The sequence below is a fragment of the Polaribacter sp. Z014 genome, from assembly GCF_023555435.1.
In the GTDB taxonomy this organism is placed as follows: domain Bacteria; phylum Bacteroidota; class Bacteroidia; order Flavobacteriales; family Flavobacteriaceae; genus Polaribacter.
The window spans coordinates 115,343-173,013 of the sequence record NZ_JALCZP010000001.1 but is presented as its reverse complement, the minus strand read 5'-3'; the positions used below and the strand labels follow the sequence as shown (position 1 = coordinate 173,013).

Sequence of the window (57,671 nt, the reverse complement as noted above, 5' to 3'; positions counted from 1 at the left end):
GCACTTTTGGTTAAGCATTATTTGTGCTTATGGAGTTTTCTGGCCAATGCACTTTATCGGGTTAGCTGGTTTGCCTAGAAGATATTATACAAATACTAATTTCCCTATGTTTGATGATTTGTCTGACATTAATAAAGTGATTACATTATTTGCTTTAGTGGGTGGTGTTGCACAATTGTTCTTTCTTGCAAATTTCTTTATCTCTATTTATAGAGGGAAAGTAGCAACTCAGAATCCTTGGAAAGCAAATTCTTTAGAATGGACAACTCCAGTAGAACATGTTCATGGAAACTGGCCAGGGAAGTTACCTGAGGTTCATAGATGGGCGTATGACTATAGTAAACGTGTTGATGCTGATGATGATGATAGTGATTATCTACACGGTCAAGATTACGTTTTACAAACCGTACCTTTATTAGAGGGTGAAGAGCCTTCTTAGCATTAAATAGATATCATTTAACTATATTTAAATGATCTTATTATAAAAAAAACCAGTGAAATTATTTCACTGGTTTTTTTGTCTTATAAGTAGATTTAATTTTGGTTGAAGGACAAATCTATGATGTATTCAACTTTATTTTTTAGTTTAATAGTATTTGTATGATGTATTGTTTCTTGGTGTTTGTTCTCTTGCTATTTAGGAAGCATCAGAATAGGTAGTATGGAGCTTTATTGGCCTTAATTATGCATTTTAAACAACTTTGTATGTAATAATAGTGTTATTGTGTATACTTCTAATTTGGTTACGTTTATGCTTAATTTATAAGTTGATCTATTTTATCATTAGGTATAAATCCCTTAAGCATCAAAAATACACCACAAACTACTAAAATTATTCCCATTATTCTCTTTAACCTGTAGATTACCAAAGGTGTCATTTTATTTTTGAGTTGTTTGGCTAATAAAATTTTTCCTAAATCTGTAATTGCATATCCTAATATTACGGTGGCAAAGTACCAAAAGATACTATTTGGATTCATTTTTAAAGTGGGCCCTACTAAAAGAACAGTTCCTAGCCAAAAGGCTAAAACACCTATGTTTATAAAATTCAAGAAATAACCTTTAAAAAATAGTTTGATATAATTATTTTGAATGGGAACTTCAATGGTTTCAGCAGAGGCTAGTGCTTCTTTTTTGTTCTGTTTATCAAAGTAGGTAATAAGTCCGTATATGATTAATACTAATCCGCCAATGAAAAAAAGTCTTGGGTCATCCTTTATTTTCTCTAAAAACGACCTACTTCCAAAATAGGCGATTAATATAAACGTTATATCACCTAAAATTACGCCAAGATCGAAAGCAATGGCTGCTCTTGCACCTTTTAAAATACTGGTTTGAATAAGCATAAAAAAAACAGGTCCTATCATAAAAGCCATGAAAAATCCTATTAAAAAAGCATTCTTAAAATCGTAAATATCCATTCTATAAAGATAATTGTTTAATTAGGATTTACCAATTATGAATTTTTTAAAAATGAGGATAACGAGTTTTATTGTTGATTGAATTTTACGAGATTTAATTATAGAAATTCTATGTTTTCATCTAATTTTATCAGTGTGACTTTAAGTAAAATCTCATAAAGAGTTTTAATTTGGTGTTTTCATTATTATGGGACTTCTCGCTACGTGTGAAGCGACACTCTTTAGTTTTTTGTGGTTTTTTTTACCTAGTTTTAGCCTTTCTACGCTAACATAAATCACAAAAAGTTTTTAATAGTCTTATTTTCTGAGGTATGTGATCGTTCTGTGTTCGGAGTGACAACAGTTGTGGAGATCTTAGTATTTTGAATATAACGAAAACTCGCGTTAGGGATTGAAATGACATCCTTTTTGCTTTTTCGGCAAAAAGATATAATGGAAAGCCCGCTTGAACGCCCAAAAAATAGCAATGGATTTAATAATGTACGATACCTACAAGGTTTTGGAAACCTTGTAGGATAATTACTCGATTAAGTAATTTATTAGTTATACATTTTAAACATCATCAAAATCAATAGAGATTTTTGAAGTTGTTGGATATGCCTGACAAGCTAACACCAAACCTTCTTCTATCTCACTGTCTGATAAAATAGAGTTCTTAACCATTATTGCGTTTCCTTCTGTAACTTTACACATACAAGTACTGCAAACTCCACCTTGACAAGAATATGGAGCGTCTAAATTATTACGCAAACTAGCAGATAAAATATCATCTGTTTGGTTCATTGTAAAAGTGGTTTCTTCATCATCTAATAGCACCGTAATTTCTGTGGTACCTTCTTTAATTTCAGAAACAGCTTCTTCATCTACAGAAGCGGTAAATAATTCGAAATGAATATTTTTATCTGTAAAACCACGTTCTTTTAGTGTTGCAGAAACTTCATTAATCATGCTTTCTGGTCCACATAAATAGGCAGCATCAAAAGATGTGCTTTTGTAACTATTGTTGATGTAAAAATTGGTGTGTGCTTTATCTATTCTACCAAATAAAGAACCTTCTAGTTGTTCTCTACTACAAATATAATGTAAGTTAAAACGATCTGGATTTGCCTCTTTTAAAGCATCTAATTCTGCTTTAAAAATAGTGTCTGCAACTGTTTTATTTCCATAGATTAAAGTGAAAGTAGAAGAAGTTTCGTTTTCTAAAACATCTTTAACCATAGATAGAATTGGTGTAATACCAGATCCTGCAGCAAAAGCGATGTATTTTTTATTTGGTTTAGGTTGTAATATAAATTTACCCTCTGGTTCAGAAATTTCAATAAAATTCCCTTCTTTTAATTCTGTGGTTGCGTACGTAGAAAAAAGACCATTTTCTACCGCCTTAATAGCCACTTTTAAATAGCGATCACTAGGCGAAGAACAGATAGAATAGGCTCTTCTAACTTCTTTACCGTTAATGGTTTTTTTAAGTGTTAAGTATTGCCCCGCGTGAAATGCAAAGTTAGATTTTAGGTTTCCGGGTATTTTAAATACAAGAGAAACCGCATCTGCGGTTTCTCTTATTACTTCTTGGATATTTATTTTATGAAATGTTGACATTACATGTATTTTACACCAAATTATTCGCTATTAAATATTCGGCAATTTGTATTGTATTTGTAGCAGCACCTTTACGTAGGTTATCTGCAACTATCCACAAATTTAAGGTATTTTCTTGAGATTCATCCCTTCTAATTCGTCCAACAAACACTTCATCTTTATCATGTGCATTTATTGCCATCGGGTATACGTTATTTGCCAAATCATCTTCTACAATAACACCTTCCGTTTCGCTTAATATTTTACGAACTTCATCTAAATCAAAATCATTTTCAAACTGTACATTTACAGCTTCAGAATGTCCACCAGCAGTAGGAATTCTAACAGCAGTAGCTGTAACAGAAAAAGAATCATCACGTAAAATTTTCTTTGGTTCTTTTACTAATTTCATTTCTTCTTTTGTGTATCCGTTTTCTAAAAAAACATCACAATGAGGAATTGCATTTCTACCAATTTTATGTGGATAAGCCATTTCACCATCAATACCAGCCTCTTCGTTATCTAATTGCTGCACTGCTTTTACTCCAGAACCAGAAACAGATTGATATGTAGAAATAACTACACGTTTCATTTTATATTTTAAATGTAACGGAGATAAAACTGCTACTAACTGAATTGTAGAACAGTTTGGGTTTGCAATAATTTTGTCGTCTTTTGTTAAAACATCACCGTTAATTTCTGGTACCACTAATTTCTTAGTAGGATCCATTCTCCAGGCAGAAGAATTATCTATAACTGTTGTACCAACTTTAGCAAATTTTGGTGCCCATTCTAAAGAAGTATCTCCGCCTGCAGAAAATAAAGCAATATCTGGCTTCATTTTTACAGCGTCTTCTAAGGTTACTACGGTATATTCTTTTCCTTTATATGTTAATTTCTTTCCAGCAGATCTTGCAGATGCTACAGGAATTAATTCCGTTATAGGTAAATTACGTTCTTCTAATACTTTAAACATTACTGTGCCCACCATTCCAGTTGCACCTACTACAGCTATTTTCATCGCCTAAAAATTTAATATTAAATTGAGTTGCAAATATCTTAAAAATAATAATTATATAAATCACTTAATTCCTTATAAATCAACCAAAGTTTAAAATTGAATCACAAATTTTTCTAATGTTTAAATTTAAACAAGTTGATGTAAAATTATAATGCAGAGTCTTTAATGTTATAAAATATAATGCTAGTATTTAAAAAAGAGGGAGGTAGTTATCTTTTATTTTAACTTCTAATTATTCTTTACCAAATAGGTATCCATAAGGGAGTCCTACAAAAAGTGCCCCACCAACAATATTACCTAAGGTAGCAGGAATTAGATTTTTAAAGATAAATGTAGTCCAAGTTATATCAGCACCTTCAAAAATTGCAAGTGGAATAAAATACATGTTGGCAATACTATGTTCAAATCCTATAGCAACAAAAGCCATTACAGGCAACCAAATTGCAAATATTTTTCCTACCGTATCTTTGGCTGACATACCTTGCCAAATAGCTAAACATACTAACCAGTTAGCACCTATACCTTTTATAAAAGTTACTAAAAAAGTATGACTCGTTTTTCCGATTGCAATATTGTAAACCGAATCTATATAAGGAGAAGTGTGTACAATATGTGTTAGATATGTAATTACGTATGCAAGAAAAAGTGCACCTACAAAATTACCTGAATAAACTAATCCCCAATTTTTGAGCATATCAGAAATGGGTTGTTTTTTTCTTAAAAGGTTGGGTATAAAGTAAGCGTTGTTTCCTGTAAAAAGTTCTGCACCAACAACTACAACAAGTATTAGTCCGATAGGAAAAGTAGCACCAAACATAAACTTAACCAATCCTGGGTTGTTGGCTGCTATTTCTGGAGATCCTCCTGCCACAATAATAGCAAGTAATCCTCCAAATGCTACATAGGCTCCTGCTAAAATTGCAAGAATAAATGTTTTACTTATTTTATATTTTCCTTTGTTTATGGCCATTTGGCTTACAAGGGTTATAACTTCTTTTGGGGTATTCATTAGTTTTTAATGTAGAATTTTAATCAATTAGGTTCTAATTGATCTTTACTTTTTTAAAATAGTTACTTAAAATATTGGATGCTTCTTCTAACTCTTCTTTAGTGTTTTCTCTTGCATCTTTCAGTTCATAGTCCCAACCTAAGGCTTCCCATTTATGGATGCCTAATTTATGGTAAGGTTGTAACTCTATTTGTTCTATAGTTTGGTAGTCTTTAAAATGACTTCCTAATTGATGTAATAATTCAGGCGTATTAGTAATACCGGGGATTAAAACATAACGTAGCCACATTTTTTTACCAGATTTTTCTCTGTGTTTCGCAAAATTAAAGGTAGTTTCTTTGTTTCTTTTACCAGTAATTTTTTGAAATCCTTCTTCAGTCATATGCTTTATATCAAGCATTACTAAATCTGCATAATCATCTATTAACTCAATAACAGGATGATTTAACATTCTTCCATTAGTATCTATATTGGTGTTAATTCCTTCTTCTTTTAATCTTTTAAAGAAAGGAATAAGGTTATGGGCCTGTAACAATGGTTCTCCACCAGAAACAGTAACGCCACCTTTTTCACCAAAATAAGATTTCATTTTTATGGCTCTTTGTACTAAATCTTCAATAGCATGTTCTTCGCCTCCATGAGTATCAATGGTATCGGGGTTATGGCAGTAAAGGCATTTTAATTTACAACCTTGTAAAAAAATAACCATTCTAATTCCGGGTCCGTCGTGAGTGCCAAAAGACTCAATTGAATGGACATTTAATATGTTTTCTAAAGTTTTAATTGCGCTAAAATTTAAGTGAATAAAAAAAGGGGATTTAAAAAATATGGTTACTTTTTAAATCCCCTAATAAATACATAAAAAGGACTACATAGATTCGTGGAACGAACGTGAAATAACTTCCATTTGTTGTTCTCTTGTTAATCGAATAAAATTAACAGCATATCCAGAAACTCTAATCGTTAATTGGGGATGATTTTCTGGGTGCTCCATTGCATCTAATAAAGTTTCTTTGTCTAAAACATTTACATTAAGGTGTTGTGCTCCGTGCTCAAAATAACCAGTTAAAGTAGCAGCTAAATTGTCTATTCTTTCTTCTTCTGTAGCTCCTAAAGATTTAGGAACAATAGAAAATGTATTAGAAATTCCGTCTTGAGAATCTTTATAATCTATTTTTGCTACTGAATTTAAAGAAGCAATTGCACCATTTGAGTCACGCCCATGCATTGGGTTTGCTCCAGGAGCAAAAGCTACACCTAAAGCTCTACCATCTGGAGTTGCTCCGGTTTTTTTACCATATACAACGTTAGATGTAATTGTTAATACAGACATTGTTGCATCTGCATCTTTATAAACTTTTAATTTTTTAAGTTCGTTATTAAAATCTTCAACACCATTGTGAGCAAAAATATCTACTCTATCGTCATCATTTCCGTATTTAGGAAATTCTCCTTCAATCTTAAAATCTACAGTTAAACCTGCTTCATTTCTAATAGGTTTTACTTTTGCATATTTAATTGCAGATAAAGAGTCTGCTACAATAGATAAACCTGCAATACCATAAGCGATATTAATTTGTGGGTTGGTATCAATTAAAGCCATTTGAGCTTTTTCGTAGTAGTATTTATCATGCATGTAATGAATAATGTTCATGGCATCATTATACACACGAGCAACCTGTTTCATAGCAATTTTAAAGTTTGCCATTACTTTATCAAAGTCTAAATACTCATCATTATTAGCTTCAATACCATCAACCATTTGAGTTCCTGTGATTTCACATTTTCCTCCGTTAATAGCTAATAATAAGGTTTTTGCTAAGTTTGTTCTTGCGCCAAAAAACTGAATTTGTTTTCCAATTTCTTGATAAGAAACACAACAAGCAATTCCGTAATCATCAGAACCTCTTAAAGTTCTCATTAAGTCATCATTTTCAAATTGAATAGATGAAGTATCGATGGCAACTTTAGAACAGTATTTTCTGAAATTTTCTGGCAACATTGGCGACCATAAAACAGTAATATTTGGTTCTGGTGATGGGCCTAGGTTGTATAAAGTATGTAAGAAACGGAAAGCTGTTTTAGTTACTTTAGAACGTCCATCATTTAACATACCACCAATTGCTTCAGTTACCCAAGTTGGGTCTCCAGCAAAAATATCATCATAAGCAGCCATTCTTAAATGACGTACCATTCTTAGTTTCATCACAAACTGATCTATATATTCTTGCGCTTCAACTTCAGTAATTGCTCCACTTTGTAAATCTCTTTCAATATAAATATCTAAGAAAGTAGACACATTACCTAAAGACATTGCAGCTCCATCTTGCTCTTTTACAGCAGCTAAATACGCCATATATGTCCATTGTACTGCTTCTTGTGCAGTTTCTGCAGGTCTATTTAATTCTAAATTGTAATGATTACCCATTACAATCATTTCTTTTAATGCTTTTATTTGTTCAGAAACTTCTTCTCTTAAACGAATAACAGCATCTGTCATTGGTCCTTCAATATTTGCTAAATCGTATTTTTTAACTTCAATTAATTTGTCAATTCCGTATAAAGCAACACGTCTATAATCACCAATTATTCTACCACGAGCATAATTATCTGGCAATCCTGTTAAAAAACCTAAAGATCTAAATTTTTTAATTTCTGCATTATAAGCAGAAAAAACACCATCATTATGAGTTTTTACATACTTGCTAAATAATGTATTAATATCTTCACTAGGTTTTAAACCTTGTTCTTCTAATGCTTTTTGAACTACTTTGTAACCCCCAAACGGTTTCATAGCTCTTTTTAAAAGTGTATCAGTTTGTAAACCAACAATTACTTCGTTTTCTTTGTCTATGTAACCTGCAGCAAAATTCATAACACCAGAAATAGTTTCAGTATCCACAGAGTGAACTCCACCATTTTTTCTTTCAACTTCAGTTTCTTTTTTACAAACTTCCCAAAGTTTTTGAGTTTTATTACTGATACCAACTAAAAATTTGTCATCACCATAATAAGAAACAATGTTTTTTATAACAAAATCTCTAACGTTAATAGATGTGTTCCAAACTCCTTTTTTAAATTCAGCTGTTGTAGGCCTTTCTATGATTAATTCTTCAATTTGCATTCCTCTATGTTTTATGTTTTTATGTATTCCTTTATGATATTGCAAATATAACTCTATATGTAGTTTTCAAAATATGATATAAGTTAGGTTTTGCTATTATTAAAGAAAACGATATAGTTTTTAATTATCTGTAAATCAGATAATTGGGTTTTATTTTTTGTTTAGTAAAAACCTTTTTAAGGAAATTAACTACATTTGCAAAAATATTTAGTTTAACCTAATTAGTATAGCATGCAACTGTACAATAAGTTAAGCGCCATAGAACGCGCTGCATTAATAGATGAGGCTGGTAAAGACCGCCTCACAATTTCTTTCTATCAATACTTTAAGATAGAAAACCCACAATTATTTAGAGATAAGTTATTCTTAGAATGGAATGAACTCGATGTTTTAGGTCGAATTTATGTTTCTTACGAAGGAATTAACGCTCAATTATCTGTTCCATCAGAAAACTTTTATGCTTTAAAAGATCAATTAGACAGTATTTCTTTTTTGAAAGATATTCGTTTAAATGTTGCTGTAGAGCAAGACAATAAGTCGTTTTTAAAGCTGAAAGTAAAAGTGAGAAACAAAATTGTTGCCGATGGTTTAAATGACGAAACTTTTGATGTAACAGCCAAAGGAGTTCATTTAAATGCGCAGGAATTCAACGAAATGTTAGCAAACCCAGATACGGTTTGTGTAGATATGCGTAACCATTACGAAAGTGAAATTGGTCATTTTGATGGTGCTGTAACTCCAGATGTAGATACCTTTAGAGATTCTTTAGATATTATAGAAGAAGATTTAAAAGACAACAAAGAAGATAAAAACTTATTGATGTATTGTACTGGCGGAATCCGTTGCGAAAAAGCATCTGCCTATTACAAACATAAAGGTTTTAAGAATGTTTTTCAGTTAGAAGGCGGGATTATAGAATACACTCGTCAAGTAAAAGAAGAAGGTATTGAGAATAAATTTATAGGTAAAAACTTTGTTTTTGATCATAGAAGAGCAGAACGTATTACAGACGATGTGGTTTCTAATTGTCATCAATGTGGTAAACCTTGTGATACACATACAAATTGTGCTAATGAAGCATGTCATTTATTATTTATTCAGTGTGATGAATGTGCAGAAGCTACAGAAAATACGTGTTCTACAGATTGCCAAGAAATAATTCAATTGTCTTTTGAAGAACAAAAAGAATTAAGAAAGGGAAAAGGAAATAGTAATAAGATTTTTAAAAAAGGACGATCGGAAGTTCTAAAATTCAAAAAATAAAATCATGCAAAAAATCGAATTAATGGCGCCTGCAGGTAATTTTGAGTCTATGCAGGCTGCTTTAGATAATGGTTGTGATTCTATTTATTTTGGAGTAGAGCAACTAAATATGCGAGCAAGAGCATCTATCAATTTTACTTTAGATGATTTAGAAGAAATTTCTAAAAGATGTTCAGAAAAAAATGTGAGAACGTATCTTACATTAAATACCATTATTTATGATCATGATTTATCAATAGTAAAAACATTGATAAAACGTGCAAAAGAGGCAAATATTACGGCGGTAATTGCTATGGATCAAGCGGTGATTTCTATGGCGAGAGAACAGCAAATGGAAGTTCATATTTCTACACAAATCAACATAACTAATATAGAAACGGTTAAGTTTTACGCACTTTTTGCTGATACAATTGTTTTAAGTAGAGAGTTGAGTTTACGTCAAGTAAAAAAGATTACAGAAGCTATAGAAAAAGAGCAAGTAAAAGGCCCTTCTGGTAAATTAGTAGAAGTAGAGATTTTTGGTCATGGAGCTTTATGTATGGCAGTTTCTGGTAAATGTTATATGAGTTTACATTCGCATAATTCATCTGCAAATAGAGGTGCTTGCAAACAGAATTGCAGAAAAAAATATACCGTTATCGATCAAGAAACTGGTTTTGAAATGGAATTGGATAATGAGTATATTATGTCTCCAAAAGACTTGTGTACAATTGATTTTTTAGACCAAGTTGCAGATGCCGGAATTAAAGTTTTAAAAATCGAAGGTAGGGGAAGAGCGCCAGAATATGTAGCTAAAGTAATTAAATGTTACCGAGATGCTATTGATAGTTTGGCAAATGGAACTTACGACAAAGAGAAAGTAATTTCTTGGATGCAAGAACTAGAGAAAGTCTACAATCGTGGTTTTTGGAATGGCTATTATTTAGGTCAGAAATTAGGAGAATGGAGTAAAGAATCTGGTTCTCATGCAACGCAAAAGAAAGTTTATTTAGGAAAAGGTGAACATTATTTTGACAAAGCAAAAATTGGTCAGTTTAAAATTGATGCCTATGATATTGCTTTAGGTGATACCATTTTAATAACTGGCCCAACAACAGGTGCGCAAGAAATGGAAGTAAAGCAAATGTTTGTAAATGATAAACCTGCAGAAAAAGCAACCAAAGGAGACGAAGTTACGATGAAATTGGACTTCAAAATTAGAAGGTCAGACAAGTTATATAAGATTGTAAAAACCGAATTCGCAGAAAACTAATGGTAGTAATTACTTTACAAAGAAACAAATGCATTGGTTGTAATTATTGTGTAGAATTAGCACCTAGTCAGTTTCAAATGTCAAAAAAAGATGGGAAATCTGTGTTACTACATTCAATAGAAAAAAAAGGGTTTTTTACTATTAAATCTTTTGATGAATCTATTTTTGATTCTTCTAACGAGGCAAAAAAGGCTTGTCCTGTTAAGATAATTGAAGTGAAGCAGATTTAAAAACTAAATATAAAATCATAAAAGACCTCAGAAATGAGGTCTTTTTTTTATTAAAAAAACTCAATTTTTACCCAAATTCTAATTCAATCTCTACAAATTCTAAAGTCAGTAAAATTTAAAAAAGTTTTCAATTTACCTTTGAAGTATTATCAAATAAAAAAGTAGTTATGTTAACTTTCTTAAACCTATTTTTTCATTCTACGAGAATGCGTATATTTACGAATTAGAGAAGATTAGGCTGTGTATGTTCATCAGTCTGATAATCAATTTATAAACCAAGAGGTTTTTAGGATTTATAGCGAGGTTTTTAGTGGATTTGCTGCTAAGAATAAACTTTAAAAGACTATCAACTATAAAAATATATATACTTACATGGCATGTGGAAGTTGTGGTACAACAGAAAATGGAGTACCAAAAGGTTGCAAGAGTAATGGTAATTGTGGGTCAGGAACCTGCGGAAGTGGTAGTAATAAACTAGCCGTTTTCGATTGGTTGTCTAATATGACCTTACCAAGTGGACAAGAAAGATTCAATATTTTTGAAGTCCGTTTTAAAAATGGAAGAAAACATTTTTATACAAACCCAGAAAATTTACCCATAACAATGGGAGATATTGTGGCGGTAGAAGGATCTCCAGGACATGATATTGGTACGGTTTCTTTGGCAGGAGAATTGGTAAAAGTGCAAATGAAGAAGCACAAAATTACTGCAGATCATGAAGATGTAAAGAAAATTTACAGAAAAGCGAGTCAGAGAGATATCGATATATGGCAGCAAGCAAGAGGTAAAGAAGAAGAAACTCAGAAAAAAGGAAGAGAAATCTTAGGTCGTTTAGGTTTGCAAATGAAATTGTCTGATGTAGAATATCAAGGTGATGGAAATAAAGCAACCTTCTATTATACGGCAGATACTAGAGTAGATTTTAGACAATTAATTAGAGATTTGGCAAGTGCGTTTTCTATTCGTGTAGAAATGAAACAAGTAGGTGCAAGACAAGAAGCTGCTCGTTTAGGAGGTGTAGGTTCTTGCGGTAGAGAGTTATGTTGTTCTACTTGGTTAACAGATTTTAGAAAAGTAACAACTTCTGCGGCTCGTTATCAACAATTATCTTTAAATCCGCTAAAATTAGCAGGTCAATGTGGTAAATTAAAATGTTGTTTAAATTTTGAATTAGACACCTATTTAGATGCCTTAAAATCATTTCCGAAACAAGATTTGGTGCTAAAAACAGAAAAAGGAGATGCTGTTTTTGTAAAGATGGATATTTTTAAAAACCATCTTTGGTATACTTATAAAGAGGAACGTTTTAAATGGTTTAGACTTACGTTAGAGCAGGTTTTAGAAATAATTGCACTCAATAAAAATAATGAGAAATCTATTTCGTTAGAAGAGTATGAAGCGGATGTAGAAATCCCTGTAAAAGTAGATTTCGAGGATGCAGTTGGGCAAGATAGTTTAACACGATTTGATGCTCCAAAAACAAGCAATCGTAATCGAAATAACAGAAATAGAAATAAGAAAAAACCAGCGGTAGCTGCTAATGTGAATAGTAAGCCAGGGGCTAAGGTGAATCCAAATCAGAAACCAAACCCAAATCAAAAGCCGAACCCAAATCAAAAAAGAAAGCCACAGGTTAAGAAACAACCGAATACAAATCCTAATCAAAAACCGAAGGCTAAACCAAACCCTAACCAAAACCCTAACCAAAACGTTCAGAAAAAGCCTAGGCCTCAACGTAAACCTAGACCAAAACCTCCGGGAGATGTAAATAAGCCAGAAGGTGAAGTTAAAAAGGTGAATAAGCCAAAAAGAAATAATAGAAACCGTAATAACAACAAACCAAAAAATGATGACAATTCTGAAAAGAAATAATTTTTCAATTGTTCTAGTAATTCTTTTTTTGATGTTTTCTTGTGATGATAAATCCGATTTTAATCAATATAAATCAATTGACGCAAAAGGTTGGAAAGCCAATGATAATGTGTCTTTTGAGTTTGATGTAAAAGATACGATTTCACCGAAAAATCTATTTATCAATATTAGAAATAATAATGAGTATAGTTTTAGTAATTTGTATGTGATTACAGAACTTATTTTTCCAAATGAAACCGTTGTTGTAGATACTTTACAATACGAAATGGCAGATAAAAGAGGGAAGTTTTTAGGTGATGGTTTTACCGAAATTAAAGAAAATAAGTTATTTTATAAAGAAAAAAAAGTATTTCCAATTTCTGGGAAATATAAGTTTAATGTGCGTCATGCAATGCGTAAAAATGGCAATGTGAAACCTATTGAGTTTTTAAAAGGAATTCAAGATGTTGGTTTTAGTATCGAAAATTAGATAAGGTTCCCGTCTAAAAGGGAAAAACAAATTAATGAAATCTCAACAATGTTGAGAAATAGTTTTTTATTATGACACAAAAGAAAACAACAAGTTTTAAAAAATATATTAAATGGTTTTGGTTGCTAGTTCTTGGCGGATTTGCAGCTATACTATTGTTATTTTTAATAGCTTCTTGGGGTGGTTTAGGAAAGTTACCAACCTTTGAGGAATTAGAAAATCCAGAAAATAATTTAGCTACAGAAATTATTTCTTCAGATGGTAAAACCTTAGGAAAATACGCTACAGAAAACAGAACACCTATAAAGTTTAAAGATTTGCCAGAAAATTTGGTAAAGGCACTCGTTGCAACAGAAGACGAACGTTTTTTTGAGCACTCTGGAATCGATTTTAAAGGAACAGCAAGAGCTGTTTTAAAACCAGGAAGTGGAGGAGCAAGTACTTTAACACAGCAATTAGCCAAAATGTTATTTACCGGTAGAGCCTCTAGAAATATCTTTTTAAGAATCGGTCAAAAAGTAAAAGAATGGGTAGTTGCAATAAAATTAGAAAGACAATATACCAAAAATGAGATTTTAACCATGTACTTAAACAAGTACGATTTTTTAAACCAAGCTGTAGGTATTCGTTCTGCTGCACGTATTTATTTTGGTAAAGAACCAAAAGAATTAGAGGTTCAAGAATCTGCTATGCTAATAGGGATGTTAAAAAATTCATCTTTATATAACCCTTTAAGAAGAGCAGAACGCGTAAAAAATCGTAGAAATGTTGTACTGAAGCAAATGAATCGTAGCGAGTTTATTTCTATGCAACAAAAAGATTCTTTACAACAATTAGATTTAGGTTTAGATATTCATAAAGAAGGGCATAGTGATGGTTCTGCAACTTATTTTAGAACGTATTTACAAAAATATTTAAGAAAATGGGTACAAGAAAACCCAAAGCCAAATGGAGAAGAGTATAATATTTTTAGAGATGGTTTAAAGATTTATGTAACCATAGACTCTAGAATGCAAAAATATGCAGAAGAAGCTATTGATGAGCATATGTCTAATTTGCAAAGCTATTTCTTTAAAGAACAAGAGAGAAATAAAACAGCTCCTTTTTACGACTTAGAACAATCGGAAATTAATACGATTTTAGAAAGAGCTAAGAAAAATTCTGATAGATATAAAAGATTAAAAATTGCTGGAAAATCTAGCAAGTATATTGATGAAGTTTTCAAAACAAAAACAAAAATGAGTGTTTTTTCTTGGAAAGGTGATATTGATACCATTATGTCTCCAATAGATTCTGTAAGATATTATAAATACTTTTTACGTTCTGGATTGTTATCTATAGAACCACAATCTGGTCATATTAAAGCTTGGGTTGGTGGTATAGATAATAAACACTTTAAATATGATGCAGTTGCACAGCAAAAAAGACAAGTAGGTTCTACTTTTAAACCGTTTGTATATGCTACAGCAATTAATCAATTAAAATTATCTCCATGTGATGAATTTCCTAATATTCCGTACACAATTCCAAAGGGAAAATACGGAATCCCAAAAGCATGGACACCAGAAAATGCTAGTAAAAAGTATGGAGGAATGCTAACTTTAAAAGATGGTTTAGCAGGTTCTGTAAATACAATGTCTGTAAGATTAATAGATATGGTTGGCCCAGAAAATGTTGTTCGTTTGGCAAAATCTGCAGGAATAGAAAGTAAAATTGAAGCAAACCCTTCTATAGCTTTAGGTGCCGTAGATTTATCGTTATTAGAAATGGTAAGTGCCTATTCTACTTTTGCAAATCAAGGTTTAAGAGTTTCTCCTATGATCTTAACAAGAATAGAAGATAAAAACGGAACCGTTTTACAAGAATTTACTCCAGAAACTAAAGAGGTTTTAAGTGAAGAATCTGCCTATGTAGTGTTAGATTTATTAAAAGGAGTTACGCAGTCTGGTTCTGGAGTTCGTTTACGTTTACCTTGGGCAAAGCCAGGTTATGTTACGGGATATCCTTATAAATTTACAAATCCTATAGCAGGTAAAACAGGAACTACTCAAAATCAATCAGACGGTTGGTTTATGGGAATAGTACCTAATTTGGCAACAGGAGTTTGGACTGGTGGAGAGGATAGAGCAACCCATTTTGCAGGTATTGCTAAAGGGCAAGGAGCAACGATGGCTTTACCATCTTGGGCGTTATATATGCAAAAATGTTATGCAGATAAAACATTAAATATCAGTAAAGAAGATTTTGAAAAACCAGAGAATTTATCAATCAATATTAATTGTGATGAAAAATCTGATGAAAAAGATAGCCCCATAGAGGAAGATACCGATTTTTAATCTGAGCTAAATTTACTTTCAGCCATATTTTTATGTAGATTAATAAAAGGTTGCCTCGAGACTAATCGATAAGTTCTAAAACAATAACATTATGATCAATAAAAAAGTAAATAACGTACAAGATGCTTTACAAGGTGTTAAAAATGGAATGACTTTTATGTTGGGTGGATTTGGTTTATGTGGAATTCCAGAAAATGCTATTGCTGAATTGGTGAAACTAGATGTTAGAGAGGTTACTTGTATTTCTAACAATGCAGGTGTAGATGATTTTGGTTTGGGATTATTGCTTCAAAATAAACAAATCAAAAAAATGATTTCTTCTTATGTAGGAGAAAATGATGAGTTTGAAAGACAAATGTTATCTGGAGAATTAGAGGTCGAGTTAACTCCGCAAGGAACATTAGCAGAAAAGTGTAGAGCTGCACAAGCAGGTTTTCCTGCTTTTTACACACCTGCAGGTTACGGAACAGAAGTTTCCGAAGGAAAAGAAACTAGAGAGTTTGATGGAAAAATGTATGTATTAGAACCTGCTTTTAAAGCAGATTTTGCATTTGTAAAAGCATGGAAAGGAGATGCTGCCGGTAATTTAATTTTTAAAGGTACTTCTAGAAATTTTAATCCTAATATGTGTGGAGCCGCAACAATTACAGTGGCAGAGGTAGAGGAAATGGTTGAAGTTGGTGAATTAGATCCAAATAATATTCATATTCCCGGAATATTTGTACAACGTATTTTTCAAGGAAAGGATTATGAAAAGAGAATTGAACAACGAACTATAAGACAAAACGAATAGTTATGGCTTTAGATAAGAATGGTATTGCAAAAAGAATAGCACAAGAAATCCAAAATGGGTTTTATGTGAACTTAGGTATTGGTATTCCAACGTTAGTTGCAAATTATGTAGGTGAAGATATAGAGGTTGAGTTTCAAAGTGAAAATGGTGTTCTAGGCATGGGACCTTTTCCTTTTGAAGGGCAAGAAGATGCCGATATTATTAATGCAGGGAAACAAACGATTACAACAATGCCTGGAGCAAGTTTTTTCGATTCTGCTATGAGCTTTGCAATGATTAGAGGTAAACATGTAGATTTAACTATTTTAGGAGCTATGGAAGTTGCAGAAAATGGAGACATTGCTAACTGGAAAATTCCTGGTAAAATGGTAAAAGGAATGGGAGGAGCAATGGATTTAGTAGCTTCTGCAGAAAATATTATCGTTGCCATGATGCATACCAATAAACATGGGGAATCTAAAATTTTAAAACAATGTTCTTTGCCTTTAACAGGTGTAGGTTGTGTTACAAAAGTAGTGACAAATTTGGCGCTTCTAGAAGTAAAGGATAATGTGTTTCATTTATTAGAAAGAGCTCCTGGAGTAACTGTTGAAGAAATTAAAAAAGCAACAGAAGGAACCTTGGTTGTAAGTGGAGAAATCCCAGAAATGAATATTTAAAATGAAGTTATTTAAGAAAACATATTGGTTAATTTATCCGATTACTATCGTGCTGTTTATGTTGATTTTTGATCAATTTTATAAAATAGATAGCCTTCCTTTAAAAGCGGGTATATGTGCTGTTTTAGCTTTTATGATATCGCCAAGAAAAAAAATAATTATAACTCAAACTGGAAAGAAAAAACAAATTACTTGGCTCTTTTTAAAGAATCCTATTTTTTTAGATTAAAATAGAAAAAATAATATTGGAATAGAATATCTTGCGAAAAAACTAGGTTTAGTAATCTTCTTTTTAACAATTGTTTTTATTGCAATATTAGATTTTGGCTTTAAAATTGATAGTTCAATTATGAGAATAATTATTGCAGCACCTTTAGCTGTCGTTTTATCACCAAGAAAAAATAAAATTAGTACACAAACAGGTTCTAAGACCCATTTTACTGGGTTCTTGTTAAAGAATCTAATAATTATAGAATAATAATAAAACTAAAGTGTTTTCCTTTTTTTGGAAAATAAAAAAGCATATATGAAGATATTATCATACAACGTAAACGGAATTAGAGCCGCCTTAAAAAAGGGTTTTTTAGAATGGTTAGAGGCAGCAAATCCAGATGTAATTTGTATACAAGAAACCAAAGCGCATAAAGAACAATTAGATCTTACGGATTTTGAAAATGCGGGATATCCATATCATTATTGGTTTTCTGCACAGAAAAAAGGGTACTCTTCGGTAGCTATTTTTTGTAAAGAAAAACCAAATCATGTAGAATACGGTACCGGAATAGAATCAATGGATTTTGAAGGTAGAAATTTACGTGTAGATTTTGATAATGTTTCTGTAATGAGCTTGTATTTGCCTTCTGGTACTAATTCTGAAAGATTAGATTTTAAGTTTAAATACATGGATGAATTTCAAGAATACATCAATAATTTAAAACAAGAAATCCCAAACTTAGTGATCTGTGGCGATTATAATATTTGTCATGAAGAAATTGATATTCACAACCCAAAAATGAAAGGCGTTTCGGGCTTTTTACCAGAAGAAAGAACTTGGATTGGTGAGTTTATTAAGAGCGGATTTATAGATAGTTTTCGTTTTTTAAATCAAGAGAAACAAGAATATTCTTGGTGGAGTTATAGAGCAAATTCTAGAGCTAATAATAAAGGTTGGCGTTTAGATTATGCCATGGTATCAGAACCTTTAAAAGATAAAATTTCTAGGGCATATATTTTACCAGAAGCAAAACATTCTGACCATTGCCCAATTGCAGTAGAACTTAGTTTATAAAAATAATGAACAAAATTAAACTTACGCTTGCATTTTTTTTATTGATTTCTTTAGAGTCTTTTGCACATTCTGAAGTAAAACAATCTATATATAGAAATGGAATTGGAATGGGAAGTGTCATTGCTATTGTTATTTCTTGGAGTAAAAATAAATCTGTTTTATATGCTATTCTTCACGGGGTTTTAAGTTGGCTTTATGTGATTTATTATATTATTAATCGTGAAGACAAAGAAAAGAATAATTAAAATATGAAGAAACTATTTATATTCATCCTATTAACTAGTACTGTCTTTTCGCAAGAGAAAAAAGACACCTTATTTATTGCGCAAGATTCTATAATAGAATCAAACAATCAATTTTTGTTTTCCGATGCTGATTTAGATTTAATTGATAGTTTATTGGTAGATCAAAAATTTCAATCTGCTTTGGTAGATTCTTTAAGTTATATAATTAACGATAAAGATATTATTGGCAATACAGATACGGCTTTAAGTACAGATTTATTAAAGGTTAGACTGTCTAATTTAAATGATAAAACGCCTTTTAATTTAGCTTTTAATCCATCGTTAGAAAAAGTAATAAACAGTTATTTATTGTATCGTAAAAGATACTATCCAGGTTTAATGGCAAAAGCAAAATATTATTTCCCCGTGTTTGAGCAATATCTAGATCAATATGATATTCCGTTAGAAATGAAATATTTGGCAATTGTAGAGTCTGCTTTAAGACCTCAAATTAAATCTAGAGTTGGTGCTACTGGTTTGTGGCAATTTATGTACGGTACTGGTATTCAGTTCGATTTAAAAGTAAGTTCTTATGTAGATGAGCGCCAAGATCCTGTAAAAGCAACTATAGCAGCTTGTAAATATTTAAGCGAGTTATTTACTCTTTTTGGTGATTGGGATTTAGCACTAGCTGCCTATAATTCTGGCCCGGGAAATGTAAGAAAAGCTATAAAAAGATCTGGAGGATATAAAAATTATTGGAATATAAGACCTTATTTACCAAGGGAAACTGCAGATTATGTGCCTGCTTTTTATGCAACTATGTATATTTTTGAATATGCAAATGAGCATAATATTTATTCTGAATTACCAAAGTTCTTCAACTTTCAGACAGATACCATTCAAATAAAAAGAACCATTAGTTTCGATCAAATTTCAGAGAAAATAGATGTGGATGAAGATGTTTTGTCAGAATTAAACCCATCTTATAAATTAGATATTATTCCGTTTATAAAAGATAGAAAATATGCTTTAAGGTTACCGAGTGATAAGATTATTGAATTTTTAGATAAAGAAAAAGAAATTTATGCTTTGGCAGATACAGATGATGCACAAAGAGAGAAACCTTTACCTAAATATTTTGAAATGGACCAACGTGTTCGTTACAAAGTAAGAAGTGGAGATTTTTTAGGTAAAATTGCAAATAAATTTGGTGTACGTGTAAGTGATCTTAAACGTTGGAATAGTTTAAAAACAAGCCGATTAAAAATAGGTCAGAGATTGTCTGTTTATCCAAAGAAATTAGGGAAATAGTTTGTTGTTAAAGAAAAAATAAAGAAGTAAAACTTACCATAAAAGATACCTAAAAAAACATTTTTAAATTTTTCTTTGAAAAAATAATAATTTTCCTGAAAAATATTTGAAAGTGGAACAATATTTGAAATGCTAAAGAATTAAAACCCATAACTAAACTAAATTACTTTAAAAGCTAAACCCATGAAAAAAATATATCTATTATTTTCTCTTGCATTTTTTATATTATCGTGTGATAATGGTAAAGATAAAATTATTTTACAATCGTCTGTTGGTAAGGTAAATAAAGTAATGGTGATTACTAAGGCGAGTGATTGGGCTGGCGATATTGGAAAGGAAATTAGAAATTCTTTTGGAGAATTAATGGTGGGTTTACCACAACCAGAATCTCTTTTATCAGTTTCTCAAGTAGCGCCAAATGGTTTTGGTAAAATGATGAAGGTTGCTAGAAATATTATGATTATTGGGGTTTCAGATGAAGCGCAATTTTATGTAAAAAATAATGTGTATGCGCAGCCACAAACTATTGTGTATGTGTACGGAAAAGATAGAGAAGGTGTTGTAAAAATGTTTAAAAAGCACGAGAAAGAAATTATTAAAACGTTTTTAGACTCTGATGCTTCAATGCTTCAGAATTTGTTTGCAAAGGATAAATTAGATGATACTCAGTTTAAAACATTACAAAATTTAGGAATTTCTTTAACTATTAGCAATAAATTTAATTTGGTAGATGATACTGGAGATTTTTTGTGGTTGCGCCAACATTTGTCTAGTGGAATTGCAAAAACAGGAAGTAATAATATTTTAGTATATTCAGTTCCTTTAGAGGATGAAACACAGGTTGCTGATAGCATTGTTTCTGTTAGAAACAAAATTGGAAAAAAACATATTCCGGGTTCAGACCCAAAAACAATGTATATGATTACAGAAAAAGCGTATACTCCTTTTACTTTTGACGCCGTTATAGATGGAAAAAAAGCTTATGAAACTCGTGGGAAATGGGAAGTAAAAAATGATTTTATGGCAGGACCTTTTTTAAACTACACCGTAGTTGATAAAAAGAACAATAGATTAATTATTTTTGAGGGATTTACGTATGCACCTTCGGTGAATAAAAGAGCATTTTTATTTGAGTTAGAGGCAATTGGAAAATCTATGAAGATTCAATAAAAAAACTTTATAAGTATAAAAAAATCCGAAAGCATTTGCTTTCGGATTTTTTTATGGAATTCAATCAACATTTATTTCATAATTGAAAAGAATTCTCACATATTTTTATGCTGTTAGTAACCAATTTTAGCTCTTACTCTTTTTAGAACTCCATTAGCAACAACAGTTGCTTTTTCTGCTCCAATTTTTAAAGCCTCATCAAGTTCATGCTTATTTTCCATATAATGATTGTAGCGGTCTCTTATTGGAGAAAACTGCTCAACAATCAATTCATATAAAGCTTGTTTTGCATGTCCGTAGCCATAATTTCCACCTTCGTAATTTGCTCTCATGGTTGCAGTTTGCGCTTCGGTTGCTAATAATTTATACAAAGCAAAAACATTATCTGTATCTGGGTTTTTAGGATCTTCTAAACCTAAACTATCTGTTTTAATAGACATTACTTGTTTTCTTAACTTTTTGTCTGGTAAGAAAATATTGATAAGATTATTTCTAGATTTACTCATTTTTTCACCATCAATTCCGGGAACTAACTTAGTGTTTTCTTGTATTCCTGGTTGTGGCGGAACCAACGTTTCTCCGACAATATTGTTAAATCTATTAGCAACATCACGTGTCATTTCTAAATGCTGTAATTGATCTTTACCTACAGGTACAATTTCTGCATCATACAATAAAATGTCTGCAGCCATTAACATTGGGTACGTAAATAAACCGGCATTAACATCACCTAATCTATCTGCTTTGTCTTTAAATCCATGTGCTAAAGTTAATCTTTGGTATGGAAAAAAACAGCTTAAATACCAAGTTAATTCTGTTGTTTGTGGTATATCACTTTGTCTGTAGAATATGGTTTTATTAATGTCTAATCCACAAGCAAGCCAAGTAGCAGCAACACTATATGTGTTTTCTCTTAATTCTTCCCCATCTTTAATCTGGGTTAAAGAATGCATATCTGCAATAAATATAAAAGATTCATTCCCTGGGCTATTTGCCATTTTTATTGCTGGTAAAATAGCTCCTAATAAATTTCCTAAATGTGGGGTTCCTGTACTTTGTACACCTGTTAAAATTCTAGACATTACTTTGTTTTTATCTTTTTTTGATTGAGAGATTCTAATTACACTCTACAAGTACAAAAATAAGGTTTTGTTTAAGAAAACCTATCAAACAAAAGAATATTAGTATTTTTGCTTACAGATTAAGTTTTAGAGTGTCAACTTTATTCTTTTTAAGTTATAATAATTAAAAGTACTATTAAACGTTTGGTAATATTGTGAAGTATATTAAAATTCCTTTTCTTCTTATTTGGCGTCTGTGGTTCTACATTTTAATGTTTACAACTGTCGTAATAATGTCTCCTTTACTGTTTATTTTTACAATAAAAGAAGACTCCTATCATTTACTTTGGAAATTAGTTAGAATTTGGTCTAAAGTTTTAATTTACGGAATGGGTTTTCGTTTAAATTTGCAATTAGATGAAAAAATAGCACCAGATAAAAGTTATATGTTTTGCCCAAATCATACTTCTTTAATGGATCCTTTTGTGCTGGTAGTTTCAAGTAAAAACCCTATTGTATTTGTTGGTAAACACGAATTGGCTAAAATACCTGTATTTGGTTTTTTTTATAAGAGAGCTGTTATTATGGTTGATAGAAAAGATCCAGAAAGTAGAAGAAGAGTTTATAGAATGGCTAAAAAAAGATTGCAAAATGGTGTAAGTATGGCTATTTTTCCTGAAGGATTAGTGCCAGAAGAAAATGTTGTTTTGGCTCCATTTAAAAAAGGTGCTTTTAGTTTGGCTATAGAATTTGATATGCCAATTGTACCTCAGGTGTATTACGATAGTAAACGTCTATTTTCTTGGGATGTTTTTAAAGGTGGTTTTGGAACTTTAAGAGTGCATCAACATCCGTTTATTATAACCAAAGGATTGTCTATTAGTGATGTAAATAATTTAAAAGACAAAACATTTAATATCATTTACAATGATTTGGTAAGTGATAAAAAGTACATGAAAGATACAAATAGCGCAAAATGAAAGAAAAATTTAATCATGGATATTCAGAAACAGAAGAACGCTTAAACGTTTGGTCTCATGGTTTAGGTTTGCTTGCAAGTATTCTTGTTTTTCCTTTCTTAATAGCAAAAGCAACAAACTATATTAACTTTTGGGAGGTTACTAGTTTTGTAATTTACGGGTTAAGTTTAATTATTTTATACGCTGCTTCTACATTTTATCATGCAGCGAAAAATCCGAAGAAAAGAAGACGGTTAAATATTTTTGATCACGCTGCTATTTATGCTTTAATTGCTGGGAGTTATACCCCTTTTTGTTTGGTTGCTTTAAACTCTGACTTAGGTTGGTATATGTTTATTGCGGTTTGGGTATTTGCTTTAACAGGTATTATTTTAAAGTTGTTTTTTACCGGAAGATTCGATAAAATTTCTACAGCAATGTATCTTTTAATGGGGTGGCAAGTGGTGTTTTTTATAAAACCTTTAATGGTTGCTTTACCAAGTTTTAATTTAAACTTATTAATTGGTGGAGGTGTTTTTTATACCATTGGTGCTATTTTATATTCTATTAAAAAGATACCTTATAACCACGCAATTTTTCACGTATTTGTTTTATTAGGTAGTATCAGTCATTTTATAGCCATTTACTACTTGTAATTTTTAAATCCAGTCTTTAAAAGGATGTTTACTAATGCTAGAATTATAGTATTTTACATCTCCAGTAACTTCTTGGTCTAACCAATTTGGTTTTGTAAAAGTTTCAGTTTCTGAGTTTAATTCTACTTCTGCAACCTTTAAACCATGGTTGTCACCATAAAATTCATCCACCTCAAAAGTGTGATTACCAATTTTAACTAGGTATCTTGTTTTATCAATAATACTAGGTTCACACAATAAAAGTAAATTTTCTGCTTCTGCTTTGTCAATTTCTTTTTCCCACTCAAAACGGGTTGTTCCTGTTGCGTTAGACTTTCCTTTAATAGTTATAAAAGCTTTTTCATCAGCTATTCTAATTCTTACAGTTCTGTTTTTATCAGAATTTAAATACCCTTGTTTAATGCTTTTTTGAGCAAAACTTTTACTTTTGAAATCATCGTTTTTTACTAAAAATTTTCTTTCTATTTCTAAGCTCATAAAATCTTTTCATTTTTGTACTAATGTAAGGTGTTTTATCGTTATTGTAACAATAAATAAATATCTTTGAGAATCAAAATTTAATAATGAAAAAACTATTATTACTATATATATTGCTATTTTCAGTACTTTTTTCTGCTCAAACAGATTACAGTGCTTCTTGGGAAGATTTTTATTCTTACAACAATGTAAAAGATTTTGTGAAGGTAGATAATGTAATTTATGCATTGGCAGACAATGCTGTTTTTACGTATGATGTGACTACTAATGAGATAGAAAAACTATCTTCTATACAAGGTTTGTCTGGAGAAATTACAAGTGCTATTCATTACAGTAGTGCTTTTGAGAGGCTTGTAATTGGTTATGAAAATGGCTTGGTAGAAGTTGTAGATAAGGATGGTTTAATAACCATTTCATCAGATATTGTAAGTTTTAATCAATCTGGAGAAAAAAGTATCAATGATATTACGGAGTATAACAATAAATTGTATTTGTCTACACCATTTGCTATTGTTGCTTATGATATTGATAAGTTAGAGTTTGGAGACACCTATTTTATAGGTTCGGGTTCTAGTGCTGTAAAAGTGAATCAAACTGTAGTGTTTAATAATACTATTTATGCAGCCACAGAAAATGGGTTTTTTACGGCAGATATAACAAGTAATTTGTTAATAGATTCTAATAATTGGCAACAACACTCTACAAGTATAAATTTTAATGAAATATTAAGTTTTAATAATACTGTTTATACGGTTTCAGGAACAAGATTGTATGAAATAAATGGAGTGAGTTTAAGTGAAAAAAGAAGTTTTTCTCAAACAATTGTTTCTATTAAAAGTTCACCTTCTTTTTTAGCAGTAACTCTAAACGAGAGTTCAGAGATTTTAGATACATCATTAAACACCCCCTTTCAATTTAACAGAACAACCGATTTTGATTTTACTCTAAACACTTCTTTTTTTGAAAATGATATTGTTTATCTAGCAACACAAGAGTTTGGTGTTTTACAAAAAGCTGCAAATGGCGTTGATTATTTAGAAATTCATCCAGAAGGTCCTGTAGAAAATGATGTTTTTTCTATTACTGCGAGTAATAGTAATGTTTGGGTTGTTTATGGAGGGTACGATGCTACGTATACGCCTATTGGAAATAGAATAGGTTTTATCAGCCACTATAACAAGGGAGAACCCGATGGAGAAAAATGGAAAAATATAAATTTAAATGCAGAGGCTCCATTTACAGATTTAAACCATATTACCATTGACCCAAATGCAGAAAACAAAGTATATGTAAGTTCTTTTGGTGATACGAATATAACTTCTATTAATAATAAAAATGCAACAGGAGGTTTATTAGTGATAGAAAACGATGAATTAAAAACATTTTATAATGATTCTAATAGTTCTTTAGAAGATATTGTTGCGGATATCCCAAACAGAGTAACCATAAGAGTTAGTGGTACTGTTTTCGATCCGCAAGGAAATTTATGGGTTACAAATGTTTTAGTAGATAATGAGTTACACAAACTTTCTACAAGCGGCAATTGGTCTAGTTTTGATATGAGATCTGTAGAAACAGATGTTAGTAAAGCAGGTATTAGTGAAATTGCTATAGATAACAATAACAGTCTTTGGTATGGGGCTAGAGCAAATGGAGTCTACGTTTTTAATGAAAACGGAAATAGAAAAAAAGCATTGATTGCAACCCCTAACTTAGGAAATCTTCCGGATGCAAATGTAGAATCTGTAGCTATAGATGGTAGTAATAGAGTTTGGATTGGTACCAGATCTGGTTTGGTAATGTATAACAATGCATCAGGCGTTTTTGATGATACCACACCAAACGCTAATGCTGTAGTTATTAACGGAAACGAAGAGGGTTTTGGAGAAAGACTTTTAGGAGATCAAAGAGTTAATAGTATTGCAATAGATGGTGCAGATAATAAATGGTTTGGTACAGATAATGGTGGTGTAATTTATACAAATCCGAATGGGCAAACAACGTTAGCAAATTTTAGCATGGACAATTCGCCATTACCATCTAATAAAATTGTAAAAATTGCCGTAGATAATAGTACTGGTAAAGTTTATTTTGCAACCAATAAAGGTATTGTTGCTTATAATAGTAAAGTGTCGCCCTTTGGAGATGTAATTCCTGAGGTGTATGCATACCCAAATCCTGCTTTAAAAAATCATGAAACGATAACTATTGATGGTAGAAACGGAGCCCATTTACCTAAAGGAACCAACGTAAAAATAATAGATGTTGCTGGTAATTTGGTGTATGAAACCAATGTAGTAGAAGGGCAGGAATTACAAGGGGGAAAAGTGGTTTGGGATAAAAAAAATCTGGCAGGTACTAAAGTAGCTTCTGGTATTTATATTGTGTTATTATCTAATGATGATGCTTCAGAAACAGGCGTTACAAAAATTGCAATTGTAAATTAATATGGCTATTGTAACTACAAAGGCAATTGTTTTAAGTACTCTAAAATTTGGTGATTCTAGTTTAATTGTAAAATGTTATACTGAAGAAGAAGGTGTAAAGTCTTATTTAATTAGAGGTATTTTAAAAGCTAAAAAAGGAGGCTTAAAAGTAGCTTATTTTCAACCATTAACACAACTTATTATTGTTGCAAGTCATAATAATAAAGGAACTTTAAACTCTATTAAAGAAGTTCAGGTTTCTAACCCATATCAAACTATTTATAGAGACATTGTTAAACAATCTGTGGTATTGTTTTTGTCTGAAGTTTTGTCTTATGCAATAAAAGAGGAAGAGAAAAATGAAGACCTTTTTGAGTATTTAGAATCGGGGCTTATTTGGTTAGATTTACACGATAAAATAGCAAACTTTCACTTGTTGTTTTTATTGAATTTAACACGTTTTTTGGGCTTTTATCCAGATTTATCTGAGAAAGATAAGTTAGGGTTTGATTTAAGTGAAGGAGTCTTTTCTGATTTAACTTCTCCTAAAAATATTATTTCTGGCAATTATTATTACCAATTTAAAAAGCTGTTAGGGATTACTTTTGATGAAATAGAAAATGTATCTTTTGGAAAACAAGAGAGACAGATTGTCTTAAAAATAATTATTCAGTATTTCGAATTGCATTTAGATGGTTTTAGAAAACCAAAATCGTTACAAATTTTAGAAACTGTTTTTAGTTGATACGTCAAAAATACAGACTAAAAAAGACTTAAGACCGCTTCGCTAAAAGAAGTAAGACGTGTTCAATTGATTGTTTTTAAGTGTTTTGTATTAAAAAAAATAGGCTTATTCAATACCCTGTTTTATAATTCAAATCTTTAAGTTATAATTTCTATCTAAAAAAAATGAACTTCATAAAGTTAACATAAACGTAAACTATTTTTAGTAAAGGCTAATGTTGATAGGTGTTTAAAAAGGTTTTTTAGTTTGAAAAAAATCTAATTTTTCTTCTTTTTACCTTCTTCTGTAAAATTATCATTTAATGCTCTTTCTGTTTTTATAATGCTAACTAAAACAGATAATAACACCAAAATCATAGGTTGCCAAGTCAATTCTTTAGTTGCAAAGTATGCAAATACCAAACCACCTAAAAGTGAAATTCCCGCATAAATAAGTAAGTTTTTACTAAAAACGGCATGCGCAAAATCCCATATTTTTTGATTGAGCATTGTTTTTGGTGTTCTGTAACCGTACCAATTATTTATTTTCTTTGGAGGAAATTTTAGAAAAATAATACTCATTAAAAAAAGCAATCCGTTTGTGGTTAAAATATAAATAACTGGACTCATAATAATTCTAAATTTTTAATTTTGCTACTGCTACTGCTACTGCTACTGCTACTGCTACTACTTTTTAATAGGTCTTAACAATCCTTCTTGCGCAACAGAAGCCACTAATTTACCATCTCTTGTAAAAATATTTCCTTTAGATAATCCTCTAGCCCCAAAAGCATTTGGAGATTCCACAGAATAGAGCATCCAATCATCAAAATCGAAATCTCTAAAAAACCACATAGTATGGTCTAAGCTTGCCGTTTGCGTATTGCCAAAATTATAATTACTTGCATTCGGATTAAATGCAGGGTTTAAGATGTTATAATCAGAAATATAAGCAAGAATTTCTTGTTTTGTTCTAAAACCCATTTCTTGTTTATCTCCTTTTAAACGAAACCAAACTTGTTCTGTTGGTGGTAAGTTTTCTGGTTGTAATGGGTTGGGAATTCTAACCGGTTTAAATTCTATAGGTCTTTCTATACTTAAAAAGTATTTCATAGATTTTGGTAAAAAATCGCCAAATTTATCCAACAAATCATCCCAACTTAACAATTTTTCGGGTTGTTTTATGTTAGAATCAAATGTTGTTTGATGTTCAAAACCATCTTCTTTTTTATGAAATGAAGCTGCTAAAATAAAAATAGTTTTTTCATTTTGGCTAGCAGTAACTCTTCTTGTAGAAAAACTACCACCATTTCTTACTTCTTGTACATGGTAATTAATAGGAATCGTTAGATCTCCGGCTTCTAAAAAATAAGAATGTAAAGAATGTAAAAAACGATTTTCTGGTATGGTTTTATAAGCTGCATTTACGGCTTGTGCTATAACTTGTCCGCCAAAAACACTTGGGCTACCAATAGTAACGCTATTTCCACTAAAATTATGGTTTCCTAAGTTTTCTAAGTTTAAAAGGGCAATTAATTCTTTAGTGTTTTTCATGAGAAATTTCTAAATTTTTAAATGGAAATTTTTGTTGAAATGGAGTTGGTTGAACTCTTTGCAAAAATAACTTTAAAATTTTATTTTTAATAGTTTTCTTGTGACGAAGATACATGGTTAAATCTTGAGGAACTGCACCAACCGAACTTTTTATTTCGCTAGCGGTTCTTCCAAAATTAATGGTTTTTAGTTTTTTATCAATAGCAATTTCTATATAGTCGTACAACATTCTTTGGTAAATGGCATACTCTCTATTTAGTTGATAATCGATGCCTACAAAGTGGGCGTCTAAAGACTCTTTGTTGATGATGCCAGAAATGAAACCAACAATTTTATCATCTAAACAATAAGATTTTAAAATGTAATTACCCCCAAATTTTTCCTTTAAATCCCTGTATGTTTCCAAATTAAAAATCCCCAAATTAAAACCAGCATTCAGAGCCACTTTTTCATAGAGAGCAGTCATTTTAGGTAACATCTCTTCGATGTCTTCTAAAGTGATTTCTTTAATTTTAATTGCGGCACTTTGCTTAAAAGCTTTTTTTGCTTTTACTCTAAACTTGGTTTTCATCGCAGCTAAATAATCGTCAAAATTTTGCCAATTATCATGCAGCTGAAGTTTCATATTAGGCTCTACAGAAAATGGATGGTATTTGTAATCTTTTAAAACATCAGTTATAAACAATGATTCCTTTGCAAAGTCTTTTACAAGAAAGGCATCAATCTGTTTTTTTAGCTTTTTATCAGAATTTACAAAATGATTAATACTTTCTGCCAATTCTTTTATAATGGCTTTTTTATCTTGACCATCCTTTATAAAAACTCCATGTTCTCCGCTCACAAAAGTGTTTCCACAGATTAGTAATTTTAAAGGTTTTTTATCTGGAAATACATGTAACTTTCTACCAATCTCTTTTAAAAATTCAAAATCGTTTTTAATAGAATTCAATTCAAAATCAATCATTTTTAAACTAGCAAATGCAGTAGGTTGGTTTTTGTTATCAACCAAAACAATATAAGAAAATGTTATTTCTGGGTGCTTTTTTTCTATTGATTTTAAAAAGTCTGGATGAAAATAAATATTTATTGTACAACCTAATTTTTCCCAGATTTGAGAAGGGATTTCATCTATAGAAGAGAAAAATTGCGCGGTATTTGTATTGGTACAACAAATCAAATTAATTCATATAAGGTTTTAAATTTTCGGTTGCTTCTAAAGGAGTTCTCTTTATTTGCAAAGTTCCGTTTTCTAATGTAATAATTCACTATTTAATCAAATAGATTTTATGGTCTTCAATTATAATACCAGTTATACATCTTGGGTATATACAGTTTGTTCTACCAAAAAGCACAAATTTAGAAGCTCTATTAAAACAACTTCTTTTGGCATTTTTAAAAGCACGAGAAATTCTATAATTATAAGCATTTATATATTTTTTGAATATAAAGAGGCATAAAAAATAAGAATACATAAAATTATGATTTCTTTAACACAACCTTAATTAGTTGCATATACAACTAATTGAGATTATGTTTATTTTTGCTGCGTGAAAAATGATGAACAACATATAGATTTTGAAAACTCAATAGGCCCTTGGCTTGGGAAAACAGGGAAAATGGTTAATTTTTTTTTTCAAGAATCATTTAGATCTAGAAACATAGATCTTACTAAAGAACAAATGATGCTTTTAAAAAAGTTACATGATCAAGACGGTTTAAATCAACATGATTTGGCTTTTTTAACGTTAAGAAACAAATCTTCTTTGGCACGTTTGTTAGTAAATATGGAAAAGAAAAACTACATTTTTAGAGAACAAAATAAAGACGACAAACGTATTAAAAATGTATACATAACCAATTTAGGAAAAGAAGTTTTTAATAAAGCAAAACCTATTATTCAAGATTTAATTACCACTATGGAAACTAATATTACGCCGGAAGATAAACAACAAATAATTAATATTTTTAAAAAAATACAGACTAATTTATATTCTAAATTAAAACATATTTAACAACCGATTTATGAGAAAAATTATACTAGCCGTTCTAGGGGTTTTAGCTATTGTAGGAGCAATAATTTTAGGTAATTATCTAATTGATAAAAACCAAAAGCCAAAACCAAAATATAAAAGGCAAATTAAAACTGCTTACGTAAAAAGCGTAGAGAATAAAGAGATTCCTATTATTTTATCTGCGAACGGTAATTTAACAGCAAAAAATAAAATAGAAATATATTCTGAAGTTTCTGGTATTTTAAAAACTTCTACCAAACTATTTAAAGCGGGTACAAATTATAACCGAGGCGAAACCTTGTTAAGTATTAATAGCGATGAGTTTTATGCTAGTTTACAATCTCAAAAAAGTAATTTAAATAATTTAATTACAGCAATTTTACCAGATTTACGTTTAGATTACCCTAATGAATTTAGCAAATGGGAAACCTATATTAAAGGTTTTGACATGAATTCTACTACCCCAAAATTACCAGCATTCTCTTCTGATAAAGAAAAGTATTTTATTAATGGTAGAGGTATTGTTACTGCATACTACAATGTTAAAAACTTAGAAGTTCGTTTGTCTAAACATCAAATTAGAGCGCCTTTTACGGGGACTCTTACAGAAGCTTTGGTGACGCCTGGATCTTTGGTTAGAGTTGGACAAAAATTAGGAGAATTTATAAACCCAAGTGTTTATGAAATGGAAGTTTCTATCAGTTCTGAATTTGCAGACTTATTAAAAGTAGGAAATACAGTTGCACTCACAAATTTAGAAAAAACTAAAAATTACACAGGAAAAGTTGTTCGTGTTAATGGAAAAGTAGATCAGGTTTCTCAAACTATAAAAGTCTACGTAGATGTAAAGCATCCAGATTTAAAAGAAGGGATGTTTTTAGAAGCCAATTTGGTTGCGAAATCAGAATCGAATGCCTTAGAAATTTCTAGAAAGTTATTGGTAAATAATAAAGCAGTGTACACAGTTAAAAACGATAGTATTTTAACATTAACTACCATTAATCCTGTTTATTTTAATTCAGAAACAGTGGTTGTAAAAGGTTTAGAAAATAATCAAAAAATGTTATCACAGGTTTTACCTGGGGCATTTAACGGTATGATTGTAAAAATTAATAAAAAGTAATTGTATGAAGAAAATAATTACATATTTTATTAAATTCCCTGTTGCAGTTAATATATTTATTATTGCTTTTGTTTTGTTCGGATTGGTAGGTGCTTTAAATATGAAGTCCTCCTTTTTCCCGCTAACAGACTCGCAATTAATAAAAATTTCATTAGCATATCCGGGAGCCTCTCCACAAGAAATGGAAGAAGGTGTGGTGTTAAAAATTGAAGACAATTTAAAAGGAATTGTTGGTGTAGAAAGAGTAACCTCTGTGTCTAGAGAAAATTCTGCAACGGTAAATATAGAAGTAGAAAAAGGAAAAAATATAGATGTTGTTTTATCTGATGTAAAAAATGCAGTAGACAGAGTGCCTTCTTTTCCTTCTGGTATGGAGCCAGCAGTTATTGCAAAAGTAGAAAACATTAGACCCACAATTAGTTTTACCATTAGTGGAGATAACTTAAGCCTTAAATCTATAAAACAATACGCTAGAAATGTAGAAAATGATATTAGAGGAATAGACGGAATTTCGCAAGTTTCATTGTCTGGTTTTCCAGATGAAGAAATAGAAATAGCAATACGAGAAAATGATTTACTAGCGTATAACATGTCTTTTTCTGAAGTAGCTGCAGCAATACAAAACTCTAATCTATTAATTACAGGTGGTAATATAAAAACCGAACAAGAAGATTATTTAATTAGAGCAAGTAATCGTTTTTATTATGGAAGCGAACTTTTAAATTTAATTGTTAGAACAGAAACTAACGGAAATATTATCCGTTTAAAAGATGTAGCAGAAGTTAGAGATACTTGGTCTGAAACACCAGACAGGTTGTATTATAATGAAAATTTAGCCATAGATATTACTGTAAGTAATACAAATAATGAAGATTTAATATCTTCTGCTGATAAAATAAAAGAATACATACACAAATACAATCAAGAAAATCAGAATGTACAACTTAACATTACAAGTGATAGAAGTACAACATTAAATGGTAGAACTAAATTATTGATAGAAAATGGTATTGCAGGTATTTTGCTAGTACTTTTCTTTTTAGCGTTGTTTTTAAACTTACGTTTGGCAATATGGGTAGCTTTTGGTTTGCCAATTTCCTTTTTTGGGATGTTTATTTTTGCTGCTCAATTTGATGTTACTATAAACGTACTATCTCTCTTTGGAATGATCATCGTTATTGGTATTTTGGTAGATGATGGTATTGTAATCGGAGAAAATATTTATCATCATTATTACGATTTAGGGAAATCTAAAATTCAAGCAGCCATAGACGGTACTATGGAAGTAATTCCGCCAATTGTTTCTGCAATTCTAACAACTCTTATCGCGTTTTCTACGTTCTTTTTTGTTGATGGAAGAATAGGAGATTTCTTTGGTGAAGTATCTACAATTGTAATGTTAACCTTAACAGTTTCTTTAGTAGAAGCGTTAATTATTTTACCGGCTCACATTGCGCATTCTAAGGCTTTAGATAGAAAACGTTTAGAAAACGGAGTAGAAGTTAAGAAAAATGCCATAGATGCTTTTTTTAATAAAATAAATAGAGCGGCAGATAAAGGTTTGGGTAAATTAAGAGACAATTATTATGTGCCTTTTTTAAAGTTTTCATTAAAAAATAAAATCTTTGCGTTTGCTATTCCAATTGCCTTGGTAATTTTTAGTTTTATGGCAATGAAAGCGGGTATTGTAAAACAATCCTTTTTTCCTAGAGTAGCAAGTGATAGTGTTAAAATTACACTAACAATGCCACAAGGTACAAACGAGCAAATTACAGATTCTATTATTTCATCCATAGAAAAAAAGGTTTGGTTGGTGAATGATGAGTATACCAAAAAACAAACAGGTAATGTACAAGTTATAGAAAATGTAATAAAAAGAATTGGTCCTGGTAGTGCAAATGCAACTTTAACGGTAAATTTATTACCAGGAGAAGCACGAGATTTTTCATCACCAGAAATAACAAATACAATTACAGATAAAGTTGGTAAAGTTACAGGTGTAGAGAGTTTAATCTTTGGTTCTGGTGGTAATTTTGGAGGAAGCCCAGTGGCGGTTTCTTTATTAGGAAATAATATTACAGAATTAAAAGCTGCCAAAGAAGAACTAAAACATGAGTTAGAAAATAATCCGCTTTTAAAAGATATTTCAGACAACGATCCGGCAGGAATTAAAGAAGTAAAAATAAAATTAAAAGACAATGCCTACTTATTAGGTTTAACCTTGCAATCTGTAATGAGTCAAGTTAGGTCTGGTTTCTTTGGTTTTCAAGCACAACGTTTTCAAAGAGGTCAAGATGAAATTAAAGTTTGGGTTCGTTATGATAGAAAAGACCGGTCTTCTATAAAAGATTTAGATGACATGCGTATTATTACAGCAACAGGAACAAGAATTCCTTTTTCTGAAATTGCAAATTATACCATAGAAAGAGGAGATATTGCCATTAATCATTTAGATGGTAAAAGAGAAATTCAAATTACGGCAGATTTAAAAGACCTTGAAACGAGTGCAACAGAAGTTTTAGATGACATTAAGTTAAAAGTAATGCCAGAAATACTTTCTAAATACCACACCGTAACTCCTTTGTATGAAGGTCAAAATAGAGAAGCTAAGAAAACTACAGATTCAGTTGGCGTAGTAGGTCCTATTATTTTACTATTGATTTATATTGTAATTGCCTTTACATTCCGTTCTTACAGTCAACCAATATTATTAATTGTAATGATTCCTTTTAGTATGATTGGTGTTGTTTGGGGACATTATTTTCATAATTTTTCAATTGGTATTTTATCCTTTTTAGGAATTATAGCTCTGGTAGGAATTATGGTAAATGATGGCTTGGTTTTAATTGGTAAATTCAACACTTACTTAAAAGAAGGAATGAAATTCGATGAAGCTCTTATTAGAGCAGGTCAATCTCGTTTTAGAGCTATTGTATTAACTTCTTTAACAACAGTTGCAGGTTTGGCTCCGTTATTATTAGAAAAAAGTAGACAAGCACAATTTTTAATACCAATGGCAATATCTATTTCTTACGGAATAGCCATTGCAACGATATTAACATTGGTAATGTTACCATTATTATTATCTGTTTCTAACAGTGTAAAAGTGGGCATAAAATGGCTAAAAACAGGAGAGAAAGTAAATAAAGAAGAAGTAGAAAGAGCTATCATAGAATCTAAATTTGATGAACATGAAGATCATTAGAAACACCATATTAGTAGTCGGAATTTTATCGACTTTACAAGGATTTTCGCAAGAAATTCTAACAAAGAAAGAAGCGCTAGAAATTACCTTAGAAAATAATTTCGGAATTAAAATAGCGAACAATAATTTAGACGTTGCAAAAAACAATAAAAGTATTTACAATACTGGTTTTTTACCGACAGCTAGTATTTCTTCTGGTGCAAATTATAGTAATAATAATCAAACCAACACACCACAGACAGGAGACCCAACATCTACAACAGGTGCAATAACCAAGTCTTATAGTGCAAGTATTGGTATAAATTATACTCTTTTTGATGGTTTGGGAAGAAAATACAATTATCAGCAATTAAAAGAAACGTATAATTTAACCGAATTACAAGCCAGAGAAACGATTGAAAACACGTATTTACAATTGTTTACCTCTTATTTTCAAATTGCAAGGTTATCAGAAAATAAATCGAATTTAGACGAAGCATTGTCTATTTCTAAACAACGTTTACTACGTGCAAAATATCAATATGAATACGGGCAATCTACAAGGTTAGAATTATTAAATGCAGAGGTTGATGTAAATAATGATAGCATTACTTTAATAAATGCCAACCAAGAATTAAGCAACGCAAAACGTAATTTAAACATTATATTGGGTGTTGAGAAAGAGGTAACTTTTATTGTTGAAACTGAGGTTCTTTTTAATAAAATGATGAATTTTGAAGATTTGCAACAAAAAACAATTTCTAATAATTCTACCCTTAAACAAAATGAAAAAAACATTGCCATTAGTGAGTTTAACATCAAAATAAATAAGGCAAATTATTTACCAACTTTAGGTTTTAGTTCATCTTATGGTTGGAATCAGAATGATAACGAAAACCTTGCCAATGCCTTTCAGCCAAAATCTACATCATCTAACGGATTAAATGCTGGTTTAAGTTTGTCTTGGAATTTGTTCGACGGAGGAGGCACAAAAACAAGGGTTGCCAACGCAAAAATAGCATTAGAAAATCAGCAAATATTATTAGAACAGCAAAAAGTAACCATCGATAATAATCTGAAAAATACTTGGGAAAATTATCAAAACCAATTATTTATTCTAAAAGCACAAGAAAAAAACGTGTTAACTACACAAAATAATTTTGATAGAAGTAGAGAGCGTTACAAGTTGGGGCAAATTACTTCTATTGAGTTTAGACAAGCTCAAATTAATTTTATCAATTCTAAAACAGCATATAATAATGCTAAATTTGATGCAAAATTGATAGAATTACAGCTTTTACAATTAAGTGGAGACATTCTAAATGTGCGTTTTTAAAAACTGATTTTTGTCATATCTTAAAATAATTTTATATATTAATTTTGAATTTAAAATAAAACGCTTATGAATTTTTTAAATATACCACAGGTTTCTTGGGTAAATGGTACCATTATGATAGGTATTTTTGCTGTAGTTGTTGTTGGTTTGGTTGTCACGGTTTATTTATTAATGAGTACAGATAAAAAAGCAAAATAATTTCCCCCAAATATTTTATAAGAGCCTGAGGTTATCTCGGGCTTTTGTGGTTACATTAAGTTAGAATATGCTTTATTTTTAACAACTATTTCACTATTTTTATAGATGAAAAAAATAAGGTATATGACTAATAAACTAGAAAATAATTTTGGTTATCTTTTAGAGAAAGATTTAATCTTAGAGATTGAGCAATTAGGTGTTTCTAAAGAGTTTAAAGAAAATACTACTATTATAGAAGTTGGAGATTATATAAAATCGATGCCTTTATTAATTTCTGGAGCCATTAAAATTCTTAGAGAAGATGAAAATGGTGATGAGATTGTTTTATACTATTTAGAAAAAGGAGATACTTGTGCCATGACGCTTTCTTGTTGTATGGGACAAACAAAAAGTAAAATTAGAGCTGTTGCAGAAACAAATGTTGAGCTAATTATGTTGCCAAAAGAAAAAATGGCAGATTGGTTAGGGAAATATAAATCTTGGCAATCTTATATTTTACAAACGTATCATAGTAGAATGGATGAGCTTTTAGAAGCTTTAGATACGATTGCTTTTTTAAAAATGGATGAACGCCTTTTTAAATACTTAAAAGACAAGGCGATGGTTACCCATAATGATCTTTTACATGTTACACACAAACAAATTTCTGAAGACTTACACACCTCTAGAGTTGTAGTATCTAGATTATTAAAAAAATTAGAAAACGAAAGTAAAATTCAATTATTTAGAAATAGTATAAAAGTTTTAGAACTGTAACATTAGTTACTGTGTAATTTAAAGTGGAGTCTTATTTTTGTAATAAAAACAATGAAATATTTTACTTTTTTCATAGCAATTGCTGTTCTATTTGGTTGCAAAGATTCTAAAAAGCCTTCATATTCTAAAAAGGATGACGTTTCAGAAATGCAAAACCATCCAGGTAAAAAGTTAATGGAAACAAACTGTTATGTATGCCACAACCCAACCACCATAGAAGATAATAGAATTGCACCACCAATGATTGCTATAAAAAAGCGTTATTCAATGGGCAATAGTTCTAAAGAAGCATTTATTAATTCCTTGCAAGATTTTATTAAAAACCCAACAACAGAAAATGCTAAAATGTATGGCGCTGTAAAACGTTTTGGAGTAATGCCTAAAATGGCTTTTCCAGAAGAAACAGTCAAACAAATTGCAGATTATATATTTGAGTTTGATATTGAAAAACCAGCATGGTTTGAAGAACATTATAATCAACAGCATGGAAATGGAAACGGTAATGGAATGGGGAATGGCAATGGAATGAGAAGACAACAACAAGGAAATAATTTTAAAAACGTACCTTACAATGAAAGAGGTTTAAAATATGCACTTTCTACGAAGGCAGTTTTAGGGAAAAACTTAATGAGTAAAATTCAAAAAGAAGGAACGCTAGCTGCATTAAAATTTTGTAATGTAAAAGCATTCCCTTTAACAGATAGTATGTCTGTGGTACACAAAGCAACTATTAAAAGGGTGTCTGATAAACCCAGAAACCCTAAGAATAAGGCAGATGTTATAGAAAATGGGTATATTACAGTGTTTAAAGAAGAGGCTAAATTAAATAAAGAGTCAGTACCAGTTGTTATAGAATCTGCAGAAAATGTAAAAGTGTATTATCCAATTAAAACAAATAGTATGTGTTTACAATGTCACGGAAAACCAACTGTAGATATTAAAAACAGCACTTTAGCGCAAATAGATAAGTTATATCCAAATGATTTGGCAATTGGATATAGTGAAAACCAAGTAAGAGGAATTTGGAGTATTACCTTTAACAAATAATCATAAAAAAGTTCTTAGGCATGAGCAATTTTTCAGAAATTATAAATCAAGATAAACCTGTTTTAGTAGATTTTTTTGCAGAATGGTGTGGCCCTTGTAAAATGATGAGTCCAATTTTAAAAGAAGTAAAAGACGCCTTAGGTGATACCGTTTCTATTATTAAAATTGATGTTGATAAAAATCAACCTATAGCAGCAAAATACCAAGTTAGAGGTGTGCCTACTTTAATTTTATTTAAATCTGGTAAACAGGTTTGGAGGCAGTCTGGTGTTGTCCAGAAAAAAGATTTAGTTTCTATTGTAAATAATAATCGGGGGATTTAATTATTTACAATAGTATTAAATGAAAGCATCTAATTAATTTTAGGTGCTTTCTTTATTCAGTAATACAATCTAAACTATAAAAACCACCACAGTTTTCGGTTCTCTTTTTAGAAAATTGGGTTATTAAATATGCTGTTGTAATAAGGTTTCTTAATTCGCATAAATCTACAGAAAGTTCAGAATAATCATACAAGCGTTTGTTGTCTTCATAAAGTACCCTTAACTTCTTCTCAGCACGTTTTAAACGCTCGTTAGAACGCACAATACCAACATAATTTGTCATAATAGTTTTTACTTCATTTCTATCATGAGCAATTAATATTTTTTCCATGTTTTTAATAACACCATTGTCATTCCATACAGGAACATCTTTAGGCATTTTAGCTTTATTAAATTTTTTAGAAACATTTAAAAAAGCTTTATGAGCATAGACTAATCCTTCTAATAAAGAATTAGATGCCAATCTATTTCCACCATGCAAACCAGTTCTGGTAACCTCACCACAAGCGTATAAATTCTTAATAGAAGTTTTCGCTTTTTTGTTCACATTTACACCACCACATATATAATGAGATGCAGGTACAACAGGAATATAATCTTTAGTTACATCAATATTTAAAGAAGCACATTTTTCTGTAATATTAGGAAAATGCTCTTTAAATTTTTCCATATCTAAATTCGTACAATCTAAATATACATGTGGTTTTCCACTCTTCTTTAATTCGTTATCTATAGCTCTAGCAACAATATCTCTAGAGGCTAATTCTTCTCTTTCATCATATTTATGCATAAAGAAGTTACCATTGTAGTCTCTTAACTTAGCACCAAAACCTCTAACGGCTTCAGAAATTAAGAAAGCAGGATATTCTCCTGGGTTGTATAATGCCGTTGGATGAAATTGAATAAACTCCATTTCAGATATTTCTGCTTTTGCACGGTATGCAATTCCTATTCCATCACCAGTAGCAACCACAGGGTTTGTAGTAGTTTCATATACTTGTCCATTACCACCAGAAGCTAAAATGGTAAATTTGCTTACAAAAGTTTTTACAATTGCATTTTTTTCATCTAAAACATAAGCACCATCACAAGAAATTTTGCCATTTCGTTTCGTCTTTCTCTTTTTTGTTTGATGCTCGGTAATTAAATCAATTGCATAATGATGCGTTAAAAAATCAATGTTTTCAAGTGCATTTACTTGTGCTAATAAGGCACGTTCAACTTCTGCGCCTGTAATATCTGTATGATGTAAAATTCTATTTTGAGAATGTCCTCCTTCACGACCTAAATCGTAATCTCCATTTTCATTTTCATCAAATTGGGTTCCCCAATCAATTAATTCTTGAAGTCTTTTTGGAGCATCACCTACCACCATTTTTACTACTTCTTCATCGCACAAACCATCTCCAGCAACTAAAGTATCATTTATATGTTGCTCAAAACTATCTACAGTTCTGTTATAAACAGTAGCAATTCCACCTTGTGCATACTTAGTGTTAGATTCACTTTGTTCGTCTTTTGTAACAATTGTAATTTTGGCATCTTTAAACTTAGTTGCCGTTTTTAGGGCAAAAGTTAATCCGGAAATACCAGAACCAATTACTAGAAAATCTGTAGAAATTATTTTTTTATCAGGTAACATTTTAAGGTGTTATTTAGAAAGTTCTAACATTCTGTTGATAGGAATAATTGCTTTTTTTGCCAATTCTTCTTCAACTTCTATATTGGGTAATTCGTGTTTTAAACATAAATACAATTTTTTCATTGTATTCATTTTCATGTATGCACATTCGCTGCAAGCACAAGTATTATCTTCTTTTGCTGGTGCAGGAATAATTATTTTATCAGGATTTTCTTGCATCATTTCAAACAAAATACCAGCTTCTGTAGCTACAATAAATTTCTTTTTATCGCTGTTTTTTACATGATTTAAAAGACCAGAAGTAGAGCCAATATATTTAGCCACTTTTAGCATGTGTGCTTCAGATTCTGGATGCGCAATTAATTCTGCATCTGGGTGTTCTGTGTATAAAGTTATTAACTTTTCCATAGAAAAAGCTTCGTGAACCATACAAGCGCCATCCCAAAGTAACATTTCTCTACCTGTTTCTTTGTTTAAATAATCTCCTAAATTTCTATCTGGTGCAAAAATAATAGGTTGATCTTGCGGAATAGAATCGATAATTTTTCTAGCGTTAGATGAGGTACAAACGTAATCGCTTAACGCTTTAATTTCTGCAGAACAATTAATGTACGTAACAACAATATGGTCTGGGTGTTTCTTTTTAAATTCTGAAAACTGTTCTGGCGGACAAGAATCTGCTAAAGAACAACCTGCTAGTAAGTCTGGTAATAAAACTTTTTTAGTCGGATTTAATATTTTGGCAGTTTCTGCCATAAAATGAACCCCGGCAAAAACAATAATATCTGCATCTGTTTTTTCGGCTTGTTGCGCCAATGCTAAACTATCACCAACAAAATCTGCAATTTCTTGAATCTCATCTATTTGATAATAATGCGCTAAAATAACGGCATTCTTCTCTTTTTTTAGTTTTAAGATTTCCTCAACATAATCAATATTAGGAGTTTCAATATCTAAAAATCCCTTTTCAGTTAGATTTTTCTTTGCAGCATCTAAAGTTTCCATAAAAAGTGTTTATTTTGAACTAGACTACAAATATAAACTCTATTTTGTAGGTAGTAAAATGATTACCGTTATTCTATGAAATAATAACTATAATACTAGAAATGTTGAATTTATCTGAGAAGTTTTGGGAGAAAAAGTATGAAACTCAAAAAATTGGTTGGGATTTAGGAGTTGTTTCTCCGCCTTTAAAATTTTATTTTGATCAATTAACAAATAAAGAACTTAAAATATTGATTCCGGGTGGTGGAAATTCTTACGAAGCAGAGTATCTTTTTAACAACGGATTTAAAAATGTTTCTGTGGTTGATATTTGCCATAATCCGCTTGAGAATTTGAAAGATAGAGTTCCCAGTTTTCCTGAAAATCAATTAATTCATGGCAATTTTTTTGATTTAGAAGCTACTTTCGATTTGATAATAGAACAAACTTTTTTTTGTGCTATCAATCCTGATTTACGATTAAAATACGCATCAAAAATGAGAGATTTATTAAGTGATGAAGGTAAATTAGTTGGTTTGTTTTTTGATGCAAAACTCAATGAAGATCATCCACCTTTTGGTGGAAATAAAGAAGAATATATAAACTATTTTGAAGCCCATTTTATAATGGATATTTTTACAGAATGTTATAATTCTTATCATAACAGACAAGAAATGGAGTTGTTTGTTAAGTTTGTGAAGAAATAGAAATTACACGATATTTTTAGAGTTAAATCTGAAACAAAACCTCAAAGGTTATAAAAACCTTTGAGGTTTGTACATTCTCTTTTTCTAAAACTTATACTGTAAAAATGCAGAGAAATTACGTCCTGGTTCTGTAACCGGAGTTCTTCCAAAATCTGCTTGATTTGTAAATGAAAAGTTTAAATGGCTGTTATATCCTTTGTCAAATACATTTAAAACAGCAACACCTAAGGTAATATTTTTAATGGGTACTCCTCCAAAACGAAGATCTAAAGTTTGGTAACCTGCGGTTGATGTTTCTCCGTAACTTTCAGAAATATTGTCTTGTTTAGAAACCAAATTATATTGCGCATTTGCCCAAATATATTCTTTTTGAAAACCGAAAGTAAATTTGGTGGTAAAAGGTGGGGTTAAAGGTAAAGATTCGTCTAAATCGTTATTTTTTGTATACACATAAGAAAACTCCGTTTTAAAATTATAAGTATCTAAAAAATCTACACGAGCCATCGCTTCGAAACCAGTTTTGTATGCTTCGTCTAAATTCTGAAATACTTTTACACTAGTAGGATCTGTAGTTGGATTAAATTTTCTTGAAATGCTTGGATCTACGATTCCTACAATGTAATTTTCGAAATAAGAATAGTACACCGAAGTTTCAAACTGAAAACTATTAAATCCGTTTTTAAGTACTTCAAAACCTTTAATTCCAATTTCAAACTGATTGTTTACTTCCGCTTTTAAATCTGGATTTCCTACATATTCATAAGGGTCTTGCCCAACTGTAAAATGATTTATATAACGCTCTATCATGTTAGCAGTTCTTGTTCCACGACCATAAGCAGCTTCTAAAGTATAGGTGTCTGAAATCATTTTTTTAATGGAAACAGTTCCGCTAAAAGTATGTTCTGTACGTTTTTTTAAATTATACATTGCGGCAAAATCTGCAGCCGGATCTTTAATATCAGACGTTACATTGTCATAACGAATACCAACTGTTAGAATGGTGTTTTCTGCGACACTGTATTTTGCTTCTGTAAAAAAACCAAGGTCTGTAATGTAAGAATCTTGCCAAGTTTTATCATAAAAAGTTTTTGGTGTTGCAAGCATACTTCCATTCATCATTTTAACAATTCTAGTTCTTCCACCATCTCTTGCAATATTCATTAAATCAATTCCAGAATACATATCTAGCGCTTTAGAGGGTAGCCAATTGATTTCAATTTTACCACCAGCAGTAGTAGCTTCAACAGAAGAAGCAGCTTCCGTCATCATAAATGAAGGTCTGTTAGTATTGGTCATTAAATGGTCTACATAACTATGGTATCCTTTTACTGTAATCGCTTTTATAACTTTTGCTATATGGTCTATTTTATAGTCAACAGAAAGAATACTACTGTTGTCATATTCTGTATCCATTGGTAAAGCAGCGTGTAAAACATCACGACCAAAAGATTGTCTCCAATCTACTTTTAAACGTTGGTTTTCGGTAAAGTTGTAGCCAACTTTAATTCCGTAATCAGAGCTTTTAAAAGAAGACGGAATTTCAGTTCCAAAGCCATCTTTATAGTTTCCAAAATCTCTATAACCACCATTGGCAACAATATCAAATTTTTCATTGATGTATTGTAGTTCTGCTAAATTAACCATGGAGTTTCCGTTACTTTCAAAGCCGCCAGAAACTTTTCCATGAAAACCATAATCTTCATAATTTGGTTTTTGTGTAACTAAGTTTATAATTCCTCCAAAAGTAGCACCATATCTAACAGTATAAGGCCCTTTTATGATTTCAATTCTAGAAATTTCTTCAGGAATTATGTGTGTTGTTACAGGATCCATCCTGTTAGGGCACGCATGCATTGCTTTTGTACCACCGTCATATTGAATGTTTAATTGCTCATATTGCGCACCTCTAAAAGAAGGGTCTATGGCATAATTTCCTCTTTTAATTACTGAAAAACCATTGATGTTGTTAAATAAATCGGCAACATTTTTTGGCTGTACTATTTTTTCAGCATATTTATTAGCGATGGAACTAAATACAGGGTCTTTCTTTGTTTTTCCTGTAATGATAACTTCATCTAGTTGTACTGCTTTTTGTTTCGTACTATCTTTTTTGGAGGCTACTTTTTCTTGACTATAAGATGTAGCAGAAATTAGCGTGCATAAAAGCACACTATAAAATATTTTCATCTGTAATAATTTTAATTTTAACTATGTAGTTTTTTTATAGAAGTTCTATAAAATAAAAAGAAAATTATGCATTTGGCGGATGAAAACAAGATGCTAGTAATTTAAAATGATAGAGATTTAAATACTGAAAAGTAGATGTATTTTGATCTGTAAATTTAGTTAAATGAAAAGAAGACACTTTTTCACTATATAATAATAGATCTTTAAAATCAGTAAGTTGTATTGGTTGGTTTTTTTCTTCGTCTGTAGTTTTTGTCACTTTTTTTAAGTGGCACTTTCCATCACAATGCAATGCTGGTTTGTCTTTGTTTTCGCAATATGCTTCTATAAAACCCGCTGTGTCTAAATTATAATAGATATACGTAATAGACACTCTTAAACTATTGTAGAGTATAAGAGTACTAAATAATATTGGGAAAATGATTTTCCAGTTCTTCACAAATATAAATTTAAAAGATGTACATATCTTTTAGTATGATTTTTATCATTAAAAATCTTTGTTTTCTACACAGTTTTTACAAAAATAATCATATAAAATTTTCTTCTAAGTAACATTTGTTGCATTTGTAAAAACTATTGTTTATTAAATTTGCATAAGTAAAATTAATAACCAACTATTGAGACTGAAAATAGTAGGTCGGAATTTAATTTATAAACAATAAAAAAGATGAATGTTATACAATTTGAAGATAAGCCATTAGCACATTATTCATATGCTATTATTAGTGGCGGTGATATGGCTTTGGTAGATCCTTCTAGAGATCCAAAACCATATTATGAATTGGCAGAAAAACATCAAGTAAAAATTAAAGCCATTTTTGAAACACATCCTCATGCAGATTTTGTGAGTAGTCATTTACAATTACATAAAGAAACTGGAGCAAAAATTTATGTTAGCCAATTAGTTGGTGCAAATTATACACATGAAGCTTTTGATGATGGTAATTCAATTTCTATTGGAGATGTTACGTTTTCTTCTATAAATTCTCCAGGACATTCACCAGACAGTATTACCATAATTGCTGTTGATAAAGAAAATAACCATGCAATGTTTTCTGGTGACACTTTATTTATTGGTGATGTTGGAAGACCCGATTTAAGAGAAAAAGCGGGTAATATGAAAGCTAAAAGAGAAGAGCTTGCCCAAAAGATGTATCATACAATACAACATAAATTTACACATTTACCAGATGCAACTATTGTGTATCCGGCTCATGGAGCAGGTTCTTTATGTGGTAAAAATATGAGTACAGATTCTCAAAGTACTTTAGGTAAAGAAAGAAAAGAAAATTGGGCTTTTCAAGATATGACAGAAGTACAATTTATGAATCATATTTTAAAAGATCAACCCTTTATTCCTTCTTATTTTGAGTTTAATGTTGATATCAATAAAAATGGTGCTGACAATTTTAAATCGGTATTTGGTAGCATCCCTTTTAAATTTGGAATTACAGATTTTAAGAATAATAATGATTTAATTTTAGATGTTAGAAGTGCTGACGATTTTCAAAAAAATCATCTAAAAGGAAGTTTTAATATCATCGCAGAAACAGAAAATGACAAAGTAGAAACATGGTTGGGATCTATTATAGAACCAAATGAGAGTTTTCATTTAGTAATTAATACGGTTGATGATGTAGAAGTGATACTTAGTAGAATTGCTAAAATAGGTTACGAAAAACAAGTAAAATCTATTATAACTTTAGATAGCGCTAGTTTTGAAACTTCTAAACCTTTAGATCTTCAAGATTTTAAAAAGAATACAGATCAATACACAATTATAGATATTAGAAATAAAAGTGAAGTTAATGAAGGTAAGATTTTTGAAAACGCTATTTCAATTCCACTGCATCAGTTAAGAGCATCAAAAAGTAAAATCCCAACAGATAAACCCATTGTAGTGCATTGTGCAGGAGGCTACAGAAGTGCAGCAGGAAGTAGTGTTATTTCTAACATAATAGAAAGTAATAACATCTATGATCTTAGTGATAACATAAACGATTTTTATTAACAATTATATTAAAAACAGTAAACTTTTTTAGATGCTAAAATGAATTTCGAAATAATAAAACGGCAACTTTTAAACCATTAACAATCCTTATAACAACATAAAGTTTCGGTATGGTTTAAGTTACAAATGTTACAAAGCAAGTACTATTTCTAAAGTAATTTTACTTCAGATAACAATTAAATATAACATATATGAATACTCAAGAAACAAATCAAGAACAAGAAACATTTGCAATGCCAAGAATTGGAGATAAAGCACCTCAATTTACAGCAGTAACAACTCAAGGAGATATTAATTACCCTTCAGATTATAAAGGAAAATGGTCTATTTTATTTAGTCATCCAGCAGATTTTACGCCTGTTTGTACTTCAGAATTTATGACATTTGCACATTTAGAAGAAAAATTTGAGAAAGCAAATTGTAGCCTTATCGGATTGTCTATAGATGGTTTGTATAGCCATATTGCTTGGTTAAGAACTATTAAAGATAAAATTGAATTTAACGGAATGAAAAACATAGAAGTTAAGTTTCCTTTAATAGAAGATATTTCTATGAATGTTGCTAAAAAATACGGAATGATTCAACCAGGAGAAAGCAAAACACAAGCAGTTAGAGCGGTGTTTTTTGTAGATCCTAATGAAACTGTAAGAGCAATTATCTATTACCCATTAAGTTTAGGACGTAATTTTGATGAATTATACAGAGCTTTAATTGCAATGCAGACTTCGGATAAATTTAATGTAGCAACTCCAGCAGATTGGAATCCTGGTGATGATGTAATTGTATCTCCAGCTGGTTCTTGTGGTGTTGCAGAGCAAAGAATGAATTCTACAGAAGAACTAGACTGTAAAGACTGGTTTTTCTGTACTAAGAAATTAGATAAAGATTTAGTTTTAGATAGCATTCTAAAAAAATAATCCCCTATTTTTAAAATAAAGAGGCTGTTTTGTGTAAGACAGCCTCTTTTGTAATATAAGTTACATATAGCTTTGTGTAAAGGCCATAAATTTGACCAATAAATTATTTAAAATGGCAAAAGAACATTTTTATCAGGTAAAAGTAAATTGGAACGAAAATAGAAAAGGAACTTTATCTTCTGATGTAATAGATGAAAAAATTACAATTGCAACTCCTCCAGAATTCCCAAAAGGAGAAGCAAATATTTGGACTCCAGAACATTATTTTGTGGCAGCTATTAATGGTTGTTTAATGACTACCTTTTTAGCAGTTGCAGAAAACTTTAAACTCAATTTTATAGATTTTGAATCGGATGCAGAAGGAAAACTAGAAATGGTAGATCGTAAATTTAAAATGAGTGAAGTTATTTTAAAACCTACTGTTACAATTTCTAATGAAGCAGATATTGAATTGGCCAAAAAAGTGGTAGAAAAAGCAGAAGCAGCTTGTTTAATTTCTAATTCTATTACTTCTACGATTAAATTAGAGGTGACGATTAAAGTAAAAGAAAGCTGAAAATTTTCAATCAACAAAGTAAGGTTTTAAGTTGCGAATCTCGTATTTTTATTGGCGCTTAGAATAATTAATATTTTATAATACATTTAAAAAGTTTTCTATGGAAGACATGATTTTTTACGATAGGTTGCAATTTGCATTTACTATCACATTTCACTATATATTTCCGCAATTAACAATGGGACTATCTTTAATGATTGTCTATTTTAAATGGAAATATTTAAGAAATAATGACGAAAAATATAACAATGCTGCTAAATTTTTTATGAAAATTTTTGCAGTAAATTTTACAATGGGTGTTGTAACAGGAATTCCTATGGAGTTTCAATTTGGTACCAATTGGGCAAAATTTTCTGAATTAACAGGTGGGATTATTGGGCAAACTTTAGCCATGGAAGGAATGTTTTCTTTCTTTTTAGAATCATCCTTCTTAGCGCTCTTTATTTTTGGTGAAAAATTAATGGGACAAAAACTCCATTTCTTAACAGGATTCTTGGTGTTTCTAGGTTCTTGGGCAAGTGGTTGGTTTATTTTAGCTACCAATGCTTGGATGCAACACCCTGTAGGTTATGAAATTTTAGAAAACGGTAAATATGTTCTAGAAAATTTTTCAGCCTTGTTTAGTAATCCTTGGTTGTTGCCTGCTTTTTTACACAATCAAATGGCCTCTGTTGTAACCTCTTCTTTTGTGGTAGCAAGTATTGGTGCTTTTTATATCTTAAGAAAAAAACAATTAGAATACGGAAAACTATTTTTAAAAACAGGTGTAATTTTCGGATTAATATCTAGTTTACTAGTTGCTTTTCCAACAGGAGATTGGAATGCTAAGAATGTTGCAGAACACCAACCAGCGTCTTTTGCAGCTATGGAAGGAATTTTTGAAACTGAAGAAGCTGGAGCAGAAATTGTTTTGGTTGGTCAGCCAAATATGGTAGACAAAAAGCTAGATAATAAAATTGCCGTTCCTAATATTTTAAGTTTTTTAACCCATCAAGATTGGAATAAGCAAATTCCAGGAATGGATCAATTTAAAGAAGAAGAATTGCCAGATAATATTCCGGCTCTTTATTATTCTTATCATATAATGGTTGGTTTAGGTACCATATTTATTGGTATAATGGCTTTAGCATTATTCTTTTTATGGCGAAAAAAACTGTATACTTTTAAGCCAATACTTTGGTTTATTATGTTTTTAGTGCCGTTTCCGTATATCGCAAACCTTACAGGTTGGTATACGGCAGAATTAGGGAGACAACCGTATTTAGTGTATGGATTGTTAAAAACAAGCGATGGTATTTCGCCAACAGTGTCCTCTGGTAATACCTTATTTACTTTATTAGGTTTTGTGGCTTTATATATGCTACTTGGTTTATTATTTTTAGTACTTGTTGGAAAAACTATTAACGAAGGTCCAAAACTTCAAAAACATTAAACTATGGAAATATTTTGGTACATAACAATAGCAACTGTTTTAGGGATCTTTTTTGTTTTAGACGGATATGATTTTGGAACAGGAATTATTCATTTATTTTTTGCTAAAAAAGAAAAAGACAAAGAAGTAATTGCAAAATCTGCAGGTTTATTTTGGGATTCTAATGAGGTTTGGTTAGTCGCTGCAGGAGGAATGCTTTTTATGGCTTTTCCAACTTTTTATGCTTCGGTTTTTAGTGGCTTTTACTTACCCTTAATCATCGTTTTATGGTTAATTATTTTTAGAGCTATTGGGTTAGAGTTTAGAAGTCAATTTAAATATCAAATGTGGAGAGACATTTGGGATGTTTCTTTTGGAGTTTCTAGTTTGTTATTAGCCTTATTTTTTGGTATTGCATTAGGAAACATTGTAAGAGGTGTAAATTTAGGTGCAGTAGAAAACGGAATCGCTTTACACGAAGGGCATTATTTTTTCTTACCACTTTGGGATAGTAGTTTTAGTCCGTTAAGTGCTACTCCAGGAGTAATCGATTGGTTTACCATAATTATCGGTTTAATTTCTGTAGTTACTTTGGCAATACATGGTGCAAATTGGGTGGTTTTAAAAACCAATTCTTCTATAAACGAGAAACTAAAAGGTATTGTTTTTAAATTGAATATTGCTTTGGCAGTTTTAACGATATTTTCTTTATTTGTTTGGCAAATAGTGAATCCTAATTCTTTAAATAACTTTGTTGATAAACCTTATTTATTGGTGTTTCCTCTTATTTATCTTACAGGATTAATCGGCTTGTTTTTTATCAAAAAAATTAAAAAAGATATTCATGCTTTTTGGTTGTCAACCTTATTAATATTAGGGGGAATTACATCTTCTTTAGCATCTTTGTTCCCTGTGATTTTACCTTCTGTAAATGATATTCATGAACCACTTACCATTTATAATACAGCGGCTTCAGAATATGGATTATCAGTGGCTTTAGTATGGGGAATTATAGGTTTTATTCTACTTGTAATTTATGCAATTATTCAAAAAAGATTAATGGGCGGTAAAGTAGATAAAATGGATTACGGACATTAGTCTAAATCGAGTATTATGACAGAAACTTTAATTTCTTTATTAAGTATTTTAATAGGAATAATTGGAGCAATTGCAACTGGAGTTCTATTTAAAAAATATTCATTTGGTATTGTTGGCAATACAATTGCAGGTGTTTTTGGCAGTATCTTTTTAATTAAGTTTTTTGGAAGACTTGGTTTTAACCCACAATCTATAATGCATAATGGAATATTTCATGGATGGCTTCTTGGTATAAATTTTATGGTTTCTCTTTTAGGTGGTATGTTAGGATTGATTGTAATTAGTATGATTAAAAGAAAATTAAGTAAAAAATAAGGAAGAGAATTTCTAGAAAAATAATCAAACATATATGGTGTTTGATTATTTTTTGTACATTTGTTAACCGTTTGGTTAAACTATTTAGTTGATGATGAAAAATAAGAAAAACGAAAATACTGAAAGTCAAATTTTAGAAGCTGCAAAGTCCATTTTTCAGATAAAAGGAATGGATGGGGCTCGTATGCAGGAAATTGCGAATGAGGCAGGCATAAACAAAGCAATGTTGCACTATTATTATAGAAGTAAACAATTACTTTTTGAAGCTGTTTTTATAAATGCTTTTTCCTTATTAGCGCCTCAAATAAATGCTATTTTAAATGACGATTCATCCATAGAAAATAAAATACGAAATTTTTCTTCGAACTATATTTCGTTTATTGAGCAGCATCCTTATTTGCCTAATTTTATTATTCAAGAATTAAATAGAAATCCTGATTTTATGTTAAAAATGAAAGGAAATAATGGATTTCCAAATCTAGAAAAATTTAAAAAACAGGTAGCTCTTGAAGTTAAAAATGGTACTATCAAAAATGTTAATGCAGCACAATTATTTATCAATATTCTAGCCTTAAATGTATTTCCTTTTATAGCCAAGCCTTTAATTCAAGGTTTAATAGCAGTTGAAGAAGACGGATTTCAGCAACTCATAGAAGATCGTAAAACTGAAGTTGCCGACTTTATCATTAATTCAATAAAAAAATAAGATGAAAAAAGTAGTATTCATTTTAATAACAGTACTAAGTATCTCGGCATTCGCCCAAGAAAGTTTAACGCTTAATGATTGTTATAATTTAGTAGAAACAAATTATCCTTTAATTAAGCAACATCAGTTGTTAGAGAAGCAACATCAACTAGATACAGAAATTATTTCGAATTCGAAATTGCCACAAATTAACTTAGATGCACAAGCAACGTATCAATCTGAAGTTATTCAAATTCCGATTCCGAGTGCGAATATAGATCCCTTAAATAAAGATCAATACAAAGCAACTTTATCTGTAAATCAATTGATTTATAATGGTGGTTTAACAGCTGCGAATTTAAAGGTTAAAAAAGCACAATTAAAAACAAAACAAAAACAAGTTGATGCCAACATCTATCAGTTAAAAGCACAAATTAATCAACTGTATTTTTCTGTTCTATTAACCCAAGAAACGTTCAACTTATTAGGAGCTAAAAAAAAGCAATTAGAAGCTAAACTAAAGGAAGTACAATCGGGTATAAAACACGGCGTTTTATTGCCTTCTTCTGATAGTGTTTTAGAGGCTGAAATCTTAAAAATTAAACAACAATTTATAGCAATTGAAAGTCAGAAAACAACTTTAATTAATACTTTATCGAGTATAATTGGGCAATCTGTAAGTACCGCTACAAAATTTGAAAAACCTTTAGTTAAAACGGAATTACAAACGGAAATATCAAGACCAGAACTAGATTTATTTCAATTGAAAAAGGAAGAAATAAACAGTCAGGAAGCATTAATTTCTAAACAAAATTCGGTAAAATTAAATGGCTTTGCAACTGGCGGTTATGGAAATCCTGGATTAAATATGTTGGATAACTCTTTTCAGACATATTATATAGTGGGCGTTAAATTACATTGGAATGTATTTGATTGGAATACCAACAAAAAGCAACAAGCAACAGTGGCAATTAACAAAGATATTATTGAAAATGAAACTGAAATTTTTAAATTAAATACCAATATAGAACTCAACAAACAACAACAAGAAATAGAAAAGATTTCAGCTTTTATAAATTCGGATGAAGAGATCATCAATCTTCGGAAGAAAGTATTGAAAACATTAGATTCTCAACTTAAAAATGGTGTCATCACATCTTCGGTTTATATTACAGAATTTACCAATTTATTTGAAGCAGAAAACACTTTATTAAGACATAAAATACAAGTGCAATTAGCAAAAGCAAATTATAATACGATAAAAGGAAAGTAAATTTTTACCGCTGATATACGCAGAAAAAACATACAAAATGAAAAACTATAATTACATATTAACATTAAGCATAATTGCTACAACTCTATTTTCCTGTGGAAATAACAACGATAAAGCAGATGGTTATGGAAATTTTGAAGCTACAGAAATAACTATTTCGGCAGAAAATAACGGGAAATTAATGAAGTTTTCTATAGAAGAAGGAGATCAATTAGAAAAAGACCAATTTGTTGGTTTTATAGATACAGTGCAATTAGCTTTAAAACGAGAACAATTAATCGTTTCAAAGTCTGTAATTAGCTCCAAGTCTAAAGGAGTTTTATCACAGATTTCTGTGTTAAATTCAAAATTAAATACTGCCAGAATTAATAAAAATAGAGTAGAGAATTTAATTAAAGACAATGCCGGTACACAAAAACAATTAGATGATGTTTCTGGTGAAATAGATGTTATTAAAAGTCAGATTAAAAGTGTAGAAATACAAAATGCACCTGTTGTAAACGAACTAAAAAGTATTGATGTTCAATTAAAACAAATTGGCGATCAAATTAAAAAAAGTAAAATAATAAACCCTGTAAACGGAACCGTTTTAACCAAGTTTGCAGAACCAAATGAAATTACTGCTTTTGGAAAGCCTTTGTATAAAATTGCAGATTTAAGTACTATGGAACTACGTGTTTATATTAGTGAAACACAATTGGCAAACATTAAAATCGGACAAAAAGTTACGGTTAAAATTGATGCTACCGAAGATATGAAATCTTTTGAAGGTACTGTTAGTTGGATCGCTTCTGAAGCGGAATTTACGCCTAAAATTATTCAAACTAAAGAAGAACGTGTTGCTTTAGTATATGCAGTAAAAGTTAATGTGGCAAATGACGGAAGCTTAAAAATTGGAATGCCAGCAGAAATGTGGTTTGGCAATTCAGATACTAATAATTAATAAATACTCAAACGATGAAGCCTATATTTAATGTATTAATGCTGTTTGCTTTAGTGAGTTGTAAACCAACTAAGAAACAAGAAGCTGCAGAAGTAAATGATCTATATTCTAATTCTTGGATACAAGAAATTAAACTAGATAATGGTAAGAAATGGCAAGCGAATTCTGAAACGAATGAAGGTGTGTTAAAAATGCAAAATAGCATTAAAGATTTTTCATCCAATACATTAGAAGGCTATTATGAATTGGCAGAAAAATTGAATGTAGATAAAAACTATGTGATAAAGAACTGCACCATGAAAGGAGATTCGCATGATAATTTACATGTTTGGCTTTTACCCTTAATTGCAAAATTAGATGCACTTTCGGAAGCGAATACAATTGAAGAAGCTGCAAAATTAAAACAAAGTATCGAGGAGAATATTAATGAATACGCTGATTATTTCAACTAAAAATGAAACAGAAATTCTTACATATTATCGGAGCTGTATTTGCTTTATTTCTGGGGGTAATGTCCGCTTTCGCGGGGACCACTGTGTTACTTGGTGCTGAGTCTAAAGACTATAATGTATTGAAATGGCTTGTAATTTATAATGTGGTTCTTGGAGTTATTTCTATTGTTACGGCCTTTCTAATTTGGAAGAATGTACCAATTAGCAAAAAGTTGATTCTAGTTATTTTAGGAATGCATTTTTCAATCTTTTTGTATCTGAAATTTATAAGTGAAACTGTTGCTGTAGAAAGTATTCAAGCCATGGTTTTTAGAGTAAGTGTTTGGGTGGTAATTGCAATTCTAATCATTGTAATTCCAAAATATTTTTATAAAAAATAAGTATAAACTGATGAGCATTACGGTTTCTAACATATCAAAATCTTATAAAAACGTAAAGGCTTTAGAAGACATTTCTTTTGAAGTAAAACCAGGAGAACTTTTTGGCTTGATTGGTCCGGATGGAGCAGGTAAAACTACTTTGTTTAGAGTGTTAACCACGCTTTTAATTGCTAATGAAGGTGTTGCAACCGTTGCTGGTTTTGATGTAATTACAGACTATAAAAGTATTCGAAAAAACGTTGGCTATATGCCAGGGAAATTTTCATTGTATCAAGATTTAACTGTAGAGGAAAATTTAGATTTTTTTGCTACTATTTTCGGGACAACGATAGATGAAAATTACGATTTAATTAAAGATATTTATGTTCAAATAGAACCGTTTAAGAATCGTAGGGCAGGAAAATTATCTGGCGGAATGAAACAAAAACTAGCCTTATGTTGTGCTTTAATTCACAAACCAAAAGTGTTGTTTTTAGATGAACCAACAACAGGAGTTGATCCCGTTTCTAGAAAAGAATTTTGGGAAATGTTAAAACGTTTGCAGAAAAAAGACATCACCATTTTGGTTTCTACACCGTATATGGATGAAGCTGCTTTGTGTGATAGAATAGCTTTAATTCAGGATGGGAAAATTTTAGAAATTGATACACCAGAAGCCATTGTAAAACATTATCCGTATCAAATTTACAATGTAGGGGCAAATAACATGTATCAGCTTATCAATAATTTAAAAGAGTATGAATATAACCATAGTGTATATCCTTTTGGAGAGTTTGTGCATTATACAGATACAAGAGCAGATTTTAATCCAGATGATTTAAAAACATACTTGGAATCTAAAAACCTATCTAATGTTTTAATTGAAAAAACATCAGCAACTATTGAGGATACTTTTATGGAACTAGCAAAATAAACAGCGTATTAGACCTCACAGGTTTTTAAAACCTGTGAGGTCTCTAATAAAACAAAATGAACAACAACAAAGTCATACAAGTAGAAGAATTAACCAAAATGTTTGGAGATTTTTCGGCCGTCAACAAAATTACTTTTGAGGTAGAAAAAGGCGAAATATTTGGTTTTTTAGGCGCAAATGGCGCAGGAAAAACGACGGCAATGAAAATGCTGATTGGTATTTCTACTCCTACTTCAGGTAAAGCAAAAGTGGCAGGTTTTGATGTGTTTACACATGCAGAGGATATCAAAAAAAACATTGGTTATATGAGTCAGAAATTTGCTTTGTATGACGATTTAACGGTGAAAGAAAATATCACCTTTTTTGGTGGAATTTATGGTTTGACAAGAAAACGAATCAAAGAAAAATCGGCAATTTTAATTGCAGAATTAGGTTTAGAAGGTGTTGCAAATCAATTGGTTGGGTCGTTACCATTGGGGTGGAAACAAAAGTTATCCTTTTCGGTGTCTTTGCTTCACGATCCAAAAATTGTTTTTTTAGATGAACCCACAGGAGGCGTAGATCCAATTACTAGGCGTCAGTTTTGGGAATTGATTTACAAAGCTGCGCACCAAGGAACTACTGTTTTTGTAACTACACATTATATGGATGAAGCAGAATATTGCGATAGAGTTTCCATCATGGTAAATGGTAAAATAGAAGCTTTAGACACGCCAAAAAAATTAAAAGAACAGTTTAAAGTGGATAATATGAATGATGTGTTTTTAAAACTTGCAAGGGGCTGAAAAACTTTCCCGCAGATCACGCGGATTTACGCAGAAAAGAGATTGAAAAAATCTGCGCTTATCTGTGTGATCCGCGAGAGTGACAAATGAAAAAAAACAAAAGTTATGGAAGGAAAAACGGAAAATGAAATATCCTATATAATTAGAGGAGCTATTTTTAAAGTTTATAATGAATTGGGTCCAGGTTTGTTAGAATCTGTTTACGAAACAGTTTTATCTTACGAAATAGAAAAAGAAGGGTTAACTGTTAAAAGGCAAGTAATATTACCAATATTTTATGATGATATTGAACTAAATAATGGATATCGATTAGATATATTAGTAAATGATAAAGTAATAGTAGAAATAAAATCTGTTGAAAAATTAGCTAAGGTTCATCATAAGCAAGTACTCACTTATTTAAAACTTTCAAAATTGAAATTAGGAATATTAGTCAATTTTAATGAAGATAATATTACAAAAGGAATTTTTAGAAAAGTAAACGGGTTATAGATTTTCCCGCATATGAGCGTAAAAGAAAAAATAAAACACACTGATTAAAAAAACTTCGGATATCTGCGAAATCAGCGAGAGGTAAAGAGTTGATTAGTATGTGTTTGACGTAGATTACGCTGATTTTCGCAGAAAAGAGAATAAAAAAATCTGCGATAATCCGTGAAATCAGCGGGAGGTAAATCCGCCAGAGAAAAAAATATAAAATGAAAAGATTTATAGGCTTTATAAAGAAGGAATTCTACCATATATTTAGAGATAGACGCTCGTTGTTTATCCTCTTTGGAATGCCGATTGCCCAAATTATGCTTTTTGGTTTTGCTATTACCAACGAAATCAACAATGTAGATATTGCTATTTTAGATCATTCTAAGGATGCAACTACAGAGGAAATTATTAATAAAATAGCGGCTTCGAAATATTTCAGCATCAAGCAAATTATTGAAAAAGAAGCTGATATTGAAACTATTTTTAAAAAAGGACATGTAAAAGCTGTTTTAAATTTTGAAAAAGATTTTAGTAAAAACCTTATCAAAGAAAACAAAGCAACGGTTCAGATAATTACGGATGCCACAGACCCAAATACAGCCAATACCATTAGTAATTTTGTAAATGCGATTCTGCAAAAATATCAACAAGAATTAAATAAAGAAATTACAATTGCGTATCAAATTATTCCACAAACACGTATGGTTTACAACCCAGAACTAAAAAGTGTGTACATGTTTGTGCCTGGTGTTATGACTATTATTTTGATGTTGGTTTCTGCAATGATGACCTCTATTTCTATTACCAAAGAAAAGGAATTGGGCACCATGGAAATACTTTTAGTGTCACCAATAAAACCGTTTCAAGTAATTATAGGAAAAGTATTTCCTTATATTTTTCTGTCTATAATTAATGCGGTTGTTATTGTCTTGCTGAGTATTTTTATCTTTAAAATGCCGGTTCAGGGAAGTTTATTGTTGTTAGGTTTAGAAAGTGTTTTATTTATTATTTCAGCACTGGCCTTAGGTATTTTAATATCCACTATTTCGGCTACGCAACAAACTGCCATGATGA

Annotated in this window: 58 protein-coding genes (2 of these 58 running past the window's edge); 43 read left to right on the top strand and 15 right to left on the bottom strand. The window is 30.6% G+C overall.

The features are described from left to right. Positions 1-439, top strand: the 3' portion of a protein-coding gene (locus MPF19_RS00795) for a cytochrome c oxidase subunit I (protein ID WP_249986397.1). 1,343 nt of this gene lie to the left of the window's left edge; the window shows 439 of its 1,782 coding nt (coding positions 1,344-1,782); its start codon lies beyond the left edge, outside the window; the stop codon is at positions 437-439. A gap of 316 nt (positions 440-755) precedes the next feature. On the opposite strand, the gene MPF19_RS00790 is transcribed toward MPF19_RS00795, so the two are convergent. From MPF19_RS00790 to pflB, 6 genes are all read right to left on the bottom strand, one after another. Then, complete coding sequence (locus tag MPF19_RS00790) at positions 756-1,421, bottom strand: LysE family translocator (RefSeq protein WP_249986396.1); 666 nt, start codon at positions 1,419-1,421, stop codon at positions 756-758. Positions 1,422-1,973: 552 nt separating this feature from the next. Beyond that, on the bottom strand, positions 1,974-3,020 hold the full coding sequence (locus MPF19_RS00785; RefSeq protein WP_249986395.1) for a ferredoxin--NADP reductase: 1,047 nt from the start codon (positions 3,018-3,020) through the stop codon (positions 1,974-1,976). A gap of 10 nt (positions 3,021-3,030) precedes the next feature. Further along, positions 3,031-4,020: an aspartate-semialdehyde dehydrogenase gene (locus MPF19_RS00780; protein ID WP_249986394.1), complete on the bottom strand. Its 990-nt coding sequence runs from the start codon at positions 4,018-4,020 to the stop codon at positions 3,031-3,033. Positions 4,021-4,252: 232 nt separating this feature from the next. Further along, a complete protein-coding gene (locus tag MPF19_RS00775; RefSeq protein WP_249986393.1) occupies positions 4,253-5,029 on the bottom strand; it encodes a formate/nitrite transporter family protein in 777 nt (258 codons plus the stop codon). 34 nt (positions 5,030-5,063) lie between these two features. Further along, the gene (gene pflA, locus MPF19_RS00770; protein ID WP_349666055.1) at positions 5,064-5,777 is read right to left on the bottom strand and encodes a pyruvate formate-lyase-activating protein; all 714 of its coding nucleotides are present in this window, start codon (positions 5,775-5,777) and stop codon (positions 5,064-5,066) included. A 120-nt stretch (positions 5,778-5,897) separates the two neighbouring features. Beyond that, positions 5,898-8,153, bottom strand: a complete 2,256-nt coding sequence (pflB, locus tag MPF19_RS00765; RefSeq protein ID WP_203393353.1) for a formate C-acetyltransferase — start codon at positions 8,151-8,153, stop codon at positions 5,898-5,900. Between the two features lie 231 nt (positions 8,154-8,384). Between pflB and trhO the strand changes: the two genes are divergently transcribed. The 14 genes from trhO (at position 8,385) to MPF19_RS00700 (ending at position 21,023) form a co-directional block, all read left to right on the top strand. Next, a complete protein-coding gene (gene trhO / locus MPF19_RS00760) occupies positions 8,385-9,416 on the top strand; it encodes an oxygen-dependent tRNA uridine(34) hydroxylase TrhO (RefSeq protein WP_203393352.1) in 1,032 nt (343 codons plus the stop codon). A gap of 4 nt (positions 9,417-9,420) precedes the next feature. Further along, positions 9,421-10,668 carry a peptidase U32 family protein gene (locus tag MPF19_RS00755; protein ID WP_249986391.1) on the top strand — a complete coding sequence of 416 codons (1,248 nt, stop codon included), beginning with the start codon at positions 9,421-9,423 and terminating at the stop codon, positions 10,666-10,668. Continuing rightward, positions 10,668-10,898, top strand: coding sequence for a ferredoxin (locus MPF19_RS00750; RefSeq protein WP_203393350.1), 231 nt, complete (start codon positions 10,668-10,670; stop codon positions 10,896-10,898). The genes MPF19_RS00755 and MPF19_RS00750 overlap by 1 nt, the downstream gene beginning before the upstream one ends. A 372-nt stretch (positions 10,899-11,270) precedes the next feature. Continuing rightward, positions 11,271-12,770, top strand: coding sequence for a PSP1 domain-containing protein (locus MPF19_RS00745; RefSeq protein WP_249986390.1), 1,500 nt, complete (start codon positions 11,271-11,273; stop codon positions 12,768-12,770). Continuing rightward, on the top strand, positions 12,745-13,239 hold the full coding sequence (locus MPF19_RS00740) for a gliding motility lipoprotein GldH (protein WP_249986389.1): 495 nt from the start codon (positions 12,745-12,747) through the stop codon (positions 13,237-13,239). The genes MPF19_RS00745 and MPF19_RS00740 overlap by 26 nt, the downstream gene beginning before the upstream one ends. Before the next feature lie 71 nt (positions 13,240-13,310). Next, complete coding sequence (locus tag MPF19_RS00735; protein ID WP_249986388.1) at positions 13,311-15,575, top strand: penicillin-binding protein 1A; 2,265 nt, start codon at positions 13,311-13,313, stop codon at positions 15,573-15,575. Positions 15,576-15,666: 91 nt separating this feature from the next. After that, positions 15,667-16,368 carry a CoA transferase subunit A gene (locus MPF19_RS00730; protein WP_249986387.1) on the top strand — a complete coding sequence of 234 codons (702 nt, stop codon included), beginning with the start codon at positions 15,667-15,669 and terminating at the stop codon, positions 16,366-16,368. A 2-nt stretch (positions 16,369-16,370) separates the two neighbouring features. Then, positions 16,371-17,027 (top strand): 3-oxoacid CoA-transferase subunit B, encoded by a 657-nt coding sequence (locus MPF19_RS00725; protein ID WP_249986386.1) that lies wholly within the window; start codon positions 16,371-16,373, stop codon positions 17,025-17,027. A gap of 1 nt (position 17,028) precedes the next feature. Continuing rightward, the gene (locus tag MPF19_RS00720; protein WP_249986385.1) at positions 17,029-17,256 is read left to right on the top strand and encodes a hypothetical protein; all 228 of its coding nucleotides are present in this window, start codon (positions 17,029-17,031) and stop codon (positions 17,254-17,256) included. A gap of 120 nt (positions 17,257-17,376) precedes the next feature. Beyond that, positions 17,377-17,505, top strand: coding sequence for a hypothetical protein (locus tag MPF19_RS19280; protein ID WP_284041316.1), 129 nt, complete (start codon positions 17,377-17,379; stop codon positions 17,503-17,505). A 48-nt stretch (positions 17,506-17,553) separates the two neighbouring features. Next, positions 17,554-18,315: an exodeoxyribonuclease III gene (locus MPF19_RS00715; protein ID WP_203393343.1), complete on the top strand. Its 762-nt coding sequence runs from the start codon at positions 17,554-17,556 to the stop codon at positions 18,313-18,315. A gap of 5 nt (positions 18,316-18,320) precedes the next feature. Then, complete coding sequence (locus MPF19_RS00710; RefSeq protein WP_249986384.1) at positions 18,321-18,560, top strand: hypothetical protein; 240 nt, start codon at positions 18,321-18,323, stop codon at positions 18,558-18,560. A gap of 3 nt (positions 18,561-18,563) precedes the next feature. After that, a complete protein-coding gene (locus MPF19_RS00705; protein WP_249986383.1) occupies positions 18,564-19,853 on the top strand; it encodes a lytic transglycosylase domain-containing protein in 1,290 nt (429 codons plus the stop codon). A gap of 183 nt (positions 19,854-20,036) precedes the next feature. Next, positions 20,037-21,023 carry a DUF4837 family protein gene (locus MPF19_RS00700; RefSeq protein WP_249986382.1) on the top strand — a complete coding sequence of 329 codons (987 nt, stop codon included), beginning with the start codon at positions 20,037-20,039 and terminating at the stop codon, positions 21,021-21,023. Positions 21,024-21,136: 113 nt separating this feature from the next. Here the strand turns inward: MPF19_RS00700 and trpS are convergent, their stop codons facing one another. Next, positions 21,137-22,105 (bottom strand): tryptophan--tRNA ligase, encoded by a 969-nt coding sequence (gene trpS, locus MPF19_RS00695; RefSeq protein WP_203393340.1) that lies wholly within the window; start codon positions 22,103-22,105, stop codon positions 21,137-21,139. Positions 22,106-22,377: 272 nt separating this feature from the next. Between trpS and MPF19_RS00690 the strand changes: the two genes are divergently transcribed. Together MPF19_RS00690 and trhA are read left to right on the top strand one after the other, a co-directional pair. Further along, positions 22,378-23,064: a lysophospholipid acyltransferase family protein gene (locus MPF19_RS00690; RefSeq protein WP_249986381.1), complete on the top strand. Its 687-nt coding sequence runs from the start codon at positions 22,378-22,380 to the stop codon at positions 23,062-23,064. After that, positions 23,061-23,699 (top strand): PAQR family membrane homeostasis protein TrhA, encoded by a 639-nt coding sequence (gene trhA, locus MPF19_RS00685; protein ID WP_249986380.1) that lies wholly within the window; start codon positions 23,061-23,063, stop codon positions 23,697-23,699. Before MPF19_RS00690 ends, trhA begins: the two co-directional genes overlap by 4 nt. 3 nt (positions 23,700-23,702) lie before the next feature. Here trhA and MPF19_RS00680 read toward each other — a convergent pair whose 3' ends face one another. Then, on the bottom strand, positions 23,703-24,176 hold the full coding sequence (locus MPF19_RS00680; protein WP_249986379.1) for a CYTH domain-containing protein: 474 nt from the start codon (positions 24,174-24,176) through the stop codon (positions 23,703-23,705). Between the two features lie 86 nt (positions 24,177-24,262). Here MPF19_RS00680 and porZ point away from each other — a divergent pair, with 86 nt between their 5' ends. Beyond that, positions 24,263-26,623, top strand: a complete 2,361-nt coding sequence (gene porZ, locus MPF19_RS00675) for a type IX secretion system anionic LPS delivery protein PorZ (protein WP_249986378.1) — start codon at positions 24,263-24,265, stop codon at positions 26,621-26,623. Position 26,624: 1 nt separating this feature from the next. After that, on the top strand, positions 26,625-27,347 hold the full coding sequence (gene recO, locus MPF19_RS00670) for a DNA repair protein RecO (RefSeq protein ID WP_203393336.1): 723 nt from the start codon (positions 26,625-26,627) through the stop codon (positions 27,345-27,347). A 257-nt stretch (positions 27,348-27,604) separates the two neighbouring features. Here recO and MPF19_RS00665 read toward each other — a convergent pair whose 3' ends face one another. From MPF19_RS00665 to MPF19_RS00655, 3 genes are read right to left on the bottom strand one after another with little or no spacing between them, the layout of a single operon-like run. After that, a complete protein-coding gene (locus MPF19_RS00665) occupies positions 27,605-27,955 on the bottom strand; it encodes an SdpI family protein (RefSeq protein ID WP_203393335.1) in 351 nt (116 codons plus the stop codon). A gap of 57 nt (positions 27,956-28,012) precedes the next feature. Then, positions 28,013-28,879, bottom strand: coding sequence for an acyl-CoA thioesterase (locus tag MPF19_RS00660; RefSeq protein WP_203393334.1), 867 nt, complete (start codon positions 28,877-28,879; stop codon positions 28,013-28,015). Then, positions 28,866-30,056, bottom strand: coding sequence for a GNAT family N-acetyltransferase (locus MPF19_RS00655; protein ID WP_249986377.1), 1,191 nt, complete (start codon positions 30,054-30,056; stop codon positions 28,866-28,868). Before MPF19_RS00655 ends, MPF19_RS00660 begins: the two co-directional genes overlap by 14 nt. Positions 30,057-30,495: 439 nt before the next feature. On the opposite strand from MPF19_RS00655, the gene MPF19_RS00650 reads away from it, so the two are divergent. The 8 genes from MPF19_RS00650 to trxA all read left to right on the top strand — a co-directional run bounded on the left by MPF19_RS00650 (position 30,496) and on the right by trxA (position 38,858). Beyond that, a complete protein-coding gene (locus MPF19_RS00650; protein WP_249986376.1) occupies positions 30,496-30,891 on the top strand; it encodes a MarR family winged helix-turn-helix transcriptional regulator in 396 nt (131 codons plus the stop codon). A gap of 10 nt (positions 30,892-30,901) precedes the next feature. Continuing rightward, positions 30,902-32,014, top strand: a complete 1,113-nt coding sequence (locus MPF19_RS00645) for an efflux RND transporter periplasmic adaptor subunit (RefSeq protein WP_249986375.1) — start codon at positions 30,902-30,904, stop codon at positions 32,012-32,014. A gap of 4 nt (positions 32,015-32,018) precedes the next feature. Further along, positions 32,019-35,219: an efflux RND transporter permease subunit gene (locus MPF19_RS00640; protein WP_249986374.1), complete on the top strand. Its 3,201-nt coding sequence runs from the start codon at positions 32,019-32,021 to the stop codon at positions 35,217-35,219. Continuing rightward, the gene (locus MPF19_RS00635; RefSeq protein WP_249986373.1) at positions 35,206-36,534 is read left to right on the top strand and encodes a TolC family protein; all 1,329 of its coding nucleotides are present in this window, start codon (positions 35,206-35,208) and stop codon (positions 36,532-36,534) included. Before MPF19_RS00640 ends, MPF19_RS00635 begins: the two co-directional genes overlap by 14 nt. Before the next feature lie 66 nt (positions 36,535-36,600). Beyond that, entirely contained in the window at positions 36,601-36,732 is a 132-nt protein-coding gene (locus MPF19_RS19275; protein ID WP_284041315.1) for a hypothetical protein, read from the top strand. 123 nt (positions 36,733-36,855) lie between these two features. Beyond that, on the top strand, positions 36,856-37,488 hold the full coding sequence (locus tag MPF19_RS00630; protein ID WP_203393329.1) for a Crp/Fnr family transcriptional regulator: 633 nt from the start codon (positions 36,856-36,858) through the stop codon (positions 37,486-37,488). Between the two features lie 51 nt (positions 37,489-37,539). Then, on the top strand, positions 37,540-38,535 hold the full coding sequence (locus MPF19_RS00625) for a c-type heme family protein (RefSeq protein ID WP_249986372.1): 996 nt from the start codon (positions 37,540-37,542) through the stop codon (positions 38,533-38,535). 20 nt (positions 38,536-38,555) lie between these two features. Next, positions 38,556-38,858, top strand: a complete 303-nt coding sequence (gene trxA, locus MPF19_RS00620) for a thioredoxin (protein WP_249986371.1) — start codon at positions 38,556-38,558, stop codon at positions 38,856-38,858. Positions 38,859-38,910: 52 nt separating this feature from the next. Here trxA and nadB read toward each other — a convergent pair whose 3' ends face one another. Together nadB and nadA are read right to left on the bottom strand one after the other, a co-directional pair. Next, positions 38,911-40,500, bottom strand: a complete 1,590-nt coding sequence (gene nadB, locus MPF19_RS00615) for an L-aspartate oxidase (protein WP_249986370.1) — start codon at positions 40,498-40,500, stop codon at positions 38,911-38,913. A gap of 9 nt (positions 40,501-40,509) precedes the next feature. Then, on the bottom strand, positions 40,510-41,505 hold the full coding sequence (nadA, locus tag MPF19_RS00610; protein WP_203393326.1) for a quinolinate synthase NadA: 996 nt from the start codon (positions 41,503-41,505) through the stop codon (positions 40,510-40,512). A 104-nt stretch (positions 41,506-41,609) separates the two neighbouring features. Between nadA and MPF19_RS00605 the strand changes: the two genes are divergently transcribed. Continuing rightward, positions 41,610-42,191, top strand: a complete 582-nt coding sequence (locus MPF19_RS00605) for a methyltransferase domain-containing protein (protein ID WP_249986798.1) — start codon at positions 41,610-41,612, stop codon at positions 42,189-42,191. An 84-nt stretch (positions 42,192-42,275) separates the two neighbouring features. On the opposite strand, the gene MPF19_RS00600 is transcribed toward MPF19_RS00605, so the two are convergent. Both MPF19_RS00600 and MPF19_RS00595 read right to left on the bottom strand, forming a co-directional pair. After that, positions 42,276-44,378: a TonB-dependent receptor domain-containing protein gene (locus MPF19_RS00600; RefSeq protein ID WP_249986369.1), complete on the bottom strand. Its 2,103-nt coding sequence runs from the start codon at positions 44,376-44,378 to the stop codon at positions 42,276-42,278. A 64-nt stretch (positions 44,379-44,442) separates the two neighbouring features. Next, on the bottom strand, positions 44,443-44,817 hold the full coding sequence (locus MPF19_RS00595) for a hypothetical protein (protein ID WP_203393324.1): 375 nt from the start codon (positions 44,815-44,817) through the stop codon (positions 44,443-44,445). Positions 44,818-45,045: 228 nt separating this feature from the next. Here MPF19_RS00595 and MPF19_RS00590 point away from each other — a divergent pair, with 228 nt between their 5' ends. From MPF19_RS00590 to MPF19_RS00520, 15 genes are all read left to right on the top strand, one after another. Next, positions 45,046-46,389, top strand: a complete 1,344-nt coding sequence (locus tag MPF19_RS00590) for an MBL fold metallo-hydrolase (RefSeq protein WP_249986368.1) — start codon at positions 45,046-45,048, stop codon at positions 46,387-46,389. A gap of 191 nt (positions 46,390-46,580) precedes the next feature. Next, entirely contained in the window at positions 46,581-47,306 is a 726-nt protein-coding gene (locus MPF19_RS00585) for a peroxiredoxin (RefSeq protein ID WP_203393322.1), read from the top strand. A gap of 112 nt (positions 47,307-47,418) precedes the next feature. Then, positions 47,419-47,862, top strand: coding sequence for an OsmC family protein (locus tag MPF19_RS00580; RefSeq protein WP_203393321.1), 444 nt, complete (start codon positions 47,419-47,421; stop codon positions 47,860-47,862). A gap of 100 nt (positions 47,863-47,962) precedes the next feature. Continuing rightward, entirely contained in the window at positions 47,963-49,294 is a 1,332-nt protein-coding gene (locus tag MPF19_RS00575) for a cytochrome ubiquinol oxidase subunit I (RefSeq protein ID WP_203393320.1), read from the top strand. 3 nt (positions 49,295-49,297) lie between these two features. Further along, positions 49,298-50,371 (top strand): cytochrome d ubiquinol oxidase subunit II, encoded by a 1,074-nt coding sequence (gene cydB / locus MPF19_RS00570; protein ID WP_203393319.1) that lies wholly within the window; start codon positions 49,298-49,300, stop codon positions 50,369-50,371. Between the two features lie 15 nt (positions 50,372-50,386). Further along, the gene (locus MPF19_RS00565; protein ID WP_249986367.1) at positions 50,387-50,686 is read left to right on the top strand and encodes a hypothetical protein; all 300 of its coding nucleotides are present in this window, start codon (positions 50,387-50,389) and stop codon (positions 50,684-50,686) included. 91 nt (positions 50,687-50,777) lie between these two features. Next, positions 50,778-51,392, top strand: a complete 615-nt coding sequence (locus MPF19_RS00560) for a TetR/AcrR family transcriptional regulator (RefSeq protein WP_349666051.1) — start codon at positions 50,778-50,780, stop codon at positions 51,390-51,392. 1 nt (position 51,393) lies between these two features. Then, a complete protein-coding gene (locus MPF19_RS00555; RefSeq protein ID WP_203393317.1) occupies positions 51,394-52,644 on the top strand; it encodes a TolC family protein in 1,251 nt (416 codons plus the stop codon). A 37-nt stretch (positions 52,645-52,681) separates the two neighbouring features. Further along, positions 52,682-53,587, top strand: a complete 906-nt coding sequence (locus MPF19_RS00550) for an HlyD family secretion protein (RefSeq protein WP_249986366.1) — start codon at positions 52,682-52,684, stop codon at positions 53,585-53,587. A 14-nt stretch (positions 53,588-53,601) separates the two neighbouring features. After that, complete coding sequence (locus tag MPF19_RS00545; protein ID WP_249986365.1) at positions 53,602-54,039, top strand: hypothetical protein; 438 nt, start codon at positions 53,602-53,604, stop codon at positions 54,037-54,039. 2 nt (positions 54,040-54,041) lie between these two features. After that, on the top strand, positions 54,042-54,419 hold the full coding sequence (locus MPF19_RS00540; protein WP_203393314.1) for a hypothetical protein: 378 nt from the start codon (positions 54,042-54,044) through the stop codon (positions 54,417-54,419). A gap of 10 nt (positions 54,420-54,429) precedes the next feature. After that, the gene (locus MPF19_RS00535) at positions 54,430-55,332 is read left to right on the top strand and encodes an ABC transporter ATP-binding protein (protein WP_203393313.1); all 903 of its coding nucleotides are present in this window, start codon (positions 54,430-54,432) and stop codon (positions 55,330-55,332) included. A 56-nt stretch (positions 55,333-55,388) separates the two neighbouring features. Beyond that, a complete protein-coding gene (locus MPF19_RS00530) occupies positions 55,389-56,117 on the top strand; it encodes an ABC transporter ATP-binding protein (protein ID WP_249986364.1) in 729 nt (242 codons plus the stop codon). Between the two features lie 105 nt (positions 56,118-56,222). Further along, positions 56,223-56,609 carry a GxxExxY protein gene (locus MPF19_RS00525; protein WP_203393311.1) on the top strand — a complete coding sequence of 129 codons (387 nt, stop codon included), beginning with the start codon at positions 56,223-56,225 and terminating at the stop codon, positions 56,607-56,609. Positions 56,610-56,815: 206 nt separating this feature from the next. Next, positions 56,816-57,671 carry the 5' portion of an ABC transporter permease gene (locus tag MPF19_RS00520; RefSeq protein ID WP_166383458.1) on the top strand. Its footprint extends 251 nt past the window's final position, so the window shows 856 of its 1,107 coding nt (coding positions 1-856); the start codon lies at positions 56,816-56,818; the stop codon falls past the right edge of the window.

Coding starts and splice junctions, on each gene's coding strand:
- MPF19_RS00705 (WP_249986383.1), top strand. CDS start 18,564: ATGAAGAAACTATTTATATTCATCCTATTAACTAGTACTGTCTTTTCG.
- MPF19_RS00690 (WP_249986381.1), top strand. CDS start 22,378: ATGTCTCCTTTACTGTTTATTTTTACAATAAAAGAAGACTCCTATCAT.
- MPF19_RS19275 (WP_284041315.1), top strand. CDS start 36,601: ATGAATTTTTTAAATATACCACAGGTTTCTTGGGTAAATGGTACCATT.
- MPF19_RS00665 (WP_203393335.1), bottom strand. CDS start 27,955: ATGAGTCCAGTTATTTATATTTTAACCACAAACGGATTGCTTTTTTTA.
- MPF19_RS00575 (WP_203393320.1), top strand. CDS start 47,963: ATGGAAGACATGATTTTTTACGATAGGTTGCAATTTGCATTTACTATC.
- MPF19_RS00540 (WP_203393314.1), top strand. CDS start 54,042: ATGAAACAGAAATTCTTACATATTATCGGAGCTGTATTTGCTTTATTT.
- MPF19_RS00735 (WP_249986388.1), top strand. CDS start 13,311: ATGACACAAAAGAAAACAACAAGTTTTAAAAAATATATTAAATGGTTT.
- trpS (WP_203393340.1), bottom strand. CDS start 22,105: ATGTCTAGAATTTTAACAGGTGTACAAAGTACAGGAACCCCACATTTA.
- MPF19_RS00790 (WP_249986396.1), bottom strand. CDS start 1,421: ATGGATATTTACGATTTTAAGAATGCTTTTTTAATAGGATTTTTCATG.
- MPF19_RS00565 (WP_249986367.1), top strand. CDS start 50,387: ATGACAGAAACTTTAATTTCTTTATTAAGTATTTTAATAGGAATAATT.
- MPF19_RS00755 (WP_249986391.1), top strand. CDS start 9,421: ATGCAAAAAATCGAATTAATGGCGCCTGCAGGTAATTTTGAGTCTATG.
- MPF19_RS00740 (WP_249986389.1), top strand. CDS start 12,745: ATGATGACAATTCTGAAAAGAAATAATTTTTCAATTGTTCTAGTAATT.
- MPF19_RS00730 (WP_249986387.1), top strand. CDS start 15,667: ATGATCAATAAAAAAGTAAATAACGTACAAGATGCTTTACAAGGTGTT.
- trhA (WP_249986380.1), top strand. CDS start 23,061: ATGAAAGAAAAATTTAATCATGGATATTCAGAAACAGAAGAACGCTTA.
- MPF19_RS00530 (WP_249986364.1), top strand. CDS start 55,389: ATGAACAACAACAAAGTCATACAAGTAGAAGAATTAACCAAAATGTTT.
- trxA (WP_249986371.1), top strand. CDS start 38,556: ATGAGCAATTTTTCAGAAATTATAAATCAAGATAAACCTGTTTTAGTA.
- MPF19_RS00750 (WP_203393350.1), top strand. CDS start 10,668: ATGGTAGTAATTACTTTACAAAGAAACAAATGCATTGGTTGTAATTAT.
- MPF19_RS00600 (WP_249986369.1), bottom strand. CDS start 44,378: ATGAAAATATTTTATAGTGTGCTTTTATGCACGCTAATTTCTGCTACA.
- recO (WP_203393336.1), top strand. CDS start 26,625: ATGGCTATTGTAACTACAAAGGCAATTGTTTTAAGTACTCTAAAATTT.
- trhO (WP_203393352.1), top strand. CDS start 8,385: ATGCAACTGTACAATAAGTTAAGCGCCATAGAACGCGCTGCATTAATA.
- MPF19_RS00630 (WP_203393329.1), top strand. CDS start 36,856: ATGACTAATAAACTAGAAAATAATTTTGGTTATCTTTTAGAGAAAGAT.
- MPF19_RS00720 (WP_249986385.1), top strand. CDS start 17,029: ATGAAGTTATTTAAGAAAACATATTGGTTAATTTATCCGATTACTATC.
- pflB (WP_203393353.1), bottom strand. CDS start 8,153: ATGCAAATTGAAGAATTAATCATAGAAAGGCCTACAACAGCTGAATTT.
- MPF19_RS00560 (WP_349666051.1), top strand. CDS start 50,778: ATGATGAAAAATAAGAAAAACGAAAATACTGAAAGTCAAATTTTAGAA.
- MPF19_RS00780 (WP_249986394.1), bottom strand. CDS start 4,020: ATGAAAATAGCTGTAGTAGGTGCAACTGGAATGGTGGGCACAGTAATG.
- MPF19_RS00745 (WP_249986390.1), top strand. CDS start 11,271: ATGGCATGTGGAAGTTGTGGTACAACAGAAAATGGAGTACCAAAAGGT.
- MPF19_RS00785 (WP_249986395.1), bottom strand. CDS start 3,020: ATGTCAACATTTCATAAAATAAATATCCAAGAAGTAATAAGAGAAACC.
- MPF19_RS00660 (WP_203393334.1), bottom strand. CDS start 28,879: ATGAAAAACACTAAAGAATTAATTGCCCTTTTAAACTTAGAAAACTTA.
- MPF19_RS00525 (WP_203393311.1), top strand. CDS start 56,223: ATGGAAGGAAAAACGGAAAATGAAATATCCTATATAATTAGAGGAGCT.
- MPF19_RS00535 (WP_203393313.1), top strand. CDS start 54,430: ATGAGCATTACGGTTTCTAACATATCAAAATCTTATAAAAACGTAAAG.
- MPF19_RS00590 (WP_249986368.1), top strand. CDS start 45,046: ATGAATGTTATACAATTTGAAGATAAGCCATTAGCACATTATTCATAT.
- cydB (WP_203393319.1), top strand. CDS start 49,298: ATGGAAATATTTTGGTACATAACAATAGCAACTGTTTTAGGGATCTTT.
- MPF19_RS00715 (WP_203393343.1), top strand. CDS start 17,554: ATGAAGATATTATCATACAACGTAAACGGAATTAGAGCCGCCTTAAAA.
- MPF19_RS19280 (WP_284041316.1), top strand. CDS start 17,377: ATGAGAATAATTATTGCAGCACCTTTAGCTGTCGTTTTATCACCAAGA.
- MPF19_RS00775 (WP_249986393.1), bottom strand. CDS start 5,029: ATGAATACCCCAAAAGAAGTTATAACCCTTGTAAGCCAAATGGCCATA.
- MPF19_RS00645 (WP_249986375.1), top strand. CDS start 30,902: ATGAGAAAAATTATACTAGCCGTTCTAGGGGTTTTAGCTATTGTAGGA.
- MPF19_RS00585 (WP_203393322.1), top strand. CDS start 46,581: ATGAATACTCAAGAAACAAATCAAGAACAAGAAACATTTGCAATGCCA.
- MPF19_RS00650 (WP_249986376.1), top strand. CDS start 30,496: ATGGTTAATTTTTTTTTTCAAGAATCATTTAGATCTAGAAACATAGAT.
- nadB (WP_249986370.1), bottom strand. CDS start 40,500: ATGTTACCTGATAAAAAAATAATTTCTACAGATTTTCTAGTAATTGGT.
- nadA (WP_203393326.1), bottom strand. CDS start 41,505: ATGGAAACTTTAGATGCTGCAAAGAAAAATCTAACTGAAAAGGGATTT.
- MPF19_RS00555 (WP_203393317.1), top strand. CDS start 51,394: ATGAAAAAAGTAGTATTCATTTTAATAACAGTACTAAGTATCTCGGCA.
- MPF19_RS00545 (WP_249986365.1), top strand. CDS start 53,602: ATGAAGCCTATATTTAATGTATTAATGCTGTTTGCTTTAGTGAGTTGT.
- MPF19_RS00680 (WP_249986379.1), bottom strand. CDS start 24,176: ATGAGCTTAGAAATAGAAAGAAAATTTTTAGTAAAAAACGATGATTTC.
- MPF19_RS00635 (WP_249986373.1), top strand. CDS start 35,206: ATGAAGATCATTAGAAACACCATATTAGTAGTCGGAATTTTATCGACT.
- MPF19_RS00640 (WP_249986374.1), top strand. CDS start 32,019: ATGAAGAAAATAATTACATATTTTATTAAATTCCCTGTTGCAGTTAAT.
- MPF19_RS00550 (WP_249986366.1), top strand. CDS start 52,682: ATGAAAAACTATAATTACATATTAACATTAAGCATAATTGCTACAACT.
- MPF19_RS00580 (WP_203393321.1), top strand. CDS start 47,419: ATGGCAAAAGAACATTTTTATCAGGTAAAAGTAAATTGGAACGAAAAT.
- MPF19_RS00625 (WP_249986372.1), top strand. CDS start 37,540: ATGAAATATTTTACTTTTTTCATAGCAATTGCTGTTCTATTTGGTTGC.
- MPF19_RS00725 (WP_249986386.1), top strand. CDS start 16,371: ATGGCTTTAGATAAGAATGGTATTGCAAAAAGAATAGCACAAGAAATC.
- MPF19_RS00700 (WP_249986382.1), top strand. CDS start 20,037: ATGAAAAAAATATATCTATTATTTTCTCTTGCATTTTTTATATTATCG.
- porZ (WP_249986378.1), top strand. CDS start 24,263: ATGAAAAAACTATTATTACTATATATATTGCTATTTTCAGTACTTTTT.
- MPF19_RS00710 (WP_249986384.1), top strand. CDS start 18,321: ATGAACAAAATTAAACTTACGCTTGCATTTTTTTTATTGATTTCTTTA.